General features: G+C 44.3%; 57 protein-coding genes and 1 tRNA gene (2 of these 58 only partly in view). 10 read left to right on the top strand and 48 right to left on the bottom strand.

Annotated features, from left to right (window positions below; all coding sequences use genetic code 11):
* The 19 genes from hslU to K360_RS10945 form a co-directional block, all read right to left on the bottom strand.
* Nucleotides 1-224, bottom strand: the start of a protein-coding gene (gene hslU / locus K360_RS0102975) for an ATP-dependent protease ATPase subunit HslU (RefSeq protein ID WP_024821705.1). Its footprint begins 1,192 nt before the window's first position; 224 of the gene's 1,416 nt are visible here — the first part of the coding sequence; its start codon is at nucleotides 222-224; its stop codon lies beyond the left edge, outside the window.
* Entirely contained in the window at nucleotides 221-763 is a 543-nt protein-coding gene (gene hslV / locus K360_RS0102970) for an ATP-dependent protease subunit HslV (protein WP_034326210.1), read from the bottom strand. The genes hslU and hslV overlap by 4 nt, the downstream gene beginning before the upstream one ends.
* On the bottom strand, nucleotides 756-1,646 hold the full coding sequence (locus tag K360_RS0102965) for a tyrosine-type recombinase/integrase (protein ID WP_024821703.1): 891 nt from the start codon (nucleotides 1,644-1,646) through the stop codon (nucleotides 756-758). The genes hslV and K360_RS0102965 overlap by 8 nt, the downstream gene beginning before the upstream one ends.
* 194 nt (nucleotides 1,647-1,840) lie before the next feature.
* Nucleotides 1,841-3,157, bottom strand: coding sequence for a methylenetetrahydrofolate--tRNA-(uracil(54)-C(5))-methyltransferase (FADH(2)-oxidizing) TrmFO (gene trmFO / locus K360_RS0102960; RefSeq protein WP_024821702.1), 1,317 nt, complete (start codon nucleotides 3,155-3,157; stop codon nucleotides 1,841-1,843).
* A gap of 3 nt (nucleotides 3,158-3,160) precedes the next feature.
* Nucleotides 3,161-5,284: a type I DNA topoisomerase gene (gene topA / locus K360_RS0102955; RefSeq protein ID WP_024821701.1), complete on the bottom strand. Its 2,124-nt coding sequence runs from the start codon at nucleotides 5,282-5,284 to the stop codon at nucleotides 3,161-3,163.
* A gap of 12 nt (nucleotides 5,285-5,296) precedes the next feature.
* Nucleotides 5,297-5,569, bottom strand: a complete 273-nt coding sequence (locus K360_RS0102950) for a hypothetical protein (protein WP_024821700.1) — start codon at nucleotides 5,567-5,569, stop codon at nucleotides 5,297-5,299.
* Nucleotides 5,570-5,590: 21 nt separating this feature from the next.
* Nucleotides 5,591-6,694: a DNA-processing protein DprA gene (dprA, locus tag K360_RS0102945; RefSeq protein ID WP_024821699.1), complete on the bottom strand. Its 1,104-nt coding sequence runs from the start codon at nucleotides 6,692-6,694 to the stop codon at nucleotides 5,591-5,593.
* Nucleotides 6,691-8,190, bottom strand: coding sequence for a YifB family Mg chelatase-like AAA ATPase (locus K360_RS0102940; protein ID WP_024821698.1), 1,500 nt, complete (start codon nucleotides 8,188-8,190; stop codon nucleotides 6,691-6,693). The genes dprA and K360_RS0102940 overlap by 4 nt, the downstream gene beginning before the upstream one ends.
* A complete protein-coding gene (locus tag K360_RS0102935; RefSeq protein WP_024821697.1) occupies nucleotides 8,187-8,552 on the bottom strand; it encodes a YraN family protein in 366 nt (121 codons plus the stop codon). The genes K360_RS0102940 and K360_RS0102935 overlap by 4 nt, the downstream gene beginning before the upstream one ends.
* A gap of 3 nt (nucleotides 8,553-8,555) precedes the next feature.
* Nucleotides 8,556-8,828 carry an EscU/YscU/HrcU family type III secretion system export apparatus switch protein gene (locus K360_RS0102930; protein ID WP_338025000.1) on the bottom strand — a complete coding sequence of 91 codons (273 nt, stop codon included), beginning with the start codon at nucleotides 8,826-8,828 and terminating at the stop codon, nucleotides 8,556-8,558.
* Complete coding sequence (locus K360_RS0102925) at nucleotides 8,825-9,883, bottom strand: flagellar hook-length control protein FliK (protein WP_024821695.1); 1,059 nt, start codon at nucleotides 9,881-9,883, stop codon at nucleotides 8,825-8,827. Before K360_RS0102925 ends, K360_RS0102930 begins: the two co-directional genes overlap by 4 nt.
* Complete coding sequence (locus tag K360_RS0102920) at nucleotides 9,884-10,465, bottom strand: ribonuclease HII (RefSeq protein WP_024821694.1); 582 nt, start codon at nucleotides 10,463-10,465, stop codon at nucleotides 9,884-9,886. It lies immediately after the preceding gene.
* Nucleotides 10,450-11,286, bottom strand: a complete 837-nt coding sequence (locus K360_RS0102915) for a YlqF/YawG family GTPase (RefSeq protein WP_024821693.1) — start codon at nucleotides 11,284-11,286, stop codon at nucleotides 10,450-10,452. The genes K360_RS0102920 and K360_RS0102915 overlap by 16 nt, the downstream gene beginning before the upstream one ends.
* A 2-nt stretch (nucleotides 11,287-11,288) precedes the next feature.
* Entirely contained in the window at nucleotides 11,289-11,828 is a 540-nt protein-coding gene (gene lepB, locus K360_RS0102910; RefSeq protein WP_024821692.1) for a signal peptidase I, read from the bottom strand.
* Nucleotides 11,829-11,940: 112 nt separating this feature from the next.
* Nucleotides 11,941-12,375 (bottom strand): type II secretion system protein, encoded by a 435-nt coding sequence (locus tag K360_RS0102905; protein WP_156923324.1) that lies wholly within the window; start codon nucleotides 12,373-12,375, stop codon nucleotides 11,941-11,943.
* A gap of 76 nt (nucleotides 12,376-12,451) precedes the next feature.
* Nucleotides 12,452-13,006, bottom strand: a complete 555-nt coding sequence (locus K360_RS0102900) for a 2-oxoacid:acceptor oxidoreductase family protein (protein WP_024821690.1) — start codon at nucleotides 13,004-13,006, stop codon at nucleotides 12,452-12,454.
* Nucleotides 13,007-13,010: 4 nt separating this feature from the next.
* Entirely contained in the window at nucleotides 13,011-14,879 is a 1,869-nt protein-coding gene (iorA, locus tag K360_RS0102895) for an indolepyruvate ferredoxin oxidoreductase subunit alpha (RefSeq protein WP_034326471.1), read from the bottom strand.
* 32 nt (nucleotides 14,880-14,911) lie between these two features.
* Nucleotides 14,912-15,337, bottom strand: a complete 426-nt coding sequence (locus K360_RS0102890) for an acyl-CoA thioesterase (protein WP_024821688.1) — start codon at nucleotides 15,335-15,337, stop codon at nucleotides 14,912-14,914.
* Nucleotides 15,338-15,481: 144 nt separating this feature from the next.
* Nucleotides 15,482-15,970, bottom strand: coding sequence for a CoA-binding protein (locus K360_RS10945; RefSeq protein ID WP_024821687.1), 489 nt, complete (start codon nucleotides 15,968-15,970; stop codon nucleotides 15,482-15,484).
* 97 nt (nucleotides 15,971-16,067) lie between these two features.
* Here K360_RS10945 and K360_RS0102880 point away from each other — a divergent pair.
* Nucleotides 16,068-16,155: transfer RNA gene (locus K360_RS0102880), tRNA-Ser, on the top strand.
* A gap of 84 nt (nucleotides 16,156-16,239) precedes the next feature.
* On the opposite strand, the gene lepB (K360_RS0102875) is transcribed toward K360_RS0102880, so the two are convergent.
* The 15 genes from lepB (K360_RS0102875) to K360_RS0102810 form a co-directional block, all read right to left on the bottom strand.
* On the bottom strand, nucleotides 16,240-16,758 hold the full coding sequence (lepB, locus tag K360_RS0102875; protein ID WP_024821686.1) for a signal peptidase I: 519 nt from the start codon (nucleotides 16,756-16,758) through the stop codon (nucleotides 16,240-16,242).
* 106 nt (nucleotides 16,759-16,864) lie between these two features.
* Nucleotides 16,865-17,035 carry a hypothetical protein gene (locus K360_RS11305; protein ID WP_156923322.1) on the bottom strand — a complete coding sequence of 57 codons (171 nt, stop codon included), beginning with the start codon at nucleotides 17,033-17,035 and terminating at the stop codon, nucleotides 16,865-16,867.
* Between the two features lie 13 nt (nucleotides 17,036-17,048).
* On the bottom strand, nucleotides 17,049-18,716 hold the full coding sequence (locus K360_RS0102870; RefSeq protein ID WP_034326469.1) for a formate--tetrahydrofolate ligase: 1,668 nt from the start codon (nucleotides 18,714-18,716) through the stop codon (nucleotides 17,049-17,051).
* 113 nt (nucleotides 18,717-18,829) lie between these two features.
* Nucleotides 18,830-19,453 carry a cyclodeaminase/cyclohydrolase family protein gene (locus K360_RS0102865; protein WP_024821684.1) on the bottom strand — a complete coding sequence of 208 codons (624 nt, stop codon included), beginning with the start codon at nucleotides 19,451-19,453 and terminating at the stop codon, nucleotides 18,830-18,832.
* A gap of 6 nt (nucleotides 19,454-19,459) precedes the next feature.
* Nucleotides 19,460-20,380 (bottom strand): glutamate formimidoyltransferase, encoded by a 921-nt coding sequence (ftcD, locus tag K360_RS0102860; RefSeq protein WP_024821683.1) that lies wholly within the window; start codon nucleotides 20,378-20,380, stop codon nucleotides 19,460-19,462.
* A 110-nt stretch (nucleotides 20,381-20,490) separates the two neighbouring features.
* The gene (locus K360_RS0102855; protein WP_024821682.1) at nucleotides 20,491-21,522 is read right to left on the bottom strand and encodes a TRAP transporter substrate-binding protein; all 1,032 of its coding nucleotides are present in this window, start codon (nucleotides 21,520-21,522) and stop codon (nucleotides 20,491-20,493) included.
* Nucleotides 21,523-21,632: 110 nt separating this feature from the next.
* Nucleotides 21,633-22,910: a TRAP transporter large permease gene (locus K360_RS0102850; protein WP_024821681.1), complete on the bottom strand. Its 1,278-nt coding sequence runs from the start codon at nucleotides 22,908-22,910 to the stop codon at nucleotides 21,633-21,635.
* A gap of 14 nt (nucleotides 22,911-22,924) precedes the next feature.
* Nucleotides 22,925-23,467 carry a TRAP transporter small permease gene (locus K360_RS0102845; protein ID WP_024821680.1) on the bottom strand — a complete coding sequence of 181 codons (543 nt, stop codon included), beginning with the start codon at nucleotides 23,465-23,467 and terminating at the stop codon, nucleotides 22,925-22,927.
* An 18-nt stretch (nucleotides 23,468-23,485) separates the two neighbouring features.
* Nucleotides 23,486-24,649 carry a M20 family metallopeptidase gene (locus K360_RS0102840; protein ID WP_024821679.1) on the bottom strand — a complete coding sequence of 388 codons (1,164 nt, stop codon included), beginning with the start codon at nucleotides 24,647-24,649 and terminating at the stop codon, nucleotides 23,486-23,488.
* 105 nt (nucleotides 24,650-24,754) lie between these two features.
* Nucleotides 24,755-26,302, bottom strand: coding sequence for a helix-turn-helix domain-containing protein (locus K360_RS0102835; RefSeq protein WP_169728657.1), 1,548 nt, complete (start codon nucleotides 26,300-26,302; stop codon nucleotides 24,755-24,757).
* Between the two features lie 121 nt (nucleotides 26,303-26,423).
* Entirely contained in the window at nucleotides 26,424-27,275 is an 852-nt protein-coding gene (folD, locus tag K360_RS0102830) for a bifunctional methylenetetrahydrofolate dehydrogenase/methenyltetrahydrofolate cyclohydrolase FolD (protein WP_024821677.1), read from the bottom strand.
* A gap of 18 nt (nucleotides 27,276-27,293) precedes the next feature.
* A complete protein-coding gene (locus K360_RS0102825) occupies nucleotides 27,294-28,961 on the bottom strand; it encodes a formate--tetrahydrofolate ligase (RefSeq protein WP_034326468.1) in 1,668 nt (555 codons plus the stop codon).
* 236 nt (nucleotides 28,962-29,197) lie between these two features.
* Nucleotides 29,198-30,592 (bottom strand): RtcB family protein, encoded by a 1,395-nt coding sequence (locus tag K360_RS0102820; protein ID WP_034326205.1) that lies wholly within the window; start codon nucleotides 30,590-30,592, stop codon nucleotides 29,198-29,200.
* Between the two features lie 15 nt (nucleotides 30,593-30,607).
* Entirely contained in the window at nucleotides 30,608-31,021 is a 414-nt protein-coding gene (locus K360_RS10940) for an archease (RefSeq protein WP_024821674.1), read from the bottom strand.
* 275 nt (nucleotides 31,022-31,296) lie between these two features.
* The gene (locus K360_RS0102810) at nucleotides 31,297-32,418 is read right to left on the bottom strand and encodes a sodium ion-translocating decarboxylase subunit beta (protein ID WP_024821673.1); all 1,122 of its coding nucleotides are present in this window, start codon (nucleotides 32,416-32,418) and stop codon (nucleotides 31,297-31,299) included.
* A 292-nt stretch (nucleotides 32,419-32,710) separates the two neighbouring features.
* Here K360_RS0102810 and K360_RS0102805 point away from each other — a divergent pair, with 292 nt between their 5' ends.
* Nucleotides 32,711-33,850 (top strand): DUF362 domain-containing protein, encoded by a 1,140-nt coding sequence (locus tag K360_RS0102805; protein WP_024821672.1) that lies wholly within the window; start codon nucleotides 32,711-32,713, stop codon nucleotides 33,848-33,850.
* A 4-nt stretch (nucleotides 33,851-33,854) separates the two neighbouring features.
* Nucleotides 33,855-35,273 carry a hypothetical protein gene (locus tag K360_RS0102800; protein WP_024821671.1) on the top strand — a complete coding sequence of 473 codons (1,419 nt, stop codon included), beginning with the start codon at nucleotides 33,855-33,857 and terminating at the stop codon, nucleotides 35,271-35,273.
* Here K360_RS0102800 and K360_RS0102795 read toward each other — a convergent pair.
* The 14 genes from K360_RS0102795 to K360_RS0102730 all read right to left on the bottom strand — a co-directional run bounded on the left by K360_RS0102795 (nucleotide 35,245) and on the right by K360_RS0102730 (nucleotide 49,925).
* Nucleotides 35,245-36,156: a DMT family transporter gene (locus K360_RS0102795; protein ID WP_024821670.1), complete on the bottom strand. Its 912-nt coding sequence runs from the start codon at nucleotides 36,154-36,156 to the stop codon at nucleotides 35,245-35,247. The two genes, K360_RS0102800 and K360_RS0102795, sit on opposite strands and share 29 nt — an antisense overlap.
* A 133-nt stretch (nucleotides 36,157-36,289) precedes the next feature.
* On the bottom strand, nucleotides 36,290-36,577 hold the full coding sequence (locus tag K360_RS0102790) for a hypothetical protein (protein ID WP_024821669.1): 288 nt from the start codon (nucleotides 36,575-36,577) through the stop codon (nucleotides 36,290-36,292).
* A 3-nt stretch (nucleotides 36,578-36,580) separates the two neighbouring features.
* Nucleotides 36,581-37,051, bottom strand: a complete 471-nt coding sequence (locus K360_RS0102785; protein WP_024821668.1) for a hydrogenase maturation protease — start codon at nucleotides 37,049-37,051, stop codon at nucleotides 36,581-36,583.
* Nucleotides 37,052-37,113: 62 nt separating this feature from the next.
* Nucleotides 37,114-38,547, bottom strand: coding sequence for a Ni/Fe hydrogenase subunit alpha (locus K360_RS0102780; protein WP_024821667.1), 1,434 nt, complete (start codon nucleotides 38,545-38,547; stop codon nucleotides 37,114-37,116).
* Between the two features lie 21 nt (nucleotides 38,548-38,568).
* Nucleotides 38,569-39,108, bottom strand: a complete 540-nt coding sequence (locus K360_RS0102775; RefSeq protein ID WP_024821666.1) for an NADH-quinone oxidoreductase subunit B family protein — start codon at nucleotides 39,106-39,108, stop codon at nucleotides 38,569-38,571.
* Between the two features lie 3 nt (nucleotides 39,109-39,111).
* Nucleotides 39,112-41,133 (bottom strand): molybdopterin-dependent oxidoreductase, encoded by a 2,022-nt coding sequence (locus K360_RS0102770; protein WP_024821665.1) that lies wholly within the window; start codon nucleotides 41,131-41,133, stop codon nucleotides 39,112-39,114.
* A 21-nt stretch (nucleotides 41,134-41,154) separates the two neighbouring features.
* Complete coding sequence (locus tag K360_RS0102765) at nucleotides 41,155-42,948, bottom strand: NADH-quinone oxidoreductase subunit NuoF (RefSeq protein ID WP_024821664.1); 1,794 nt, start codon at nucleotides 42,946-42,948, stop codon at nucleotides 41,155-41,157.
* Between the two features lie 15 nt (nucleotides 42,949-42,963).
* On the bottom strand, nucleotides 42,964-43,332 hold the full coding sequence (locus tag K360_RS0102760; RefSeq protein WP_024821663.1) for a (2Fe-2S) ferredoxin domain-containing protein: 369 nt from the start codon (nucleotides 43,330-43,332) through the stop codon (nucleotides 42,964-42,966).
* A gap of 17 nt (nucleotides 43,333-43,349) precedes the next feature.
* Nucleotides 43,350-43,820 (bottom strand): NADH-quinone oxidoreductase subunit NuoE, encoded by a 471-nt coding sequence (gene nuoE / locus K360_RS0102755; RefSeq protein ID WP_024821662.1) that lies wholly within the window; start codon nucleotides 43,818-43,820, stop codon nucleotides 43,350-43,352.
* Nucleotides 43,821-44,224: 404 nt separating this feature from the next.
* The gene (locus tag K360_RS0102750) at nucleotides 44,225-44,893 is read right to left on the bottom strand and encodes an energy-coupling factor ABC transporter ATP-binding protein (RefSeq protein ID WP_024821661.1); all 669 of its coding nucleotides are present in this window, start codon (nucleotides 44,891-44,893) and stop codon (nucleotides 44,225-44,227) included.
* A complete protein-coding gene (locus K360_RS0102745) occupies nucleotides 44,890-45,585 on the bottom strand; it encodes an ABC transporter permease (protein ID WP_024821660.1) in 696 nt (231 codons plus the stop codon). Before K360_RS0102745 ends, K360_RS0102750 begins: the two co-directional genes overlap by 4 nt.
* 101 nt (nucleotides 45,586-45,686) lie before the next feature.
* A complete protein-coding gene (locus K360_RS0102740) occupies nucleotides 45,687-46,532 on the bottom strand; it encodes an ABC transporter substrate-binding protein (RefSeq protein WP_024821659.1) in 846 nt (281 codons plus the stop codon).
* A 327-nt stretch (nucleotides 46,533-46,859) separates the two neighbouring features.
* Entirely contained in the window at nucleotides 46,860-48,248 is a 1,389-nt protein-coding gene (locus tag K360_RS0102735) for an MATE family efflux transporter (protein WP_024821658.1), read from the bottom strand.
* Between the two features lie 15 nt (nucleotides 48,249-48,263).
* Nucleotides 48,264-49,925 (bottom strand): phosphoenolpyruvate carboxykinase (ATP), encoded by a 1,662-nt coding sequence (locus K360_RS0102730; protein ID WP_024821657.1) that lies wholly within the window; start codon nucleotides 49,923-49,925, stop codon nucleotides 48,264-48,266.
* A 324-nt stretch (nucleotides 49,926-50,249) separates the two neighbouring features.
* Here K360_RS0102730 and K360_RS0102725 point away from each other — a divergent pair, with 324 nt between their 5' ends.
* The 7 genes from K360_RS0102725 to K360_RS0102695 all read left to right on the top strand — a co-directional run.
* A complete protein-coding gene (locus K360_RS0102725; RefSeq protein ID WP_051461093.1) occupies nucleotides 50,250-52,301 on the top strand; it encodes a ribonucleoside triphosphate reductase in 2,052 nt (683 codons plus the stop codon).
* Nucleotides 52,298-52,993 carry an anaerobic ribonucleoside-triphosphate reductase activating protein gene (locus K360_RS0102720; RefSeq protein WP_024821655.1) on the top strand — a complete coding sequence of 232 codons (696 nt, stop codon included), beginning with the start codon at nucleotides 52,298-52,300 and terminating at the stop codon, nucleotides 52,991-52,993. Before K360_RS0102725 ends, K360_RS0102720 begins: the two co-directional genes overlap by 4 nt.
* A 37-nt stretch (nucleotides 52,994-53,030) precedes the next feature.
* Nucleotides 53,031-53,183 (top strand): anaerobic ribonucleoside-triphosphate reductase, encoded by a 153-nt coding sequence (gene nrdD, locus K360_RS11300; protein WP_024821654.1) that lies wholly within the window; start codon nucleotides 53,031-53,033, stop codon nucleotides 53,181-53,183.
* Nucleotides 53,184-53,324: 141 nt separating this feature from the next.
* Nucleotides 53,325-54,854: an ABC transporter ATP-binding protein gene (locus tag K360_RS0102710; protein WP_024821653.1), complete on the top strand. Its 1,530-nt coding sequence runs from the start codon at nucleotides 53,325-53,327 to the stop codon at nucleotides 54,852-54,854.
* A complete protein-coding gene (locus K360_RS0102705; RefSeq protein ID WP_034326202.1) occupies nucleotides 54,854-55,915 on the top strand; it encodes an ABC transporter permease in 1,062 nt (353 codons plus the stop codon). Before K360_RS0102710 ends, K360_RS0102705 begins: the two co-directional genes overlap by 1 nt.
* A gap of 2 nt (nucleotides 55,916-55,917) precedes the next feature.
* The gene (locus tag K360_RS0102700) at nucleotides 55,918-56,778 is read left to right on the top strand and encodes an ABC transporter permease (protein ID WP_024821651.1); all 861 of its coding nucleotides are present in this window, start codon (nucleotides 55,918-55,920) and stop codon (nucleotides 56,776-56,778) included.
* Nucleotides 56,779-56,808: 30 nt separating this feature from the next.
* Nucleotides 56,809-57,671, top strand: partial view of a BMP family lipoprotein gene (locus K360_RS0102695; protein ID WP_024821650.1) — the 5' portion only. It continues 142 nt past the right edge of the window; 863 of the gene's 1,005 nt are visible here — the first part of the coding sequence; its start codon is at nucleotides 56,809-56,811; its stop codon lies beyond the right edge, outside the window.

Genomic DNA, 57,671 nt, shown 5'->3' with positions numbered 1-57,671 from the left:
CTGGCGATCTCCGTTTTGCCCACACCTGTGGGCCCTACCATGAGAATGTTTTTAGGAGCAATCTCATTAGCCAAGTTTTGTGGAAGATTCCGGCGTCGAATTCGATTACGAAGAGCAATTGCCACTGCTTTCTTAGCCCTATCTTGTCCTACAATATAACGATCGAGGAATTCCACTATAAGGCGAGGGGTCAGATTGTGTCCCTCCTTTGGTACTATTATCATTCTCCAATCACCTCAACCGTTACTTCTTTATCTGTATAAATACAAATATCTGCAGCCAACTCAATAGAACGTTTCGCTATTTCTGGGGCCTCCCAATCACTTGCTTCCAAAAAAGCTCTCGCCGCTGCCAAGGCAAAACCAGCGCCTGATCCAATAGCAGCCACATTATGTTCTGGTTCAAGGACATCACCAGCCCCTGAAAGGAGAAGGGTATGCTCTTTATCTGCCACAAGCATGAGCGCTTCGAGCTTTCTTAGTGCCCGATCAAGTCTCCACTCCTTTACAAGAGAGACAGCTGCCCGCATTAAATCTCCACTGTTTTCTTCGAGACGGGTCTCAAAACGCTCTAACAATGTCATGGCATCAGCTGTACTCCCAGCGAAACCAGCAATCACTTTCCCTTTATAAAGACGACGGACTTTACGAGCACCAGCTTTAATGATCTGATCCCCGAGAGTAACCTGACCATCTCCAGCCATAGCAACTGTCTGCCCTCGACGAACGCACAGAACAGTAGTTCCCTTAAACAGCTCAATCATCTCCTCTTATACTAGAAAAAGCCTTATAGTAACTTTCTTTTAAATGTTCCGCCGTTACAGTAAGATAACGTTGTGTTGTTATAAGACTTTCGTGCCCTAACAGTTCCTGCATTACGCGAATAGAGGCTCCGCCTTCCAACATATGAGTAGCAAAGCTATGGCGAAGCATATGAGGAGTTACTCCAGAAAGGCCTACCCGCCGAGCCGCTCGAACAACAACTCTTCGAATTGTGCGAATAGCAAGATGCCCCTCTTCCTCCCCTGGAAACAAAAAAGGGCTCTTTTGTTCACATTCATCTCTCCATGCCAAAAGAGCCTGAACAGCAAGTCTCCCTACAGGGAGCATCCGTTCCTTACTTCCTTTTCCCTGTACCCGAATCCATCGTTCCGAAAGGTCTGTATCCTCCCAACGAAGAATGGCCAATTCCCCAATCCGAAGGCCACAACCATACAAAAGTTCTAAAATAGCACGATCTCGAATTGGGTCTGTCCCCTTCTGAGTTCCTTCTTCTATCATGGATGCAACCTGTTCGATGCTCAGAGCTCTGGGCAATCTAGCTGGAAGTCGTGGTCCTTTAATATTCTTCGCTAGATCGCGGGTTAAAACTTTTTTCCCCACCAAAAAAGAAAACCAGCTTTTTATAGCCGACAATTTCCTGGCCACAGAAGTACGAGCATAGCCAAAGGAAGCAAGGATTCGCAAATATTCTCGGATCAAACGAGCATCCACATCATGAACAGAAGTTACGTTTTGTTCCAAAAGGTAATGAGCGAACTGATTCAGATCAATAGCGTAATTCTCTATTGTATTCAAGGACATACTTTTGGCAAAACGCATCTGTTCCAAATAATAATCCAACGCAGATGATAACTTTTCAACCATGATGACATTTTACCATTTTTTTCAGCACACTTTCTACTTTTCTAAACAATAAAAATACTAAAAATTTAAATTTTTGCAATATGTACTTACATAGAGAAATAAAAAATCCGACGACACGAAAGATTCGCAAATAAGTAGAATTGATTAATATATATTATACAACATAAGACTCTTTTTTAAGAGATGAAAAGGCTTTATTGCGGGAGAGATTTTAAGAAAAAATCCAAGGCTTTCATGGAACGTAACCCTACTTTTTGGCATCGCTCCGCACGCTTTCGAATCTTTTCTCCTAAGGGGGGGAATATTCCGAGGTTGACATTCATCGGATGAAAAACTTCAGGATCTGTTTCCTGAAGATAGCGCAAGAGAGACCCTATCCCAGTCTCAGCTGGCCAAGAAGGGAGGTCTTTTCCTTTTACAAGAGAAGCCATATTCAAACCAGCTACGAGCCCCATGGCTGTACTTTCTAAATATCCTTCCACTCCTGTTATCTGCCCTGCAAGGAAAAGTGTTTCATGCTTCTGAAAACGAAGGTATCGGTCGAGAACTTTAGGCGCATTAACATAAATGTTTCTATGCATTACACCATAACGAGCAAATTCTGCTCTTTCCAATGCAGGTATAAGGCGAAAAACCCGATCTTGCTCCCCCCATTTTAAGCTTGTCTGAAAACCTACCAGATTATAGAGGGAACCTTCAGCATTATCTTGACGAAGTTGGACTACTGCATAGGGTTCGCAGCCGGAAGAAGGGTCTGGCAGCCCTACTGGACGGAGAGGACCAAAACGCAAAGTATCTATTCCTCTGGAGGCTATAACCTCTACTGGTAAGCACCCCTCGAAATAATGAACATCTTTTTCAAAATCGTGACGAGGAGCTCTCTCCGCCGTAGTAAGAGCTTCTACAAAGGTCACATATTCCTCTTTATTCATTGGACAATTAATATAGTCCGCCCTTTGCCCATACCGTCCAGCTCGATATGCCCGATCCATATCAATGGAATCGTGAAACACTACTGGTGCTACAGCATCGAAAAAAGAGAGGTTCTCCTGACCTGACAATTGCTGTATTTTTCTCGCCAAGGTGGGGCTTGTTAATGGCCCTGTAGCTATAATCGACATCCCATCGGGAATAGCTATAACCTCTTTACGCTCTATACGTACTAAGGGGTGGGAGGAGATTTTTTCAGTGATATACGAAGCAAATTCCTTTCGATCCACCGCTAACGCCTTCCCCGCAGGCACTACTGAATGATCAGCAGCCTCCATAATAAGGCTGTCGAGACATCTCAATTCTGCTTTTAATATTCCCGCTGCACTTGAAAAATCATCAGCACCAAGGGAATTACTGCATACCAGTTCACCCATAAGTCCTGTCTGGTGCGCCGGAGTTTTCACTTCAGGACGCATTTCCAAAAGGGTTACGGCTACTCCCCGCTTTGCAAGTTGCCACGTTGCCTCACTACCAGCAAGACCACCACCTATGATAGTAATCTCTTTTTCTTGTCTCATTTGCTATTTTTTCTCCTTCTCTTTCTTCCATCCGCACTTTTGACACTCAGGTACGCTCCTTTTATTTTTACGTGTAAGAGGAGTACCACACTCTGGACATCTTTCCCCGGTAGGCTCGTTCCATGAAACAAACTTACACTCAGGGTATCTGGAACAACCATAGAAAAATTTCCCTTTCTTACTTCTACGCCGTACAACTTCACCTTGTTCTGACTCTCCACAAATAGGACATGGAACACCTATGGTTTTTAAAATAGGTCGAGTATAGCGGCACTCAGGATAGCCTGAACAAGCAATAAATTCTCCAAAACGCCCCCGCTTTTTAACCAAAGGCTTCCCGCATTCCGGACAATCTTCACCTATAGGTTCAGGCTCTGGGAGCTCTACATTAGAAGCTTTCTTGGCTTCTTCCAATGTTAGGATAAAACCGTCCCAGAAAGAACGCACCACATCCACCCATTCAAGCTGGGCTTCTTCTATACGGTCAAGGTTTGCTTCCATCTGCGCCGTAAAGCTCGTATCTATTATGGGTGACTTGCTTTCTGAATCGAAATACTTCAAAAGGAAATCATCCACTGTCATTCCTAATCCCGTAGGTTCAAGACGTTTCTCTTCATTCTTCTCTACATATCCACGATCATACAATGTTTCCACTATACTCGCGTACGTGGAGGGACGCCCAACACCTTTTTCTTCAAGAGTTTTAATGAGAGAAGCATCGGAATAGCGCGCCGCTGGCTTCGTAAACCTTTGTTCTTTCACCACTTCTTTAAAAAGAAGTTCCTCGCCTTCCTGCGCAGGATCTAGCCGTCCGCCTTTCAAATCCAATGGCCAAAGAGAGCCCCAACCTTCAAAAAGAAGGGTCTCTCCTGTCTGCCTAAGACCATATGGTCCTGCTTCAACGTCAAGGATTGCATTCGCAACTATAGCAGGAGTCATCTGAGAAGCGACGAAACGTTTCCAAATTAATGAGTAAAGACGGTGCTGCTCTGAAGAGAGGACAGTACTGAGATCTTCTGGAGAAAGAGTCACATCTGTAGGGCGTATGGCTTCATGAGCATCCTGGCTTCGTCCGTTTGAAGCAAAAAAGTTGGGGGATTTGGGGAGATATGCCTCTTCAAAATGTCCCGCTATGTAGTTTCTTACCCCAGTTATAGCTTCTGGGGCTAAACGCAAACTATCAGTACGCATATATGTAATCAATCCTACCGGACCACGTCCTGGGATAGTCACTCCTTCAAAAAGCGACTGCGCTATGCTCATAGTCCGTCGAGGGGAAAAACCCAGCCTTCGTGCCGCCTCTTGCTGGAGAGTACTTGTTTTAAAAGGGGGCAATGGTTTGCGTGTTCCCTTCCTCACTTTATACTCTGAAACTTTAAGGGGGAGGTTTGCTATATCCTGAGCAATTTTTGAAGCTTCAGTTTCACTAGAGATAAGAAGAGACTTGCCTTCTTTCCAATAGGACTTTCCTTCAAAACTCATAACTTTTAAGGAATATGAGCGTTTTTCGTCTTCGGATGTAGCAGAGACATCAAGGTTCCAGTATTCTGCTGGAACAAAATTTTGAATTTCCCTCTCTCTTTTACAAATAAGGTCGAGGGCAACAGACTGTACCCGCCCTGCAGAGAGGCCATATCGAACCTTCTTCCAGAGCAACGGACTGAGGGTATACCCTACAAGGCGATCGAGAACACGTCTCGCCTGCTGAGCGTTGACTCGATTCAAATCGATGGTCTCTGGTTTCTTAATAGCTTCTTTTACTGCCTTCGGTGTAACCTCGTAGAAACGAACACGGCAAGGCGTATGGGGGTCTATTCCCAAAATATCACATAAATGCCACGATATAGCCTCTCCTTCTCGGTCAGGGTCTGAGGCAAGAAGAATCTTTTGACTATTTTTCGCCAGCTTGATCAATTCATTCTTTATCTTCGCTTTACCTTTCACCAGTATGTATTCCGGCTCAAAGTTATTTTCAATGTCAATAGCTATTCTACTTTTAGGAAGATCTTTAATATGTCCAATACTAGCTTTAACGGTATACTTTGATCCCAATATTTTTGATAGAGTTTTAGCCTTTGTAGGGGACTCTACTACAACAAGAATCTTCCCGGTTTCCTTATTACCCATCGGGATCCTCCTTTAATGTACAAAATGGTGGCCTTTAGTTCCGCTAGAAAAAGAGGAAATGAGGGCCGAAGCCACAATATCAGAATCTACAGCTCGTTCTATAATACTCATAAAGTATCTGGCATCTACGTGATGTCCCTGTACTTGCCCTACCATAATCGCATCCTCTATAGCAAGTTCCACAATATCTCTAGGGAATTCCTCCGTAATAAGAAAACGGTATGCCAACTTTAACGTTTCTTCCGTAAGATAGATTCTCTCGAGGTCATGTACCAATCGCGTCAAATCTATTCGCTCCTTTGATCCTCAACTTAAACTAGCTCGCCATCTGCCTGGACCAGATTGATAAATAAGATTCATAGCAGATAGATTACTTATGCTGATGATAACATCAGCGGCAGTCATTTTACCTTCAGCAGACAGGTTGTCAACCGTACGATCCCCTTTAGATCGTAGTAATTCAAGAATTTTTTGTTCTTTTTCAGTCATATTGCAAGAAGAAACATTCTTCTTCTCACATAAAGGTGATGAGAAATCGAGCTGTACTGAACCCAAAGTTTCAGAAAAATCCTCGAGACTCACCAAAGGATACGCCCCATCGTAAATAAGCTTATTAGACCCCCAACAAACTTTTTCATCAATTCTTCCTGGAACAGCCCATATCTCTTTTCCCATCTCCAAACCGAGTCGGGCTGTTATTATCGCACCACTCCGCTGAGGAGCCTCAACAACAACAATTTTATCAGCCAGGCCCGCTATAATACGATTTCGCTTGGGGAAATGCCACGGGGCGGGACGGACCCCTAAAGGATATTCTGTTATAAGCGCACCATCGTCAAGGATATGATGAAAAAGTTCTTTATGTCCCTGAGGATAAACATGGTCGAGACCATGAGCAAGAACAGCTATAGTCTGACCTCCTTCTTCAAGACAGCCACCGTGAGCTGCCCCATCAATACCCAAAGCCCCTCCACTCAGAAGAATCCAACCTTGTCGTGCCCCCAATTTTCCAAGAGCTTGTGCTATATGCTGGCCGTAAGAAGAGCTTCTGCGAGTTCCAACAACAGCAACTTTTCTTTTTTGAGGAGCTAGATGTCCACGTACATAAAGAACAAGAGGGGTATCTTTAAGATTCAACAAATGTGAAGGGAAATTCTTCTCACCCCAAAAAAGGATTCTTATGTTTTCACTACAACACCGTTCAACCTCTCTTTGTGCCCATCCCTTTCTGACACAAGAGTACAACAGTGCTAGAGCTTTTTCTGTCAACGCTTTCTTTTGATTACAAGAAGGTTTTCCCGAAATAAGATCATAAAGGTTTTCTTTTGTAGACACAAGTCGATGCCAAAGACGACGATCTCCTCCCAAAGCATTGACGATTAAAAGGGCTTCCTGTCTAGGAGTCATCATGCAATGCTCCCCTTCCTGTAAGCGAGGGCTTCTGCTATATGCTGAGCCTTTACAGACGAGGACTCATCAAGGTCGGCAATAGTCCTGGCAACCTTTAAGACTCGGCTAATGCCTCGCCCCGATAACCGCAAGCGATCAACCATATTCAACAGGAAAGGTCGTACATCCGAGTTTAGTCGCAGCCCTCGTCGTACAATCCTCTCTGGCAATTCGGCATTATTAAAATACCCCATGTTCCCCCATCGACGCCATTGCCGTTCTCGAGCCTTGCATACCCGTTTACGAACGGTAGCACTTGTTTCTCCCTGCTTTTCCCGAAAAGAAACAAGCTCTCTTGGCAAAAGCCTTGGGATAGCCACATGAAGGTCAATACGATCGAGTATAGGACCAGATAACTTTCGTCTATACCTTTCCCTCTCATACGAAGAACAGATGCAACTCTCTACAGGATCGCCATGCCACCCGCAACGACAGGGATTACACACAGCGATAAGCAAAACTCGGCAGGGGAAAATGGCTCTTCCAACAGCTCGACTCACAACAATTTCACCATCCTCTAGCGGCTGTCGAAGCGCTTCTAACATGTCCCGGCGAAATTCTGTAAATTCATCAAGAAAAAGAACGCCTCTATGAGCCAAGCTGACTTCCCCAGGACGAAGAGAAGCTCCTCCACCACAAACAGAGACTGTGCTGGCTGTAGGATGGACAGTTCTAAAAGGAGGTTGGGAGGTGATTTCGCTATCAAGCCCAGCAGTACTCCGTATCTGAAGGGTTTCAAGAAGTTCTTTATGAGAGAGAGGCGGAAGAATTCCTCGCATAGCTCTTGCTAACATGGTTTTTCCACTTCCAGGAGAACCCACAAAAAGTATATTATGATGACCGGCAGCAGCTATTTCTAAAGCTCGCTTTGCTGTAGCCTGGCCTTTTATGTCGGAGAGGTCGGGATCAGGAGTAACAGGCACCTCTGGGAAGGGATTTTTTTTAATAGGAGAAAGTTTTTTACGGCCAGTAAGGTGATATAATAATTGACGTAACGTAGTAATACCATAAGCTTCAATACCGGGAACCAATGCAACTTCAAAAGAATTTTCCTGAGGCACAAAGAGAGGAATTCCCAGCCGTTTCGCTAAAAGGGCAGCAGGAACAGCCCCTCGAGTTTTTCGTAAACGGCCATCAAGAGAAAGTTCTCCCATAAAGAGAGCCGGTTTTTTCATCACAAAAACTCCTAACCTTCGAGCTATGCCAAGAGCAATAGGAAGGTCAAGAAGAGCTCCCTCTTTGGGACAGTCTGCTGGAGCCAAATTTACTGCTATTCTGCCTCTTATAGGAATTTTTAAAGAACGGAGAGCTGCTCGAACCCTTTCACGAGACTCTCGAACAGCAGCGTCGGGAAGACCAACAACGGCGATGTAAAATAAGCCACCTGTTACTTCCACTTCAACTTCAACTTTTAGAGCTTGTATACCTCGAAGAGTAACGCCTAAAATGGGAATCACATATATCCCATCCCGCTCGTTATATCCTCTGTATGCCTTAAAGAGTACCGCCCATTATTTACAGTAATTCCTACAATATCAATTCTCCAAGGGCCATTCCAGCGGGCTTCCTGAACATAAGAAAGCCCTGTTCGAACAAGGCGACATATTTTTTGAGGACCTACAGATTGTTCCGGTGACATTACAACGCCCACAGAACGCGTTCGAACTTCCACCACAACAAGTTCTTCTTTATCTATGGCCACTATGTCCAGCTCTCCACGGGGAAAGGTCACATTTCGGTCGAGAATTCGCCATCCTTTATCTTCTACATAGGAACAGGCTATATCTTCTCCCCATTTCCCCAGTTCTATATGATCCATAGTTTATCCGTCTCCTTTATCAAGTTGATATAGAAAAGCGAGAACTTGCGCTACAGCCTCATAAAGTTCTACAGGAATTTCCTCTCCCAACTCCAACGTCATGAGAGCAGATATTAAAGCAACGTCTTCCACTATGGGAACATTAGCCTCTCGAGCTAACTTTATAATGTTTTGCGCTACAAAGCCTTCGCCTGATGCGACGACCTTTGGAGCTTCATCTTCTTGGGGGATATACGAAAGGGCTGCTGCCTCTTTTTTAGAGTTTCGTAGCATCATGCCTCTATATCGAGCCTTCTTGGAAGAAGCTCTTTCTCCTTCTCTTTTTCTTCCTCACATACAGTTATATATTGAACATGGAGATTTAATTCTTCCAATTTTTCATGAAGGCCTGTTTTTTTGCGCTGAAGCAGCCGAAGGGTTAAAAAGTTTTCCGTCCTGATAGACACCCCTAACTGGCTCCCCTCAGTAACAACTTCTCCTGTGAGCCTGCCTAACCGTCGAGTTGGCATGTCGAAAGCAACTCGCCAGAAAGATCGCCCGTCTTTCCCCTGCTTTTTTTCTACCCTCACATGGGCTGGAAGCTCGTCTTCCTGATCAGAAAAAGGCCACCATGTAGGCATGAGCAATGTAGGATCAATCCCCTGCCTCGCTGGTTGTGAAAGAAGGCTATGTGCCTCCACAAAACGTCCTATATCTCCTTCTTCATCTCTGAGTCTTCTCAACGCCTCTGAAGGACTCCTCCCATGTTGCAACTCCTCCCGAAAGCGACGACGTATATTTTTCCAAAGTTGACTCGACATCTCTGGCGACAACCCTACATACCATATCAGAAGAGAAACATTTTTGGGTGTCAAGGTACTTCCCCTCGCCCACAACTCTACAAGAGGTGCAATATACGCCTCCTTACTCCCCATCTGGCCCCATACAAAGCGGAGAAGTGTCACCACATCCTGTGAAAGAGGAAGACCTCTTAGAAGAAGAGCTGTAGCTAAAGAGCGCTGAGATTCCGGCAAAGCCCCAAGAAGAGCCATATCCTGCTCGCAAAGACGAAGCAATGGGGTCTGACCAGATCCGTCCCATACAGCCCGAAAGCGCTGCCCCACCAACAAAGGCATAGTTGCCTGTGCTTGGAGCTCATGCCCAGCGATCCGGACAAGAAAGATTCCCGATCGGGCATCAAGAACCATCCCTTCTACCACTGTTCCATTTGGTATAGATCGTAACGAGAGAGCTTTCGTTAGACGGGGTGTTGCATCACTTTCCGTATATCTGAGCCCATCAGAGATATTTTTTCCCCCAGGTGATCTCGAAAAACCCTCTATATGACTCATTTATGACGGATCCTTCCATGTAAAACTTCGGCGGTGTATGGGAGAAGGTCCTATTTGAGCCAAAACAAGACGATGGGCGGAAGTAGGATACCCTTTATGTTTTTTAAAACCATAGGCAGGATATATCTTATCAAGAGCTATCATAGCCCGATCTCTAAGCACCTTTGCCACAATAGAAGCAGCTGCCACCTCAGGAACAGTAGCGTCAGCTTTTGGAATAGCTTCTTGAACAATGGTCTCCAGGCCTGGAATACAAAAAGTTCCGTCAACAATAACCTCTTCAAAAACTAGGGGCAATTTTCGTACAGCACGATTCATAGCCCAAAGAGAGGCTTGTAAGATATTTAAAGTATCAATACGCTTTGCAGAAGCCGCCTGAGCCTTCCAAAGTACTCCTATATTAAGCATAACATGAAAAATTTTTTCCCGTTTTTTTGCTGTTAATTTTTTAGAATCGTTCAAACCTATAGCTTCTAAGGCTATTTTTTGAGATTGAGACAGAACAACAGCCGCGGCAACTACTGGCCCTGCCAAAGGTCCCCTCCCTGCTTCATCCACACCCGCAATTAATCGATCTCCCATGGATATCGCTCCCCTGGCCACTCTAAAGTGACCCTTCCTAATTTTCCCGTGGCAAAGGCGTCAATAAACCGCTGCCCCGCAAGAGCCAAGTCCACTCGACCTCCACTTACAAGACAACCAAGACGCCGCCCTATCTTTTCAAGAAGGATAAGATTATCTTCCCCTTCATCCGGAATTCCCCACTTGTCCTCTATAAGGCGCCATAGACCTCGTTCCCTCAAAAACGAAAGAAGAGAAACAGCTATAGCATCACAGCCTCCTATTACATCGGGACGGCTACTCCCTAACCACGCTAACCTGCGATGTATCTCCACATGGGAACGAGGATCAAGGATACCAGGAGAATCTACTGCTAATATATCCTGTCCTTTATACCAAGATACTCCACGGGTGACACCTGGGACTCCTCCGACTTGTGCGCGTTTGCGCCCTACAAGAAGGTTCAGAAAAAGAGACTTTCCTACATTCGGAATACCCATAACCGCTACTCTCAGCTCTCTATAGGGCGGGCGAAGGCGAAGAATATCACGGCGCAACGGCTCTATCTTCCCCTCTAATAGGTTTAAAGCCCATACTTTCCTCTTTTTCTCTTTAAAGAAATGAAGCCACGCTTTTGTTGCACCTTCCTCTGCAAGGTCTGCGCGAGAAAGGATAATATAGACAGGGCATACTTTAGAAAAGCTTTCTGTTAAAGGCGATGACGTCATATTGGGAGCACGAGCATCCCGGACTTCAAAAATCAAATCCAGTTTTTTCGCCAACTCCTCAAGCTTCCGCTTGCCTTTCGCCATATGACCCGGATACCAGACTGTACGAGGCACGACTAACGAACAACTCCTATTCTATTTAATGGCCAATATCGAAAAAAAACTGGTCCATGTATATTTTTTTCTGGAACAAATCCCCAATAGCGGCTATCTTGGGAATGAGCTCGATTATCACCCATAGCAAAATACATTTTCTCTGGAATGTGAATTGGAACTCGAGGAAAGATCATGTTAGGGAAAAGAGAAAAATCATCTCGTTTTTTCACATACCTTTCCGCTAAAGGCTGCCCGTTAATATAAACAACCCCTTCCCGGATATCGAATGTATCCCCAGGCAATCCTATAATGCGCTTCACAAAGTCTCGTTTCGGGTCCCATGGGTATTTAAATACAAAAATCTCTCCCCGTTCCGGTTTCTGAAGAGCATACCAAAATTTAGCCACGAGAACCCGATCGCCTGGGGCTAGAGTAGGAAGCATAGAGCCACTCGGAATCCAAAAAGCCTGCACTACGAACGTCCTCAAGAGAAGAGCAAGGACAAGAGCCCATAATATTGTTTCCACAATCTCTCTCCACCATGGTTTTACCGCTGCCATGCAGCATCCCCCCTTACTGCAGCAGTATTATATATTGGTTCTAAATGAGAAGAATATTAACTATATTTATACTCTAAGGTTTTTCAGATTTCAAGAATTAATAGCATATAAATTACATCCCGTCTTTAATGCTCACACGACAATGGGGAGATATAACTATACGACATATGGCTTTCCCCCCGTACGGTGCCGATAATACATTTAAAACGAGAGCTGGAGAAAGGGTATGCCAATACGGATTATACCTATATAAGGTACTTCGTCCACTTACATAAAACCACGCGTCCCCGTGAGCTTCATACTTCTCCAATTTTATTGACTTCCACTTCACCCTCACTATATCTATGGGAATATGCTCTGGCAATATACGAATCGAGAAATCTTCCTGAAGAAAATGTGCTCTAACAATTCTGGATTCCAGCCAAAGGGCAAGGCGTTCTGCTTCTCTACGAGCTCCCACTTCTTTCAATCGTGATATAGAGGGATATTTAATAGAAAAAAGTAAAGAACCGGAAATAATGGAAAAAATGGCAATGACCACGAGCAATTCAACAAAAATAGTCCCACGTCCAACGAAAAGAGGGAGCCCTTGGGAGCTCCCTCGATAATACCTTTTGTTCCATTTACAGCAGTGCATCATATCCGAGGTTCAAAACCTTGAGGTTAGCCTCCGCAAACTTTCCAGGTGAAAGCTGTTTAATAGCTTCCCGAACTTCCCCAATCTCCACGTTAGCTACATCGGACGCGCAAAGAGCTCCGAGAATCAAAACATTTAAGAACAGAAAATTGCCCCCCATATGGTTTTTGAGTATATCGTACCCTTTAATCTTAAATAACTTGATTTTCCTTTTTTCTAAATATGCTTGAAGATGATCATTATGGAAAGCCGCTTCATCAAAAACATTTACGACCAAACTGCCCTCCTTACGAAGAAACTGAAGATTACGTATCGCCTCATTCTGATCAAAAGCGAGAAGCACATCTGCTTCACCTGCTTTTACCAATGGGCTCTTATAGTCTCCCACCTTAAAATGACTTATTACAGAGCCCCCCCTCTGTGCCATCCCGTGGACTTCGCTCCCCATAACGTTTTCGCCACGAGTCATAGCAATGTGCCCTAAAACTTTTGTGGAAAAAAGAATCCCTTGCCCACCTATTCCAACGATGACATACTGCATAAGATTACGCCTCCTCTACCGGAACTATAGCCCCGTGAGGGCATACTTGAGTACAAACACCGCAGGATACACAGAATCGCTCGTCAATATAAGCTCTTTTGGTCTCTTCATCAAAAACAAGTCCTGGACAATTAAAGAAGTTAATACAGAACTTACATCCAATGCATTTATCTTGATCTACGTTAACAGGAATTTTGTCCTGTTTTTCCCGAAGGAGCATACATGGATGTTTAAAAATAAGAACAGCTGGTTCCCTGTGAGTTCTAGCGTGCTCCCACGCTTCTTTCACTAATTCCTTACCACTTTGAATGTCATAAGCCTCAAGAGTTTTCACATAAGAAACGCCACATCCCCGCACTACGTGTTCAATTTCTACAACCTGCCCCTCATCGCCCTTGCGCAGTTTATCTCCCACAGATGGATTAGATTGAGCTCCCGTCATAGCTGTAGTACGGTTGTCCAAAATACCCAAAACGAAGGCGTGCCTATTATAGACAGCACTAACTAAGCCCGGTATTCCCATATGGAAAAATGTGGAATCACCAATAGTCGCTACAATCGGCTGCTCCTTTCCCGCCACTTTATGGGCCAGGAAAAGCCCCGAACTCATAGTTATAGCTGCTCCCATATCCATAACAGCATCTGCGCCTTTTTGATTAACCGTAAGGGTATAACACCCTATATCCGAAGGGTTAATAGCATTAGGAATGGCTTGTCGTATAGAAAAAACACTTGCTCGATGCGGACATCCAGGACATAGCATGGGCTTTCGAGGGGTAATCTTTAAATCTTCAAGGGCAGATTTTAAATCGCTATCGACAGCGTTCTCTACCTCTTCACCCAAAGCTTTTAATACAATCTCTTCGATGAGTTCAGGCAAAAGCTCTCCGGCTCTAGGAACAAAACCATTCCATCGTCCTTTGACCTTGCTGCGATCTAAAAGCTGCATTTCCACAACGGGATAGGGCTCTTCAAGAACTAAAACATTCTCATGCCGGTCTATAAAATTAGTCACCATCTTAACCGGGAGAGGGACAGGAGTGCCTATTTTAAGCACAGAAATATCAGTGCGCCCCCAAGATTTTATAATATCCATAACTATAGAGAAAGAAACTCCCGATGCGATAATCCCCAATGAAGCTTTGCCCTTTGCTGGAATCTCATAATTATAATGAGGATAGAGCGTTTCAAACTCCTCTCGAATGGCATCATTTTTCTTGTTTAATTTGGGGTGATTAATGCGCACGCTAGCAGGGAGGCAAACCCACCGTGCCGGGTCTTTTTCAAACTTAATATCTGCTGCAACAGGAAGGACTTCCCTCAATTCTACATCTTGCCGACAGTGGTCAACTCGAACACTTGGTCGTAGCATGGCAATAATATGATGTCTTTCAGAAAGTTCATACGCATCGAAAACCATTTTCTTGGCTTCTTCTGCTGAGGCCGGATCAAAACATGGGACTTTAGCGAAATAAGCGAAAAACCGGCTATCCTGTTCTGTCTGGGAACTATGAGGACCTGGATCATCGGCGACAACAAGCAACATGCCACCTTTCATATCAAAATGAGCAGCACTCATAAAAGGGTCTGCGGCTACATTCAACCCTACTTGCTTCATTACGGCGCAAGAGCGAAGCCCTGTAAAAGCTGCCGCGGTAGCCATTTCAAAAGCTACCTTTTCGTTGACTCCCCACTCTACAGCTGTAGACGTTCCCAACTCATCTGCAAAACTTGCAATTGCCGGCAAAATTTCAGACGAAGGGGTGCCTGGATATGCTGTAGCAACCGCACATCCAGCCTCTACTATACCGCGAGCGATCGCTTCATTACCTAAGAGTATCGCTTTTTTGCTCACCGTACACGCCACCTCCATATTCATCGCTGGGCAATACTTTAAACTCCAGCTTACGCCCCATGGACTTCCCCTTCTACATATTTCTGAATCCATTGATAAAAAGGATGGGCTCCTCGCAGAAGCCTTCCCGCCTTATCAACAAAAGCATGACGAGTCCAGCCTTCTACTAAAAGCTTAGAATCCTCTTTCCGAAAAACACGATAGCAAAAATTTATACTCGACTGTTTCAATTCCTGAACCCAGGTAGAAACACAAATAACATCATCGTAATACGCAGATGCCTTATATCTACAATGCACTTCCACTACTGGCAGAAAAACCCCTCTCTCTTCCCAAAGGACATAGGGGGTACTCAGGGCTCGGCAGTACTCGGTACGTCCTATCTCAAACCACGTGAGGTAATTAGCGTAATACACAACCCCCATCTGGTCTGTCTCTCCATATCGAACGCGTAAAGAAATCGTGACTTCACGCAAAAAAAAGCCCCCTTGAAAAGAAATTTTCGGATAGATGTTTATACATTGAAAAGGGAAGCAAAGAAAGAGTCCTTTTTAGAATTATATACCATAGATAAAAAAAGAACAGCAAATTAAACTCTCTCAAAAAAAATATACTTCTTTTTATCGTATTTGCGAACAGTTCCGTCTATGGTCCATCATCATACAAGCATGGCTTATTACATGGAACCCTTTTTCTTGAAGAAGACCTTCAAAATATGGGTTTTCAGATCCAGGCTGGAACCAAATAACAGTATGTTCTTTTAATAATATCGGATCTTCCATTGAGTCAACCAACGCAGGTCCTCTTTTAGCACGTAGGCGTTCTTTAAATAATATGAGGTCTTCTACAACATCTTTTTGAAGAGAAGGAGAGATAAAAAGAGCCACTATATCTGCAGGAACAGAGAGATCCTTAATCGAAGAAACACACGAGAATCCAAGAATTTTTTCTCCGGCATATGTAGGATTTACTGGATAAAGTGAATGCCCCACAGCGGCTAGATACTTCATAACTGAAAAAACCGGTCGCTCTTCTCGAGAAGAAGCTCCGATTATCACTATTGAAGATGAAGTACAAAGAATACGCTTTTTTATCTCTTTTTCCTCCATAATGAATCATCTCTCCTTTCTCTTTTTTTAATTATAGCGTAAGGCTTGTCGGTAACCTAACCAATGTGTATAATACATGCTCGGATATGGCTCTGATGGAGGACTGGCCGAGTGGTCGAAGGCGGCTGACTTGAAATCAGTTAAGGCGAGAGCCTTCAGGGGTTCGAATCCTCTGTCCTCCGCCATTTTTGTGGATTTTAAACAAGAGAGGGAAGAGACAATAAGGAATCTCTTCCCTCTCTTTTATTTTTGCTTATTTGAGAAAATAATTAGCGCGGGATGCCAATTCGACTAAGGGGCCAAAAGCGAAAAAAAGCAGGTCCGCGCATGGCTTTTTTAGGGACAAAATGATGATCCCAATAGCGTCCATCCCACGAATGAGGCCTGTTATCACCCATCATAAAGTAATGTCCTTCTGGAACGACCAAAGGAAGCATAGAAACAGAATCTTGATTCTTCACATAAGATTCTTCGAGTGCTGATCCATCCACATACACCACTCCGTCTTGTATCTCCACTTTTTCTCCTGGTAAAGCGATAATCCTTTTGACAAAATCTTTCTTGGGGTCATCTGGAAACTTAAAAACTACCACCTGTCCCCGTTTCGGCTCCGAAAAAAGGTACCAAAATTTAGCAGCCATAACACGATCCCCTATTTCTAAGGTAGGAATCATGGAGCCACTTGGGATCCAATAGGATTGCACAACGAAAGTCCGAAGTATGAGAGCAAGAGCCACTGCCCATAAAATGGTTTCCAGGGTCTCGCGCCACCATGGTTTAACAGCCATACAATTACCTCCACTTTTTGTTTTCTCTTTATTATTTTATCCCTTTTTGAAGACTTTGAATGGTTTTTCCCCGATATAATAAATATTTTATTTTTCGTTGCCATTTTTAAAATAGCGCTAATGGAGGATGAATCGGATGGTCGATGACGGCTGATTTGAAATCAGTTATGGCACGAGTCGTGTTTCTGGATGTCCACCCCTTTGCCCCATCACCATTTTTAGAAAAAAGAGCTGCAAGAAAGATTCTTGCAGCTCTTCCAAATATATACGCGAACACCACGGTTACTCTTTTAGAACAAACCAGTAATATTTCCCTCGTCGTCTACGTCTATCTTCATGGCTGCCGGCACCTTCGGCAAGCCTGGCATGGTCATAATTGAACCCGTTATGGGGATCATAAAGCCTGCTCCGGCAGAAAGACGAACCTCCCGGACTGTCAACTCGAAACCTTCCGGACGACCGATAAGAGATGGGTTGTCCGATATGGACGCCTGGGTCTTTGCCATGCACACCAGCAGTTCGTCCTTCCCCAATCGATGAATCTCCTCCAGGTCTTTCTCAGCCTGAGCGGTGTACGCTACGCTCTTCGCTCCGTACATCTCCTTCGCTATCTTCTCGATCTTCACCTTCGGGCTCTCTGTCTCTTTATACAGGTAATGGAACGTATTCGGCTTCTCTGTCGCCTCCATGACTCGTTTCGCAAGATCAAGGCCCCCCTCCCCACCCTTCGCCCAAATCTCCGACAGCGAGACTGAGACTCCAAGAGCACTGCAACGCTCTTCCACCAACGCAAGTTCCAACTCTGTATCGGTGGGAAAACGGTTGATCGCAACCACTACCGGCAAGCCAAAACTCTGCATGTTTTCTATATGCTTCTCAAGGTTCGGTATACCCTTCCCCAAAGCTTCGACGTTCTCTTTCGTCAGTTCGCTCTTCGCCACGCCACCGTGCATCTTCAACGCTCGTACCGTCGCTACTATCACAACCGCCGACGGACGCAAACCTCCGATGCGACACTTAATGTCGAAAAACTTCTCTGCCCCAAGATCCGCTCCAAAACCTGCCTCGGTAATAAAGTAGTCTGAGAGTTTCAAGCCATATTTCGTCGCCTGAAGGCTGTTACAACCATGAGCGATGTTCGCGAAAGGACCGCCGTGAACAAAGGCCGGAACATGCTCTAGGGTCTGAACCAAATTCGGCTTCAACGCATCCTTCAACAGCACTGCCATGGAGCCTTGGGCGTTCAGATCCCCTGCCGTCACTGCCATCCCTTCGTATGTATACCCTACAACTATCTGGGAAAGACGCTCCTTCAGCTCTCGAATGCTCCCTGATAAACATAAAATCGCCATCACTTCTGAGGCCACCGTTATGTCGAATCCAGACTCACGGGGAACTCCGTTCGCCTTCCCTCCTAGGCCGATGATCACGTTCCGAAGAGCTCGTTCGTTCAGATCCATTACACGACGAAACACTATTCGACGAGGATCTATGTTCAGAACGTTGCCCTGCTGGATATGGTTGTCCAGAAGCGCTGCCAGAAGGTTATGAGCCGCTGTAATGGCATGAAGATCTCCCGTGAAATGAAGGTTGATCTCTTCCATGGGAACTACTTGAGAGTAACCTCCTCCTGCCGCTCCTCCCTTCACTCCAAAACTCGGACCAAGCGACGGTTCCCGGAGAGCTATGCTCACTCGCTTGCCAAGCTTCGCCAATCCCTGACCCAACCCCACCGTTGTGGTCGTCTTCCCTTCCCCTGCAGCCGTAGGAGTGATGGCTGTCACCAAGATGAGCTTCCCGTCCTGACGATCCTTGATTCGATCCCAGAGACTGTACGTCACCTTCGCCTTGTACTTCCCATACAACTCCAGCTCGTCTTCTCCTATCCCCAGCTGCGATGCTACTTCAACTATGGGCTTCAGCTTTGCGCTTCGTGCTATCTCTATATCACTCAGCATCATTCTGTAAAACCTCCTCTACAGCAACTCTCTCTTCTCAAAAACAAGGAAGAAAAAGGAGCAGGACTGTGTCCGCTCCTTTTTACTATACATCTTTTATTCAATTATTAACTCTAAAGTTTAGCATCAACTTTCTTCTGGATGGTGTCTCGAAGGGATTTTCCTTCTGCCAGTATTTTTTGTACCGCACTCTCTTTTTCAGATACATAGGCAGCATCTTTGATTGAAGGAATGTTAATACGAACGTTCATAATGGCACCCTCAAGTCCAGCCAAAGCCTGAGCAGCAGCCACGCCCATATCACTCATAGCGTTGGTATTACCCTTATCCACAATCCTATCAGCGAGACGAATTACCGCCAGGCATTCCTCCGCTATAGCGAAAGGTGAATCGCAAGCTTCCTTAAAAGCTTTCTGAATTGCTTCCTTACGAACTGCTTTTTCTTCTTCTGTATCTTTCTTCATTTTAAAAGCAGCCATAACTTTGTTAAAAGCTTCCGTATCACGATCAATTCGCTCTAATAAACTGTTATAGAGATTTTCTGCTTCCCCTCTGACCTCTTTCATTTCGGCTTCATGGGCTTCGTAGCCGTTTTTACCAATGGTAAGATTGCAAACCATGGAAATCAGCCCTGCACCGAGAGCACCGGAAAGGGCGGCTACACTTCCACCTCCCGGAGCTGGAGAATCTGAGGCCAGTTCCCCTACAAATTGCCTTAAATTCAGATCAACTAGCATACACATCTACTCCTCTTCGTCTAGTGCCAGAATATTGTTCTCCAGAATCTGATTCCGGTCAAAATCTACTATGCGAAGGAAGTATTCAGCGCAGTTCAAGAGCGCGTCCTGAGGTAAAGTGCCACAAATCTGTGTGCCTATTATGGTAAGGCCATAACGTTTAGCTTCGTTCTCCACAACCTGAAACACCCTATAGATTGGAGTATTGACCGTATCAAACATATTCATGGAGACAGCTACATTATCATAACCATCCGGTTTAAATGCAACTGCACGAATAGTACTAAATCCACCACTAGGTCCACGCATCATTTTAGCGATCCGTTTTCCAATCTCCATGTCTGTCGTATTGAGGATCATATTCACAGCTACGAGGTTATGAGTAGCAGCGCTTACTATAGTAGCACCAGCAGTTGGATGAAGTTTAGCCGGTCCAAGATCAGGACGGCGCTCTGGTGTATGAGCAACTTCCTTCAGCCCTTCATATTGGCCCTTTCGGATATACGCTAATTCTTTGCGTTCAGGAGTCCTGGCATTTTCTCCACTAAAATAGACTGGGACTTGATAGCGCTCCCAAATTTCTTTTCCTATCTCCTCTGCAAGCTCCGTACACTCCTCAAGAGAGATATTGCGAAGAGGGAAAACCGGGATCGTATCCTGAGCTCCAATGCGAGGGTGCTTCCCTTTCTGTTTCTCCATATCGATGAGCTCGTAAGCTTTGCCTGCCATATTCAATAAGGCTTTTTTCAAAGGCTCTGGCTCTCCAAGGCATTCTATAACCGTTCTATTAAAGTCAGCATCGGGGAAATAGCCGATCAGCTTAACTCCTTTAGCCTTACGAATTTCATCAACAACGGCTTCAATAACTTCCTTATCTTTTCCATTACTAAAGTTGGGAACTGCATGAACATACTGTTTCTTAGCCAATTGTGGTTCCTCCAATCACGTGCTGAAATCAAAAGTTTTATTTAATTTACTTTTTTAGAGCAGCTCTTCGCAAAAAAGAGCTGCTCCCTTACTAACCGAGATTGAAAAACTTAGTTCTTCTCTGCTTCTGCCATTTCAGATCTGAAGGTTTTAAGAAGCTCTTTCGCAAATTCCGGATTGCCCGAAAGCTCAAAATACTTCTCGTCTGCATTTTTAGCAATTTCACGGAAGCGCATTCTCTGATCGTGCTCAAGCTTCAGAAGCTTCTGGTCGGGTTTGAAAGCCTTTACCATCATATCGAGGCGTTTATCATTCAGCTCCTGCTGTACCTTATAAACAAAAGGCCGAAGCTCTTCTATACACTCAAGAACAATCTTCTGAATATCTTCTGGCAATCCATTGAAAAAGTCGGCATTGGCAAGGGTATGCATAACATAGATATTATGCTTAGATTCAATAAGATACTTCTGAACTTCCATAAACTTCATTTCCTGAATAATGTAGGGGGCATTTTCCTGCCCCTCAACCATGTTCAGCTGAAGAGAGCTGTAAAGTTCAGTAAAGGAGAGGGGTGTGGGATTGGCTCCATAAGCCTTATAGGTCTCTACAAGCATCTCCGAAGGCATAACTCGCATTTTAAGCCCCTTGAAATCCTCAGGAGTCAATATGGGCTTGTTTGCTGTCCAATACATGGCACCCTCGCTAAAGTAAGACAAAACCTTCAGGCTTTTTTTCTCGTACACACCAGCCAACATCTCATTGAGAGCCTTACTGGAAGCAAGGACTTTCTCGTTTACCATATCGTCATCGGAGAAAAGAAACTGAAGAGAGAATATCTGATTTTCTGGAACGATGGCACCGCACTGTCCGGGACCGACAAGAGCAAACTCTATCGCTCCATTCAAGCACAGCTCAAACATTTCTGTAGGAGTACCGAGCGTCCCTTGAGGATATACATCGAGTTTGATTCTGCCATTTGATTTATCTGCAAGAAGTCGAGCAAATTCGTTTGCATAAACGTCACAGACACTTCCTACTATCTCTTCCTCTGCTAAACGCCAATTATACTCTGCCGCTACAGCTATTCCGGAAAAAGCAAGAACAAGGGCCAGTACTAAAGCAAAAACATGAAGCTTTTTCATAGATGTAAACCTCCTCTAGAATTTGAATTTAAGACATTTCATCTCAATCTAAATCTCAACATAAAGTCCTCTTGCGTCTTTTTGATACCGAGAACTGCCCTCCTTCCTTTTTACTGAGCCACCGCCAGATCCCTCAAGAAGAGAGCTATCTGAGGGAATAATACGAGCAGAATAGACACGAGTATCAACATAAATATGAAGGGTGGAACTCCACGAACAACATCTGTGTATTTTTGCTTAAAAATAGCAATTGCCGTAAAAATATTGCAGCCGAAAGGTGGCGTAGAAGAACCAATGGCAGCCTGTAATGTTACGATGGTTCCTACAAGTACGTTATCCAATCCTGAAGCCATAATGGCAGGCTTGAAAATAGGAGTAAGTATCATAATGACAACTATAGGATCAACAAACATACACCCTATAAAGTAAGCAATACTTAAGACAGAAAGGATCCGGACAACAGAAGGTGTTTCTCCCAGAAGAGGTGGTAGTATAAGATTCGGGATTCTCGCGAAGGAAACAGTCCACGAAAAAGCCTGCCCAACTGCGATAAGAATAAAAACGATCGCCGTCACGACACCAGTTCTTAGCGCTAGTCGAGGAATATCCGACAACTTAATGGATTTATAGATAAAAAATTCCAGCACGAAAGCATAAAGGACTGAAACTGCAGCGGCTTCTGTCGGGCTGAAAACGCCAGAGTAAATTCCTCCGAAAATAATAACGGGAAAGGTAAAGCCTAAAATAGCTTCCTTGAAAGCTACCCAACGTTCATGCCATGTAGCACGGGGCATTCCATTTTCTTTCTTCGAGATAAACCAACAGTATACCGAAAAAAAGAGGAGGATCAAAAGGCCAGGGCCCACACCTGCAATAAAAAGTTCTCCAACAGACGCTCCTCCTACGACACCGTAAACAATCATGTAAATGCTCGGTGGTATAAGAAGGGCTATTTCTGCCGCATTAATAATCAAAGCAGTGGAAAATGTAGAAGAGTATCCGGCATCAAGTAACATGGGGCGTAGAGGGCCGCCGATAGCTACAACCGTTGCCTGCGTTGACCCTGACACTGCTCCGAACAGGGTACATGCAGTTGCTGTCGCGATAGGGAGACCTCCCCTTTTGTGGCCTACAAACTTTACAACAACATTGACGAGACGATCAGCAATTTGCCCTGATGTCATAATGTCCGCAGCAAAGATAAACATAGGAACAGCTGTAAGAGAAATAGGCTGTACTCCTCCGATAAGCTGTTGAATTAGCATTGACGGATTTACCCCTGGGAACTGCGTCACAAGTGTTAAAAAAGCTCCTGCCGCCAAGGGAACCATCATCGGGAAACCTAGCAACAACAATATAACCATTGTTCCTACGAGAGTAAGTAACATTGTGTTTACCCCTCCTAAAAGTCGAAGGACTGTTCGTCCTCAGCGTGGCCTTCGAGCACTGAAGCAGAGAGATAAACATCTTCAGATTTCAGATTTTTAATAACGGCCAACACATATTGAATCCCGGTCATTACAAAACCTACGGGAACCCATAACATAATTAAGTAAAGCGGGATATGAAGCCCCAAGGTCTGCTTCTTAATTTCAGCAAGTTTAGCCACATAGAGGTAGGCATACCAACTGAGATAGAACATCAGGACGGCTGTGCCAGCTGAAATAATAATCATCAAAATTTTTCGCCCTCTCGGCCCAAGAACATCCGATAAAGCTGACATCCTAATGTGGGCTCCTATTCTGGCAGCATAACTGGTTCCCACAAAAGTAACCCATACGATGGTGAACTGTGTTACTTCTTCTGCCCAAGTAAGGCTATGTTGAAAAAGGTTTCTTCCGATCACGTTGATAATGGCAACAAGAGCCATTATGATAATGCTCCACGATACGACAAACTTCTCAAAACGCTCACAAAGACTATCTAGCATATTAAAAAAACTCACCTATGATCCCCCACTTTTCTATCTTCTACTCTTCGCGTAATGCGCCAAAACGTGTGCCATACGTATGACAGAGTCCATTCGAACATATTCGTCTGGCTGGTGAAAGAACATGTCATCGCCAGGCCCCAAAATAGCAAAAGGTACTCCTAAAGAAGGGATGAGGATCGAGGCATCTGTAAAATAATTGATACCAGTCTTTTCCCATGGCATTTCCAATTCAGAATAAATTTTTTGTAGAGATTGCACTAACGGAGCACTTTCATCCATCCCTACAGGAGGTCTATTGTTTACCACCTCTACAGAAACATGGATGGGACTATTGTCCTTTTCCATAGATTCCGTCGCTTTATAAATTTTCTGCAATAACAGGGAATGATCCACACTCGGGAGGGTTCTGATATCTAGCGTCCCTTCTACATAATGAGGAACAACATTAAACAAATCACTTTCAGCTTGTAGTGAGGTAACTACACATGTAGAACGGCCGAGAAGGTCGTGTTTTTTCTCGCCACTAAAAAGTTCTGATATGAGATTTGTAATCTTGTTAAATGTAGAGAGAGCATTCGTCTGGGCATCTGCCATAGCAGCATGGGAAGAGGTCCCCCACGTTCTTATCCGAAGCCAAATAGCGCCCCTCTCTGCTAGGCCAACTCTTTCATCTGTAGGCTTAATGATCAGAACTTCTTCTACCTTATTGAGGAATCCGCCCCCTAACAGGGCGTTGGCCCCCATACCCCCTACCTCTTCATCTGCTGTAAAACAGAACACAACGTCTACTTTCGGCGTTATGTTTTCCTTTAAAAGGGTCAGGGCCGCTAAAATCATGGACGTGACTCCGCCTTTCATATCCGCAGCTCCCCGACCATAAACACAGCCATCCACTACGACCGCGCCAAAAGGAGAATAGGTCCAATCTCGCACATCTCCGGCCGGAATCGTGTCTAAATGTCCTGTAATGGCAATACCGCGATTCCGATCTGCTCCAGGGATGGTAATCACCAACGAGGCTCGGTTATTTCCATGGCTGATTATTTTCTTTTCAACTTTATTGTCAGGGAACAAAGAAGAGACAAAAAGAGCTGCGTCCTTTTCATCTCCAGAAGGCTGGAAAGTACGGATGCGAATCAACTGCTGAAGTATTTCTATCGCCCTACTATAAGCATCATCTTGCCTTTGCGTCATTTTATTCCCCCCTTTCACCAATATAAGAGTACTGGAGGGAGGAGATTCAGACATTAGCTTCTGTGGATAAGATTTCCCCGGTTATATTGTCAAAACTTGACAAATCTATTCGTTAAAAGATCCGAGATCATAAAGTTTTAACGCAAGGGCAATATCAAAACGTTGATCACTGTTATCAGGATTAAAATTGAGAAGTTCACATATTTTTTTGTTTCGATATTTTATGGTGTTATAGTGAAACTTCATAACTTCCGAAGCGCGTTTCACGTTCCAATTATTCTTGTTAAGGACCCTAAGCGTTTGAAGAAGCTCTCCATTCGTAGATTTATCATATTCGATAAGGTCTCTTAGTATGCTCTGACAAAAGGTCTCTGCCTCCTGACTCTGAGACACCATGGAAAGGAGCTTCATCCCGCCCAGGTTTTCCCAAAAAACAACTTCTTGGGAAAACGTAGCTAACCTAGCCACACGAAGGGCTCGAACTGCTTCGCGATAACTATCGTGGATACTAAGAGGGTCAGTTTTGTATCCGCCAACGGCGACAGTAATTTCGCAACGTAACTCTTTAGCTGCTTCTTCATTAAGGTGTTCCGCTACTTTTACTATATTTGTTTGTAGGGTTTTTTCCTCGTTATCTGGATCTGGAGGGGAGATAAGGAAAACAACAGACTTTGTCAACATGGTATAAATCGATTTTGGGAAAAAAGCCTGAAACTTCGACCTAATAGTGGAAAAAAAGACCTGAAACTCACGTTCTCCAGCCGCTCCATCAAGAGCTTCTACTTCTACCACCACTACAACAACACCATTGACAGGATTCCAAGAAAAAGTGCGAGCCCGACTTTCAAGTTCTTCCTTCCTCTGTATTTTGTTATAAATAAGATCTCGTACAAACTCATCAATATAGTTTCGCTCCACCCTTTGAGCAGAAAGTTGTTTCTCTATAGAAAGCTTTACTGCTATAACGGCATTCTCTAGAGCAGACATTTCTAAAAAAGAAATTTTCCTGTCGGAACGGCTTGAACGGTTAAGAACAAGATAGCCGCTCAGCACGCCACCAACACGGACCTCCATATGTTGGTGAAGGCGAATTATCTCTTTTAAGGGATATATTTTTACATGTTCTTTAAATTCTTCCGAAAAAGATGCTACGAAAAGCTGTTTATGGATAAGATCTTTATAGGCAACACCACAATGTATCTGCTCTCGCAAAGCCCAAAGAATTCTTTCAAAATCGCCGTCATTGAGAAGGATATCGGCAAAGGGTGAAAAGGAAGAGTGAAGCGTTTCAGCTTTTCGAAACTCTGTCTCGAGAGCAAAAAGAACGTTTAATAACGTATGGTTTTGGGGAATAGAAAATAAAGGCGTAGAAAAAGTATTTGCTGCTTCTTCAAGCTCTGAAGGAATCTCTCCTTGAAAAACAATTCCCCCGACGCCATTTTGAATAATAGCAAGAACGGAAGACAAACAAAGACCTGAAAAACGTGACTCGCTGGGCCACACTCCAACAACAAGAGAATCAGAAGAGCAAAAAAACCCCCCGACTATAACATCATCAAGAAGTACAACTCTTCCAACCTCCTTATCGAGGGCAGAATTTCCAGCAAGAAGAGAGAAACTTGACAATGTTTGAAGTGTACGTATGGCAGGCAAAATAAAAAATCCACTCCTTGAAACAAAGTTTATATATTGTATCATGTAGAAAAGGAGCTGGTTTTTACCAGCCCCTTTAATAAATACGTATTTATTTATTCAAAAGCAAGATGTTATGTCTCTACCTCTCGCTTTTTCGGCCAGCTTCCAATGTATTCTTAAGCAACATCGCGATGGTAAGAGGCCCAACACCACCCGGAACTGGCGTAATCCAAGAAGCCACATCTCCTACAGTTTTAAAATCTACGTCTCCTACCAATCCTTCCTCAAGACGATTAATGCCCACGTCCACAACTACAGCTCCTTCTTTCACCATAGAGCCTGTAATCATACGAGGACGACCTACGGCTGCTACAATAATATCTGCCTGACGAGTAATAGCTCCCAGATCTTTCGTTCTGCTATGACAGATAGTCACTGTAGCGTTTCGGTCAAGAAGGAGATGAGCGATGGGTTTGCCTACAATATTGCTTCGCCCTACCACTACAGCATGTTTCCCTTCTATTTCGATTCCATAAGCATCAAGGAGATACATAATGCCTTTCGGCGTACAGGGATGCACTGCAGGAAGTCCGGTGACAAGATACCCCATATTCATGGGGTGGAAACCATCTACATCCTTCGACGGGTCAATGGTTTTGAGAACCTTATCGCTATCGATCTGCTGAGGCAAGGGAAGTTGAACAAGAATACCATCTACAGCCTTATCATTGTTAAGGGTTTCGATGAGCTTCAAGAGCTCTCCTTCTGTAGTGCTTACCGGAAGCTTATGAAGAAAAGAGTTGAATCCCACTTCTTTACATTTTTTTTCTTTCTGACCCACATAAACCTTCGAAGCTGGATTCTCGCCTACAAGAACCACGGCTAAGCCGGGAATGTGCCCTCCCTTTGATTTTATTTCATCTACTTCCTTTTTTATGGCAGCCCGTACTTCCTCTGCTACTTTTTTCCCATCCAATATCTGAGCTTTCATTTAGCAGCCTCCTCGCCTCTAGAACAAACCAGTAATATTTCCCTCGTCGTCTACGTCTATCTTCATGGCTGCCGGCACCTTCGGCAAGCCTGGCATGGTCATAATTGAACCCGTTATGGGGATCATAAAGCCTGCTCCGGCAGAAAGACGAACCTCCCGGACCGTCAACTCGAAACCTTCCGGACGACCGATAAGAGATGGGTTGTCCGATATGGACGCCTGGGTCTTTGCCATGCACACCAGCAGTTCGTCCTTCCCCAATCGATGAATCTCCTCCAGGTCTTTCTCAGCCTGAGCGGTGTACGCTACGCTCTTCGCTCCGTACATCTCCTTCGCTATCTTCTCGATCTTCACCTTCGGGCTCTCTGTCTCTTTATACAGGTAATGGAACGTATTCGGCTTCTCTGTCGCCTCCATGACTCGTTTCGCAAGATCAAGGCCCCCCTCCCCACCCTTCGCCCAAATCTCCGACAGCGAGACTGAGACTCCAAGAGCACTGCAACGCTCTTCCACCAACGCAAGTTCCAACTCTGTATCGGTGGGAAAACGGTTGATCGCAACCACTACCGGCAAGCCAAAACTCTGCATGTTTTCTATATGCTTCTCCAGGTTCGGTATACCCTTCCCCAAAGCTTCGACGTTCTCTTTCGTCAGTTCGCTCTTCGCCACGCCACCGTGCATCTTCAACGCTCGTACCGTCGCTACTATCACAACCGCCGACGGACGCAAACCTCCGATGCGACACTTAATGTCGAAAAACTTCTCTGCCCCAAGATCCGCTCCAAAACCTGCCTCGGTAATAAAGTAGTCTGAGAGTTTCAAGCCATATTTCGTCGCCTGAAGGCTGTTACAACCATGAGCGATGTTCGCGAAAGGACCGCCGTGAACAAAGGCCGGAACATGCTCTAGGGTCTGAACCAAATTCGGCTTCAACGCATCCTTCAACAGCACTGCCATGGAGCCTTGGGCGTTCAGATCCCCTGCCGTCACTGCCATCCCTTCGTATGTATACCCTACAACTATCTGGGAAAGACGCTCCTTCAGCTCTCGAATGCTCCCTGATAAACATAAAATCGCCATCACTTCTGAGGCCACCGTTATGTCGAATCCAGACTCACGGGGAACTCCGTTCGCCTTCCCTCCTAGGCCGATGATCACGTTCCGAAGAGCTCGTTCGTTCAGATCCATTACACGACGAAACACTATTCGACGAGGATCTATGTTCAGAACGTTGCCCTGCTGGATATGGTTGTCCAGAAGCGCTGCCAGAAGGTTATGAGCCGCTGTAATGGCATGAAGATCTCCCGTGAAATGAAGGTTGATCTCTTCCATGGGAACTACTTGAGAGTAACCTCCTCCTGCCGCTCCTCCCTTCACTCCAAAACTCGGACCAAGCGACGGTTCCCGGAGAGCTATGCTCACTCGCTTGCCAAGCTTCGCCAATCCCTGACCCAACCCCACCGTTGTGGTCGTCTTCCCTTCTCCTGCTGGCGTAGGAGTGATGGCTGTTACCAAGATGAGCTTCCCATCCTGACAATCCTTGATTCGATCCCAGAGACTGTACGTCACCTTCGCCTTGTACTTCCCATACAACTCCAGCTCGTCTTCTCCTATCCCCAGCTGCGATGCTACTTCAACTATGGGCTTCAGCTTTGCGCTTCGTGCTATCTCTATATCACTCAGCATCATTCTGTAAAACCTCCTCTACTCTTAAAATACGTCTGTTCTGGAACTCTTTTATCAATGCCCATATTTCCCAAAGATTCTATTATAATATGTTTTTATTTTTTTATGTTGTCTGAGATGTATTTAAAATCTGAACTTGTTTTGTTACATTTTTCATTAACAGACATAGAAACCCCCGAATTTTTATAAAAATTCGGGGGTTTGTGTCTAAAGCAAAAACCTTATGAAATTAGAACCTATCCTTTTATCACAGCTAGGGGGCGAAGTTTTGCCACCTTTAAACTGATGCCAGCTTCTTGAACAACATCTACAACATTCGACACATCTTTATATGCTTCCGGCATCTCTTCCCCTAGGGTTCGAGGACTTTCAGCCATTACGGATATTCCCCGTTCTGATAAGACTTTGAAAAGATCTTGCCCTCGTGCTCTTTTCACTGCTTCATTTCTACTCAAGACCCTTCCAGCACCATGGCATGTAGATGCAAAAGTCTCTATCTCTGCTTGTCGAGTTCCCACAAGGACGTAGCTTGCTGTCCCCATACTTCCCGGAATAAGAACCGGTTGTCCTTGAAAAGCTCTTGTAGCCCCCTTACGATGAACGCAAAGTTCTTTTCGATGCCCTTCCCATTCATGAGTTTCAATGTGGGCTATGTTATGACTTACATCATAAACAGTGTGAAGAGGTACTTTGGGGAAAAATGCTGTAAAAACATGACGCACCGCATCTGCTATCATATGGCGATTTACCAAAGCAAAATTAGCCGCCGCTTTCATAGCTCCCAAATATTTTTCCCCCTCCTCCGACTTTATAGGAGCGCAACAGAGTTGGCGGTCAGGGACAATTATATGGTAACGCTCCATGGCACGCCTCATAACCTTAAGATAGTCATCACATACCTGATGCCCCAATCCTCTACTTCCGCAGTGAATCATCACCGTAATACACCCTGTTTTTAAACCTAATTTTGAAGCCTCTCTCTCGTCAAAAACTTCGTCTACTACTTGAATTTCTAAAAAATGGTTCCCAGATCCTAAAGTCCCCAACTGAGTTCGACCTCGTTCTTTGGCTCGATTCGATACTACTGAAGGAAGAGCTCCTTCTAAACAGCCATTCTCCTCTGTGTGGTCCAGATCGCTCTCAATCCCATATCCAGCCTTCACAGCCCAACGGGCACCGTCTGTAAGGACCTTTTCCAAATCTCTATCTGACAGCTTCTGCCTGCTGCTAGACCCCACTCCACAAGGTACTGCGGAGAAAAGAGCAGGCAACAATTGATCCATTACGTTCGTAACATCTGTCACAACGAGACTAGAGCTGAGAAGACGAACTCCACAGGAAATATCGTAGCCGACACCACCGGGAGAAATAATTCCTTCATCCACGTCGAAAGCAGCAACCCCGCCAATTGGGAAACCATATCCCCAATGGATATCAGGCATAGCGAAACTATATCCGATAATACCTGGAAGACATGCAACATTGGCAACTTGTAGAAGAGCATTTTCCTCTTCAAGCATGGATTCTATATATTTATCAGCGTAAATAAGCCCTGGCACCCTCATCCCATCTTGCGCCTCGCGTCCGAGAAGGAGACGGACGTCATCCATTCTCGTCAAGGATCCTTTCATATTCTTCACCTCTCGCTATACATCCAAAAAAATCCGAAGAAAGGGATCGGGGTATCTTCGGATAACCAACCCTCCATATGTAGCAGATTTCACAGGAAGACGTACTCCGTGTCTCTCAGACAAAACTCCTTCTACTGTGATATGAAGGGGCTCTGCTATAACATGAACAGATGTGGGCACAAAGAGAACATGACGTGTTTCCACTATGAAAATAAGCTCATTGAGCCACGAAACCACTAACTCTTCAAGATCTATACCCTCTATTTGTAAAATTTCCTTCCTTTTCTCATAGTTTTCCCTCAGTTCCTCCGTCTCTCCATAACCTAATGCATACAAAGCAAGAGCTGCTTCTAAAAAAAGTTCGTCAAGAGAAGCGGCTTTCACTTCAAAACCTACATCTGCTGTGTGTTCTATTTCTTTCCAAGGCATTTGATCACATCCCTCTACAATAAAAAAGGAGCGCCCTTTGCAGGAGTCGCCCCTAAAAGTTAGAATCGAAAAGAAACAGTCGGGCATATTATTCGCCTCGTCCGACAGTTCCTGCTTTAATTTATCCTCTTTATAATTCTATTTTTATCTTACCACATACCTTCAAGAGAAATATTATTTATCCCCAACTTCATCATACTGAACCAACCCAGCGCAGTTTTTGGCGCTTAGCAATATTATTTACCCTCGACTTCATCGTACCTTGCCCGTTCGAATTAACTTAACATGGCAATTAAAAGTCCACCTGCTAAAACAGAACCAATTTGTCCAGAAACATTGGCAGCTACCGCAGGCATAAGAATAAAACAAGTTTTGTCCTCTTTATTTGCTATCTTTTGTGCCACTCTGGCTGCCATAGGAAAAGCAGAAATGCCCGCCGCTCCAATTATAGGATTAAGCTTAGTTTTGAGAAAGCAGTTCAATAATCGAGCCGACAGCACGCCTACTGCTGTATCAAGAACAAAAGCAACGAGTCCCATACCTAAAATCAAGAGAGTCGATGGCTGAAGGAAACGATCAGCGGTAAGCGTTGCTGAGATAGCTAGACCCAACAGGATAGTTACAATATTAGCAAGTTCATTCTGAGCTCCTTGGGCCAAACGATCTACCACGCCGCTCTCTCGCAAAAGGTTGCCGAACATAAGGAAACCAATAAGAGATACAGAGGCTGGCACCAATATACCAGCTACAATAGTAACGATTACGGGGAAAAGAATCTTTGCCCCTCTAGAAACCGGCTTTTCTAAATACGTCATGGGTATTTTTCGCTCCCGCGTCGTAGTGAGTAAACGAATAATAGGAGGCTGTATGAGGGGAACTAGAGCCATATACGAGTACGCTGCCACAGAAACAGGCCCTAAAAGATGAGGGGCGAAACGAGAGGCCACATAAATTGAAGTGGGGCCGTCAGCCGCGCCAATAATCCCTATAGCAGCAGCTTCGTTTAGATCGAAGCCCATCAGGAGAGCTAACCCTAGTGTGAGAAAAATTCCAGCTTGGGCTACTAAACCGAAAACTGCTGTAAGAGGAGATTGCAAAAGCGGAGAGAAATCAATCATTGCCCCTATAGCTATAAAGATAAGGAGAGGAAATAGTTCTGTAGCAATACCCACGTCGAAAAGGAGGGTGAGTGCACCTACATGAACTTTACCAGCCACCATTTGAGTTAAAGCTGATGTAAGTGGAATATTGACAAGAATCGTTCCAAAACCCATGGGTAACAACAATGTTGGCTCATATTCCTTTACTACAGCAAGATAGATAAGGAAAGACCCAATCCCGATCATGGTGATCTGCTGAAAAGACAGGGCCATAACCCCTTCCACAAAATTTCCCATTTTACAGTTCACTCTCCCATCATTTCTGTTCTATACTAATATTAATAAAAATAATAGCTACGACAGTCTAAATAAAAAGCGAGACCTCCAGCATGACTTACGTCACACTCGAAGGTCTCGCTTATTGGCTCTAAAACCAACGACAGTGCCAGGCTTAACGCCATGATGTTGACACTGCCTCTCAAGCTACTCCCCTTCAGGAACTTCCTTGATATTGTATTTATTTTAGCTTAAGCTTATTGAAAGTCAATATAAAAGAAATTTTCATTCGTTGTTAGAAGAGGCGATAAAAATGGCTGTTATCATGTTATTAAAGCAAGAAAACTACGAAGAAAAATCACTACGAAAAGCTGTAGAAGATATCTTTTCATGTTTTATAGACGCACAAACACCTATACGGCCTGGAGATTCCATACTTCTAAAACCTAATTTACTCTCTGCTTCTTCGCTAGATAAACGTATTACAACTGATCCTGCTCTGGTTAAATCCGTTGCTGAAGCAGTTCTTGATCGGTACGGCCGTCCAATAATAGGTGATAGCCCTGGCCTTGACCGATTTGCATCAGTTGCAGAAAAAACAAAAATGAACGATATAGCCCGTCAACTCCAAATACCATTGGTAGAACTTACAGACCCTATTCCAGTGAACCCCGGCCCTCAGGCTAAATTTCACCGCATCGAATTAGCTCGCCTAGCATTGGAATCTCATATGATTATCAACATACCCAAATTAAAAACACATGCCCAAATGCTTCTTACTTTAGGCGTTAAAAATTTGTTTGGAACAGTAGTAGGGCAGCAAAAAGCTTCGTGGCATTATAATGTAGGGTTAAATCGGGATCTTTTTGCCGAGCTTCATCTCGATATTTACGAAGCGCTTCATCCTGCTCTTACTATATTAGATGGCATATGGGGTATGGAAGGGCACGGACCTGGGAATGGCACTCCCCGCTTCTTTGGATTGTTGGGAGCTTCTAGCGATACTCTCGCTTTAGATTTTACCATTTGCACCCTTCTTGGCGTAAACCTTGGGCACTTTCCTCTATACCGAGCCGCAATGCGACGGGGAATGAACATAGAAATAGAGGATGCTCATTTTAACAGAGAGATGCCCCAGGCCTTTTCCTTCGAGAAAGTCTTTATTCCCAACTTAGACTCTCTTCATCTTCTTCCCTCCTTTCTCGATGGAATTTCTAAGCGTTTTCTTGTGTCAAGACCTATACAAAACAGAAAGCTATGTATTCGATGCAGAAAATGTGAAACAATTTGCGCTGCTAAGGCTATAACTTTGGACTCATATGGCAATCTTTCTTTCGACTACAATAAATGTATTCGATGCTTCTGCTGTCAGGAAGTCTGCCCCAATAATGCCATTGAATTTCAAAAAGGAATTATCCTCAAAATACTTGATTTATTTAAGAGCAGGAGTTGATGAAGTGAGTTGTCCTTTTACACGATGGGAAAATAACCAAGAATTGCTACAAGTATACAACGCTTTTCTTGATTTATGGCGAGAATACACGAAAAGGGCTGCTTCAGATGATACTTCGGATCATATAGAAGCCCGAAAGCTATGGCAAAAAATTGGTGATGTTTACTGGCAATTAGTGTGGAGTCTCGTCTCTGCCCAAATAGAAGAAGAACCCGAACAATTATTCTTTGATGAGGTAGAAAGGGCTTTTATTGATTACGGGATATTGCCAGATCTTCTTGAAGAATCTCCGTCTTACAGCGATGAAGAGGCCCCCGTCGGTTTATTTCAGTACTTCCACATGACAGATTATTTTAATGAACTATATTCCCTCGTCTTCCAAAAAGACTACGCCGGCCCTTTAAAAGGCCCTTCTCTAGAAGAACGGCAAGGACAGATGGAACGCCAGCTCGAGTCTCTTAAGAAAAGACTTCACCTTCTCTTGCAAGTTATTTTTGATATGGGGCTCTCATCTCCAGAGCTCAATATAATATCTCTTCTTTCCAGCCTTGAAAAGAATTTAGGACTTTACACTGAAGTACATTACAGGACTCGGAAATATCGAGAGAGTTCCGATGATGAGAGGCAGGTCATGGCATCAGGTCATTACGCTTATAACGAAGCTGAAAAGATGATGCTTCGCCTTCTAAAAGATACATATACTGCGTCTGACTCCCCCCTTTCTGAGGAAGAGTTGAGCCGGGTACTCCATCTACACCAACAAACTCAATATATTGCTATGTCCTTGTGCTATTTTGAAATGGAAAAAGAGAAATGGCGGCAGAAAAAAGAGCGATTTCAAGAAAAGTATGAAAAAGAAACCCCTCCTTTTCTCAAAAGAGAGATACGTAATATCTTAGCCGTAAAACAAGAGTATATATCTCTTACTGCTAAAAGTGCCAGGCTGGACAAAACGCCCCTTCTCTCTCGTGGGAGACATATGCAGCCTCTTTCTTTGAAGCAGATAGCCTCTCAAATAGAGGGGATGGTTAGTCGGGATTTAGACTTATTGCGGGTCTCTCGTATACGAATGTATGGGCTCCCTACAGTTATTATGGTTCCTGGGCAGGGATATGGAACATATGACTGGAGCGATAATACCTTTCTTATCCCTTTGGCTTCGGCTCATAGCCATGAAAAAAATGTCGCTTACGCCTTAGGTACCTTTCGGTGGGATAGCGATGAAGATCGGGCTATAAAAAACAGTTATGAACTGATTAAAGAAAACAGGAAAAAGTCTGTAATTTCCCTCAGTCAATCTTTTTACAAAGATTACTATACGTGGATAGTCAAGGAGTGTAAGGGGTATCGAGTCCTTCCTCGAGAAACACATAAAGTTTTTAAGCAGATTTTTCCTACTGTTGAAAAATGGAAAATTTGCTAGAGATTTTTCCTGTAGCGAGAACTACAGCTATCGTGATTAATAAGCTCCCTAACAGCTCCCCTGCTGTAGGGAGCTGTTTCATAAAAAGAGACGTCAGCGTAATGGCTATGACAATTTCAATGGTAGCGATAGTACTCGCCGTAGAAGCCTCAATGGTACGCAAGGCTAAAAAATACGATGAATAACCAAAAAGACTAACCCCAAATCCTACATATAAAATCCACCCCCATTGAGCAGGGGACAGGGAACGCAGAGCTTGTACCCACCCTGTTAAAGAGACGCTGTGAAAAACACCATAAAAGAGAGCAATCCAGAAAAAGCCAAGGAAATGAGCATAGACAAAGAGGCTCTCCTGAGCAATAAATTGATTCTTAGCAACCCAACGGCCAAACAAAGAATACGCAACCATTCCCAGTACTGATATAAATATCCACAAAAAACCTCGGACAGACTCCCTGATAAGGAGGGATGTGCCTGAACCCCAAGCTGTCACTCCTACCCCTATTAACCCTAGAAAAGCCGCTAAAATAAGAGTGGGGGATGGAGGTTCTTTCATAATGAGAGCAGATCCTATAAGGGTCAATAAAGGGTATGTGTATAAAACAACCACGGCTGTAGCTACTGTAAGATCTTGAAGCGCCATAAAATACCCCACGTAAATTCCTACCACTCCGAATATGCTAAAAAAACCCACTAAAATAAACTGTTTAAACGAAATACGGAAGAGGGAAGGATCTCTCCATAACAAAAAAAGTCCTCCGCCGAGGAACACGCACCCAGCCCGTACAAGTGCCACAAGAAGCATATCAGTTTTCAAAGCAGCTAGAATTTTTCCAACCGGACTCAAAGTTCCCCATAAAAAACTTGCAACGAGGACAAACATAATTCCATCTCTTTTATTACTAGTAACCGTAATAATCCCCGCCCCTCTTCGTCTTTATAAAAAATACGGGAGGCAAAAAATTCTACCTCCCGTTGTAGAATAAAACTTCAGATTTGAGACATAATTTTATATTCTAGTGGTGATGATGGCAATGAGCCTCCTCACATCCCTCTAAGAGAAAACTTCCTTCCATCTCCGTTAGAGCTTCCCATAGCCTTTTAAGCACTGTCCTTTTGGCTTTAATAGCCTGAAAGAAGGTATTTTTGCCTTCGACACTCTCTACTGCGTGCCATCTGGCCACTAAACTCGTTATAGAATCCAGCTCTTCAGAAATAGTTTCTCTTAAAAGTTCCGCTTCTTCCAGAGCCCCGTGTACATGGACATGACCTTCAGTTGCTTCTGGCGTAATAACTTTGCACATGGTTTATTCTCCTTCTTGTAAAGATATAAATTCTTTCCACCACTTCCGAAAGGCTTCCTCCGCCTTCTTCGCTCCATCCATACATTGGGAGGTTATTATTTCACTGAAATTAAAAGAAAAACCAGAGATAGAAAGAAGCAATGTTTTCGGCTTCACCATTCCCAGCCTCTCCATAAGAGACAAGAGCCATGCTGGACCCATAGAATGGATATTTAACCCTTCAAGGAGAGGATTCGCATCTAACTCTTCTAGCGCATATCCTTCTGGGAATTGTCTTGCATCGGCGTCAACAAAAACGACAACATCCATGTCTTCCAAATCGTAAACTAGCTCTGGAAGAAGCTGTTGACCACTCCATATACTCACAGAAACTCCCTGCTCTTCCAACCAACTTGCCACTAATGGAGCCACATATAAACCGACACTATCATCTTCACGATAAGGATTTCCAAATCCAGCTATAAAGACTTTCATACAAGCTCCTTTAGAAAAGCAAGGCCGGGAAAACAACACCGACCTTGCCATAATACAACAAATTAATTCTTTTCTACAGTTCGAATCTCTCGCCCATTCTCATCCACTATTGTCATCTTCAGCGGCATTCGTCCTACAGCGTGGGTAGAGCAGGAGAGGCAAGGGTCATAACACCGAATCACATGTTCCATCCGGTTCAGGGCTCCCTCTTTGACAGTACCGCCATGAACATACTGCCGAGCCACCATTTCAACGCCTTTATTCATGGCATAATTATTATGACCGGTAGCAACAATAAGGTTTACTTTTGTTATAGCACCCTTTTCGTCCACCTGGTAATGGTGGATCAATGTTCCGCGGGGAGCTTCTATGACTCCTATGCCCTCCGGCTGAAGTTCGCTTGATGTAATTCTGAGTTCGCTTCCGGTGATATCTGGATCATGAAGCAGTTCTTCCATACGCTCCGCAGCATATAAAGCTTCAATAAGTCGCGCATAGTGATAGTACATAGTATAGTGCACCACACCATCATTTGTCAGTTTTCTAAAGGCTATCAACTCTGCTGAAGCTTCTGGAGTAGAAATTCCATCACAAGCGTTGAGACGCCCTAATGGCCCAACTCGATAACTACCATGAGGGAAACCCAACGGTCTATAGAAGGGGAATTTTAAATAGCTCCACGGTTCCACATGCTCTCCGATAAAAGAAACATATTCTTTGCTGTCGAATTCATCGGTAATTCTACCTCGTGGACTTCGAAGACGAATACGTCCATCGTAAAGCTCTAAGTCCCCTTCACGAACAAGACCGAGATAAGATGTTTCAAGAGTTGCAAACTCTTTGGCTTCTCTTCCATGTTCTGCGAGATAGTTTTTGATTAAGTCCAAGGCTTTTCGAAGGTCTTCTTTTATTTTAGGAAGCCTTCCCAATAGTTCATCTCGTTCCTCTACCTTCAGGCTCCTGTTCACACCACCTGGAATGCTGTGCCATGGATGAATTTTTTTACCTCCGAGCGTTCTAATTACTTCCTGTCCGAACTTTCGTATTGTCACACCCATAACGGCAAGGTCTGGAAATTCCTGCACTAGCCCTGCCACATTTCTCTTTGCCGGATCAGCATCAAACCCGAAAAGCAAGTCCGGACTTGATAAGTGGAAAAAAGAGAGAGCATGAGACTGAACAAACTGTCCCATATGCATTAACTCTCGCAATTTATGAGCCGTAGGAGTAATGGTAACTCCAAGGACTGCGTCACACGCCTTGGCCGAAGCAAGATGATGGCTGACAGGACAAATGCCGCAAATTCTAGGGGTAATAACCGGCATTTCCCTGAAATCTCGCCCCTTGGTAAAGGCTTCAAACCCTCTGAACTGAGTGACGTGAAAACGAGCCCCCTCTACCTCGCCCTTACCATTCAACATTACCGTAATTTTTCCATGTCCCTCGATACGGGAGACAGGATTGACAACGATTGTTTTTGCTTTCTCTGCACTCATTTTAAGTCCCCTCCCTGCTCCCTAGTCATACCTCATCATATCCACAGGGACCTTAGGAATTCGACCCTGAAGGATCTCCTGGAAAACGTAATAGATAGTATCCGCATCCGGAGGGCATCCAGGAACATAAACATCCACCTTTACTTCATAGTCTACCGGAATGGCATGGGGCAAAAGATGGGGGATATTTTCTCCTGGAATCACAGCCGTGGGGTTCACCGTAGAGACAGTATTCACGTACCCTTCCTTGAGGACATCTTCAGGTTTCATGAAATTTCTCATACAGTTAATGCCACCGAAGACAGCACAATCGCCCCAAGCAATGAGTATTTTACACTTCTTACGTAACTCCTTAGCAAGGTGAAGCTCTTCCTCGTTACCCAAGGCCCCTTCTATAACTCCTACTTCCACCTCAGGAAACTCCTTAATATCCGTTATCGGTGTAGCTGTAAGATCCACCTTATCCAGGAGGTCGATAATCCGCTCATCGATATCGAGAAAGGACATATGGCATCCGGCACAGGCTTCAAGCCATACAGTAGCGACTTTTGGTTTCGACATTCTCTACACCTCCTCAGAGGAGACCACTTGGGCCTTATCAGGAGAAAATCTCGACTTAAAAATGTTTTCACAGGGCGAAGCAGAAGAAGAGACAAGTGAAATGCCCATTTTTGACGCGAGATCCTGAAAAACCTTTGAAAGCCCACGGAGCCCTTCCTTAGGAGGAACAATCATATTAACTCGACGTCGCTCCCCTTCCAAAGTACAGAAGTGCCCACTTCGTTCGTACCATGCCGGCATTGGGAGAAGAACGTCTGCCATATTCACAAGAGGACTCACCATGTACGGCGTTTGTACAACTACAAACCGGGCTTTATTCACAGCTTCAAGGGATTTGGGATCTTCCGGAACCATGCCTGTGGAATTCACATAAAGGAAATCCATGTCAACACTTTCCAGCCAGGGCTTTTCCCCGAGTACCGTATTCCAGGCACCAAGGCTATTGCCACTGAGTACCATGGGGACAAGACCTAATCCATCTTCAAAAATACCCTGAGCTGTAATAGCCATGTTGACAGCTTCGATGACAATTTGAGGATATTTTGCCAACCTCGAACCCAGAATGACAATTGGGTGCTGGGCTTCAGAAAGATACTTTACAGCCTTCGCCACCTCTTCTGGCTCTATTCCGGCTAAGTCCGCTACAGAGGAAATCCGGTTCTCAGCATCCTCTCGTCCTGCTACAGCCTCGGTGAGAGAGACAAGAGCCCCATGCAAAACTTCTGCAGAAATACGAATATCCACATCGCTAATGGACTCAAATGGATTGTCTTTCGCCGAGAAATTAATAAGTTTGGCTCCATTTTTAACAGTTGCAACACGAATATAACTCGCCACCACGGGAGCTTCTTCCTGGGGATTACCACCTATGACTATAATAGCATCGCTATTAAGGATATTATGAGCGGCCGTAAAAGGGCGAATTCCTTGGCTCATAAAGGGACGGAATCCCTCATTAAACCCTCGAAGTACATCCCCATTAAAACAATCTATTTTCTCGAGCTTCAAAGCACCACGGAAGAAATCAGATATCACTGTTAATTCCTCATCTGTGGAAAGCCCCGAAACTAACGCCCCGGCCTTCCCTTCAACTCTGGCTGAAGTTAACTTGTCTGCCACAACTTCCAAAGCCTCATCCCAAGAAGCTTCGTGGAAAGATGAACCTGACCGCACCATGGGAACGGAAAGGCGCGTCCGTTCCGTAGATTCGGGAAGCCACCAGCGACCTTTATGGCACAATTGTCCTCCATCAGGACTATTAACAGCCGCCCCCTCTACTCGAGCTACACTTCCTGTCCGCACATATGCTTTTATTTTGCAACCTAACGGACAGAGAGGGCAAATACTTTCCACAATGTCGTCGCAATCATTACGACGCCCACGGTAGACGAAGTCACGAATGGTAATGGTACCAGTAGGGCATACCTGAGCACAGGCCCCACAGGAAATACACGTATCACTTTCACCAAGAACTTTACCGAGATCTGAAACAACGCTGGCATTCCAGCCTCGTTTTTCAAGATCTAAAGTATGAGCTCCGACTTTCTCATCGCACACACGAATGCACCGCAAACAAAGGATGCATCGATTATGGTCCATCTGCAAATCTTCATCTGTAGCATCATTATGAAAATCTGCATACAGATAAGGATAACGAACCTTATCCATTCCATGTTCGATTGCAAGACGCTGCAGTTCGCAATCTCCACTCTGAGAACAAAACATGCAAAAATGGTTTCTCCCTGCAAAAAGGAGTTCAAGAATCTGTCTTCTATATTCTGTTAATTTCTCCGTTTTAGTGTGAACAACCATACCATCAGAAGCAGGGGTCGTGCAGGCGGTTAAAAGCTTATTGTTCCCCTCTACTTCCACTACACACATTCTGCAAGAGCCTATTGCTGAAATTCCTTCTAAAAAGCAAAGGGTTGGAATATAGACATCATTCTTACGAGCAATATCTAGAATTGTATCTCCATGAACGCCTTTACAGGTTTTCCCGTCAATATTTAGAGTAATTTCGCTCATATTCGCATCCTCCCTGCCACTCTAGCCTTTATGAATGGCTCCGAAGGGGCACTTATCATAACAGGTGCCGCAACGGATACATCTCTCTGTGTCGATAGTGTACCCCAACGCTCTATCCCCAGGGATACAGTGTACCGGGCAGTTTCGAGCACAAAGGCCACAGCGCTTACAAAGGTCCTGGTCGATAGAGAATTCAATAAGTGCAGGGCAGACACCTGCCGGACACTTTTTATCTCGTACGTGAGCAATATACTCATCTTTAAAGTAACGAAGAGTTGTAAGTATAGGGTTAGGAGCAGTCTGCCCTAATCCGCACAGAGACATTTCCTTAACCATAAGGGCAAGGTTCTCCAATTTTTCGAGATCTTCAAGCGTGCCCTTACCTTCAGTAATTTTGTTAAGAAGCAACAACATTTGTTTTGTTCCTTCTCGGCAAGGAGTGCACTTCCCGCATGATTCACGCTGTGTAAATTCAAGGAAGAACTTAGCAACGTCAACCATACAGTTATCTTCGTCCATAACGACCATGCCGCCAGATCCCATAATGGCTCCGACTTCTGCAAGAGATTCATAGCTTACGGGAATGTCGAGATGTTCTTCCGTAAGGCACCCTCCACTGGGGCCTCCAATCTGGACAGCTTTAAACTTTTTATCGTTCAGAATACCGCCGCCTATATCGAAAATAATTTCTCTCAAGGTTATACCCATAGGAACTTCTACAAGACCAGTATGTTTCACCTTTCCTGTAAGGGCAAAAACCTTGGTCCCCTTAGATTTAGCAGTTCCCATGGCCGCATAATGAGCACCACCGTGACGAATAATATAAGCAACATTGGCCCACGTCTCAACGTTATTGATGTTAGTAGGTTTCCCCCATAGACCTTTATTTGCGGGGAAAGGCGGGCGGGGACGAGGCATGCCTCGCTGTCCCTCGATAGAGGCCATCAGAGCTGTTTCTTCTCCACACACAAAAGCTCCGGCCCCCTCCTTAATATGAACACGGAAGGAAAAATCGGTTCCCATAATGTGATCGCCAAGCAACCCATACTCCTCTGCTTTGGCGATGGCGGTTTTTAAACGAAGTATTGCTAAAGGATACTCCGCTCGACAATAAATATATCCTTCATTTGCACCTATAGCGTAAGCCCCTATCATCATGCCTTCAAGAACACAATGAGGATCCCCTTCCAATATAGAACGGTCCATGAAAGCACCTGGGTCTCCTTCATCTGCGTTACAAATTACGTATTTTTTATCTCCAGGAGCTTTGGCGCAAAAACTCCACTTCAACCCTGTAGGGAAGCCACCGCCTCCACGCCCTCGCAACCCAGAGGTTTTAATTTCATCGATAACCTGTTCGCGAGTCATTTCTATCAGAGCTTTGCCGAGGGCTTCATACCCGTGGCGAACAATGTACTCTTCTATATTATCTGGGTTGATATAGCCACAGTTTTCCAGAGCGATACGATGCTGTTTGCCGTAAAAAGGAATTTCTTTATAATGAGGGACTCTAGGAGCTTCTTCAGAGACGGTATAAAGAAGACGAGAGACAATGCGACCTTTCAACAAATGTTCTTCTACAATCTCTGAAACATCGCTCGCTTTAACTTGACAATAAAAGGTCCCTTCAGGATAAACCACCACAATTGGCCCCATCTCACACATTCCATGACAGCCCGTCGGGACAATAAGAACTTCTCTATCGAGTTTCTGCTTCCGCAGCTCATCGCGAAATGTGTCCATCACTTCGTGAGATCCGTTGGAGGTACATCCGGTTCCTCCACAGATAAGGACATGGGAACGATAGATTGGCATCCCCTTTTTCCCCCCTTAATCTGCTCTGCCAATAGCCATTTTTTCTACTATATGGCCATTAACAACGTGTTCAGCAATAATAGTAGGCACATCGCTCGGTGTTACGTTACCGTAAGTAATACGTTGCCCGTCCCGTATTACATCAACAAGGGGCTCATTTTGGCACATCCCAATACAACCAGTGGTCTGAACGTGTACTTCCGTAAGTTTCCTCTTTTCCACTTCATCCATAATAGCCGTCATTACTTCTCTAGCTCCAGCCGCTATCCCACAAGTTCCCATGCCAACAATAATGACAATTTTTCCTTCGGCTCGTGCCGAAGTCAGATCCTTTGAAGATTCCCGTATCTTTTTAAGTTCGTCAAGATTGCTGATCTTTGCCATAGCCGTCCTCCTCGTCGTTATTCAAACTTAGCAAGCATTCCGGCCACCATATCGGGGGCTAGACGCCCAAAAGTTTGGTTGTCTACCACCATGACAGGGGCAAGTCCACATGCTCCAAGGCAGGCAACCGGCTCAATGGTAAACCTGAGATCGTCAGTGGTCTCATTTTCGCTCACGCCAGTAAGCTCTTTTACTTTTTCCAAAATCTTGAGGCTTCCTCGAACGTGGCAGGCTGTACCACGGCAAACTCGAATAACATGTCGTCCTCGGGGCTTCAAATGGAACTGTGCATAAAAAGTCGCCACCCCATATATTTCTGCCTTGGGGATTTTTAATTCCCTGGAAATTGTTTCCATCACTTCGGGAGGCAGGTACCCGAACTCCTTCTGAGCTTCCTGAAGAATCGGGATGAGACCACCCTTCTGATTCTTCCACGGAGCCACCATATCCCGCGTTTTCTGGATCCTTTCCAATTCCACCTGTGCCATGATTCCCCTCCTTGTCGTGAATTCCCAGAAAATCTGGGAAAAGGACCTCTTTCTGCAAGACTTTAAATAGACAAAAGGCCGCCTCCCCTTGGAAAGCGACCCCTTTTTTCTTTTTACAGAGGGGTTTGTTTATTTCTTCTTTTCACCATCAACCAAGAGCCCCCTCGTGCTTTTCCAGTAGAGGTAATAATTTTTGAAGAAAAGGAATATTCAAAAACTATGTTCATGCTATCACATGAACTACAACTGTACAACCCGATGAAAGAGTGTATATTGCGTCCATTATTCAAAAATTGCGAAATATCTGATTGGAATAAAAAAGATACCTCATAAAGAGATAGAAACAGCGGAAGAGAAAACAATCTGTACAGAAATAAATGATGGGAACGTAAGAGGGCATAAAATTAGGATTTTTTTATATCTTTTTCAATACACCCCTCAGAAAGGAAGATCAGCCTATCAGATACATTCTTTACCCACTCTGCATTGTGACTTACGAGTAATAAGGTTGTTCCCCACCTCTCTCGACACATTTTTATTGCATGTTGTATAAGATCAGCGCTCTCTTTATCCACACTGGCCGTAGGTTCATCGAGTAAAAGAACTTCTGGCTTTAAAACCAAACGACTGGCCAAAGCCACTCTCTGCGCCTCTCCTCCAGAAAGCTCAAACCACTTGCGAGAAGCAAAAATCACAGGGTCTAAGCCTACAACCGAAAGGGCCTCAGCTATTCTTTGTTCTCGCTCTTTTTTTATTATACCCCGCACTTTCAAACCAAAGCCAACATTCTCACGCACGCTTCTTTTTAACAAATACGCATCTTGTAATAAAAGAGTTACTGACCGTCTTAACTCAACTGTCAAATCCGAAACTAACTGTCCTTTAAAAGAAATGTGTCCTTCTACCGGGGTTTCCAAAAAAGCTAAAATGCGAAGCAACGTGCTTTTTCCACTGCCGTTAGGCCCCAAAATTCCCACAATTTCGCGAGAATATATTTCTAGCCCTTGAATATCCAGAACGCAATGATTTTTATAATAATGTCTTATTTTTTGGAGGGAATATAACGTCTTCATATGGCGCTTCTCCGTTTAAACTCAGAAAGGAGTAAATTGACTATTAATACAAGAAGTAGTAAGACGAGACCAAGAGCTATCCCCATGGCAAATTCCCCTTTTCCTGTTTCCAGAGCGATAGCCGTAGTAATAGTTCGAGTATGCCATTTGATGTTACCACCCAACATCATAGAAACGCCTACCTCAGAAATAATTCGACTATAGGCCGCAATTCCAGCCACTATAACGGCATATCGTGCCTCCCAAAGAGTACTTAAAATCAGCTGTTTTCTTGTAGCGCCCAAAGTGAGAAGAGTATGACGAAGCTGTACTTCAAGCCCTTCCACGGCGGACGCAGTAAGGGCAATAACAATTGGAAGGCCCAGGAAAACCTGTCCCACTACTACTCCCTCTAGAGTAAAAAGAAGACCAGCACTGCCCAAAGGTCCTCGCCTGGAAATAAAAGAGTACACAATCAGGCCCACAACTACTGTGGGAAGGGCCAAAAGGGTATCTACACCTGTGCGGATAATAGAGCGCCCAGGAAAAGAAACGGTACCAAGCATAAAACCTAAGGGAATGCCTATAAGTATAGTGGCTAAAACAGATATAGATGAAATTTTAAGGGTCGTAATAATAGCGGACCAGGTTTCAGGGTCACCTGAAAAAAGCAAGTCTATCGCTGTTGTGAAACCTTGTGAGATGTATCCCACGATATATCTCCTCTTCAACTTTTAATAAGCGCTGTCTTCCTTATTGAAGACAGCGCTTATTTTTTCACAATCTCAATCTATTCCACTATTGAGTATTAGCGCTATTGCTGAGCGTTGGGGAAGAATAATGTCTTCCCCAGGAGGGTGTATTGTCCTACCTTTTCTTGAACTACAGGAGAGACCATCCAGTCAATAAACTGCAACGCCAGATCGTACTTTACATTATCACAACGAGTCGGGTTCACGGCTATGACGCTGTATTGGTTTCTTAAAGCCACATCCCCTTCTACCGCTATATCAAAAAGAGATTTTCCCTTATTCACATCTTCGTACTTAATATATGTGCCCCGATCTGTCATAGTGTAACCAGAACGTTCTGCTGCAATATTGATAGTATTCATCATCCCTTGACCAGTCTGAATGTACCACGACTCTTTATCAGGAGCCATACCGACCTCTTCCCACAAATCCATTTCCAAGATATGAGTCCCAGATTTATCTCCGCGACTGACGAAAGGAGAACCAGAAGCCGCAATCTGTTTCAACGCATCCAACACTGACATCCCTTTTATCTTTGCCGGATCGTCCTTAGGACCGATAATAATAAAATCGTTATACATTACCTGGCGACGATTGACTCCATAACCATCCTGTACATATTTTTTTTCCGTGTCAGGAGCATGCACAAGTAATACGTCCACATCGCAATTTTTCCCTAATTCTAAAGCCTTTCCAGTGCCAACAGCCACCCACTGTAACTCAATCCCCGTGTCTTCTTTAAAAAGCGGCGCAAGATAATCAAGCAACCCTGTATTATCAGTGCTCGTAGTTGTAGCCATTCGCAGTACATTGTCAGCAGCAAAGAGAGGTGACCCTACCCATATGAAAAACATCGCAAGGAGTAAGGCGAGAATGCCTTTGCGATACTTCTTATAGTATATACACATATTAATATACCCCCTCTCCAATATAAAAATCCCCATATGTACACCTATGGGGAGGGTATCATACCGTTAATTTAAAAGCAATGTATGTTTTTCTAAAAAATTCTCTCAGGGAACTCGCCCTGTTGGGGCGCAAACATGCAGAGAAGAGAGGGAACCTAATCTAGCAGGATGCCAGTTTCCAAATTCATCTTTTTGCAAGAAACGCTGAATTTCCGGAGTTTTACTACGTTAGAGATGTAACGACAAAAATACCAAATTCCGTCTTGCTCCTTTATTCACACAGGCGTCGTCCTCCTTATCGAGAGCATTATACTGCCATATTTCAAGCTATGCAGTCGTTTGCACGTCCTGTCTCTCTTCGGAAACTGTCTCTATCCTATATCTTTCCAAATATTGGAATTGTCTCTTCAGGAGAAAGGCTGCAAGTAAACCTCCCCCTACGTCGGATATGGGGAAAGCCATCCAGACCCCATCCGTACCTAAGAGAGGAGGCAGGAAAAGAAGAGGAGGGATAAAAAACAGTACCTGGCGACAAATATTAAGCAGCAGGCTTTGACGTCCTAATCCAAGGGCTTGAAAGGTATAAGACGCGACAATGGTTATGCCCGCAAAGACGACACAACTATAAGAGATAACAAGGCCTCTGGCTGCCATGGAAATAAGCTCTGGGCTTGTAGAATTAAAAACTTTCACAAGACATTGAGGGAAAGCATAGACAACAATGCAGCTTAAGGCAAAAAAAGCTATAGCTCCGCCAAGGGCGAACTTAATAGTAGATTTGACTCTATCGATATTTCTCGCTCCAAAATTATATCCAATTATGGGCTGAGCCCCTTCCCCCACCCCAAGAACCGGTAAAAAAAGCATGGAGTCAAGACTGAAAAAAACACCAAGAGCCGAAATGGCAACCTCTCCCCCATAAACTTTCAATCTCTGATTGAGAAGCCCCAAGATAAAAGTAAAAGTAGACTCTAATATAAAGGGAGCCATACCAATAGAGACAATACGCTTTACAATATCTTTTCGAAGACACATATATTTAAAGCGGATACGCAGAGTCCCCTTTTTCCTCACATAGAAAGAAAGAGCCCAAAGAGCAGCAAGCATTTGGGAAATAATGGTAGCTAAAGCAGCACCTTCAAGCCCCATGTTAAAGACGAGTATCATTAACGCGTCAAGGAGAATATTACTTCCAGCTCCTAATAAAAGGGTCATCATGGCAAAATGGGGGAACCCTTCTGCTCTAATGAAATAGTTGAATCCGAAGCTCAAAAGAGAGAACGGCATCCCTATTAATATAATTTGCAAATAGCTCCTGCCATAAGGAAGCAACGTTTCTGTGGCTCCTCCTAAACGCAAAACAACATCGAGAAAAAACCATCCTAATATCATGGCAAAAATACTTGCTAATCCTAGCAAACAGATAGCATTACCCATAATATTTTCAGCATGTCGATGCTTCTTTTGCCCTAAAGATATAGAGATAAGAGCAGAAGAACCTACTCCAACAAGAAGCCCTACCGCTACTCCAGCTACCATAAAAGGGAAAGCTACCGCTATGGCCGCAATTCCCGTTGGGCCTACAGCATGCCCCACAAAAATGCGATCTACAATATTATAGAGCGCATTAGCAACAAGCCCCGTAATTGCCGGAGCAGAGAAATGAAAAAGAAGACGGGGGATCGATTCCTCCCCCATCCTACGAAACATATCCATTTTTTCACCTGCTTACTAAGCTTCGCTTGGATACCCCAAATCTTTCGTTACATTTTGCAGTGCTTCCAGCGTTTCACGAGGAAGTCTATCTGTCCCACCTCGTTCTGATTCCCTAGATTTAATGAAAGCAATGCGATCTTTCATCCTGGCGAAAATCTCTTTTTTGTATTGAACATCTTTTAAGTCTACTGGAAACTCTTCGAGCTCCATAAATTCCAATTTCGACAACGGCAGAAGAGGAGAAAACCGAGCTCGTCCCTCCACAATAGACTCTATAATCTGGAGCGTATGATGAGGTTTTACTTTCTTCCCCATGAAATCACCTGTATTAAGAATATAGCAGTCGACTCCTCCTGACAACAGTGTTTTAAAGCACTCGTAATCCACACTGAGAGGATACGTACGGAAAGGATTAGCGTAGGGCTCAAAAACCAGGGCATTAGGGTCCACTCCAGGCGCCAGGCGTTCCGCTGTAGTCCTACGAGTAGCCAAGGTCGCCCCCATAGTGGCACCGAGAATAGGATCGGAAATTTTGAGCACTGGAGGGATAGTAGGATCCTTCATCAGCCAGAAAACAGCATTGATAGGCTCGTCAATACGATCCACTCGCGTAGGCGACCATAACTTGGATTTAATAGCCCGCCCATTCCCGTTTCGAAGATCTTCCGTTACTGCATAGATAAATCCGTTCTCTTTTTGTATAGCCCCGCAATTTTGTAAAGTAACAATAAATTTATTGTCCTCGCAGTCCATCGGATAATCTTGAACTTTATCAAAATAAGCTGGCTCAAGGGCTATGGAAAATCTGTCTTTCAGGTTGATAACGAAGGCATCATCGTGAAGAACTGTGATATCATAACGATTTCCGTGGCGAGCATGGGTTATAGTGGATTTCCCAGAGCCAGACAATCCAAAAACAGCCATCACAAAAGAGCGATTTCCTTGAAGATTATACCGTTTAAGCCCTCCGTGGCACGAGGCAAAACCGTTACGGACAGCAGTCCCCCAAGCTAAAGTAAGGGTTCCTTTCTTCAATTCACCAAAATAACGCATCCCTAATATAGCAGCACAGTTATGTTCTGGATCGAAGAGAGCAAGGCCCAGAGGATAATCTGGGTGCTTCCATTCAGGGTCGACAAAAATATAGATATCTCCATCAGGATACTGACGAGATTCTTTATACATGTCGTTATAAATCTTATTTGTATACTGAAAATTCAGTAGCCAGTTATAGAGCATATTTTCATGGCCTTCAGGAATCAGGAGGTGAGCTTTCACCATAAAGTCTTTTTCCAAGCCAATGACAGCTTCTGCAGCATAAAGATGTCTGTACCGAGTTTGATAAACGGCCTCTCTCAACAAAGAAGCCATTTCATCCACAAAAACCCCAGGGTCGCCTATAATCCGTCGAGCAGCGGCACATCGACCTACCACAGCGCCATCATTGAAAAGAAGGACATGGCTTCCCTTAGGTAATCCCTGACCTTCTGGTTCATATACTGGCATTCCTGTTAACTCCACTGTGCCAGAACTCCGCCTAGCAAGCTCATAAGCTTCACGAGGCGACGAGATGGGAAATACATTATTTCCCCAAAATGCTGTCTCGACAGTCGTCCGAATCCTCGAGACTATCTTTCCGAAAGACTCTCGATCAACAAACTTTTCATATGTGGCCATAAGGACTCTCCTTTTCTCGTCTCCGCATATGTTTAATCAAACATATGTTTTCTTATTTCGTAAAGGGTGAAGAGTTAGTTCGCTTCTAGCATCTTCCGCTCTCTTTCTCCCGATAGTTTATCAATCTTACAATAAGCAAGAAGATCCGACCATAAGAATAATGATTTTTAAATAAAAAAGCCGAATAACCATATATATAGAGTTATAATAAAGAAACATTGGCTTATATAGTGTCCTATAGCATACACGCCGGTTTGGATTTTTTCTTCATGGGATGTATAATCAGGCCCCAAAACAATAGCACACGCATTGAGGAGGTTTCTCATGGTGATACGTCAGATTCGTAAAAGAGACGGTCATGAAGTGCCGTTTGATGAAAAGAAAATCACCACAGCTGTCATGAAAGCAGCTCGGGCCGTCGGACACGAAGACCCTCTAGCAGTAGGCCAGGAAGTAACCCGCCAAATCGTATCCCTTCTGGAGATATTTTTTAACAAAGAGGGGATACCTACAGTAGAGCAAGTACAAGATCTTGTAGAAAAGATTCTTATTGAAAAAGGGTACGCCACTGTAGCCAAAGCGTATATTCTCTACAGAGAACAACATGCCAAGATGAGGGATACTCGCAAGCTTCTTGGAAACGCTGCCGATATGATCGACAAATATCTACAAAAGCTCGACTGGAAAGTAAACGAAAATAGTAATATGAGCTACTCTCTCCAAGGGCTGAACAACTATATCGCATCAGAGATAACAGCTCAATACTGGCTTCAGGAAATATATCCCCCCGAGATACGGGAAAAACATGTCTCTGGTGATTTGCATATCCATGACCTTAGCAACCTCTCGGTATATTGTTGCGGATGGGATCTTTACGATTTGCTTGTCAGTGGCTTCACTGGGGTACAGACTAAAATCAGCAGCAAACCAGCTAAACATTTCCGCAGCCTTTTAGGACAAATCGTTAACTTTTTTTACACTATGCAGGGGGAGTCGGCTGGAGCCCAGGCCTTCTCAAACTTCGACACATATTTAGCCCCTTTTATTTATTACGATACATTGAATTACCGGGATGTGAAACAGGCTCTACAGGAATTTATCTTTAACCTGAATGTACCAACAAGAGTTGGCTTTCAAACCCCCTTTACGAATATTACCATGGATCTCGTTCCTCCTCGCATACTCGCCGGCCTTCCCGCCATAGTCGGAGGCAAGCCCATGGATAAAACATACGGGGAGTTCCAGAATGAAATGGACATGCTCAACAGGGCGTTTGCTGAAATAATGCTAGAAGGAGATGCTACTGGAAAGGTATTCCCCTTCCCCATCCCCACTTACAACATTACGAAAGATTTCGATTGGAACAACGAGGTTCTTAATACTGTGTGGGAAATGACGGCTCGCTATGGCATCCCTTATTTTTCAAACTTCGTCAATTCAGATATGAAACCAGATGATGCTCGTTCCATGTGTTGCCGACTTCGACTCGATAATCGAGAGCTCCGTAAAAGAGGGGGAGGCCTTTTTGGCTCCAACCCCATGACAGGATCTATAGGAGTCGTAACACTGAATTTGCCGCGTATCGGATATTTAGCCACAAGCGAAGAGGATTTTCTAGGTAAGATTTTTGAGCTCATGGAGATAGCGAAAGAAAGCCTTGAAACAAAACGAAAAGTGTTAGAGAGGCTCACTGACGCCAACCTGTACCCTTACTCAAAATTCTATCTTCGATCCATCAAAGAAGAGAGTGGTTCGTACTGGAACAATCACTTCAACACCATCGGCATCAACGGGATGAATGAAGCGCTATTAAATTTCATGGGAAAGACTATCGCTCATGAAGAAGGGATGACTTTTGCCATTCGGATTATGGACGCCATGCGAAATCGCCTTGCCGATTTCCAGGAGGAGACTGGCAATCTTTACAATCTGGAAGCCACCCCCGCAGAAGGGACAAGTTACCGTTTTGCCAGGCTTGATAAAGATCGGTTTGGAAATAGCATTATAGCGGCAAACGAAGAACATGTCCGGCAATGGGGAGCAGAACCATATTATACGAATTCTACCCAACTGCCTGTAGGCTACACTGATGATATTTTTGAGGCCCTTGAACTTCAAGACAGCCTTCAAACTCTCTATACAGGAGGGACTGTATTTCACGGCTTCCTTGGGGAGAGCATGCCCAGTGGAGAGAGCACAAAAAGACTCGTCCGGAAAATAGCTGAACATTTCCATCTCCCCTATTTTACTATCACGCCTACGTTCAGCATTTGCCCCATCCACGGCTACATTCCAGGGGCGCACGAGTATTGTCCCTATTGTGATGCCGAGAACGGTATTACAGAGGAAACAATCGAAGAAGTGGTAGAACATTGAAAATAGCTGGTCTTATCCCTTCAAGTTTGATCGATTATCCAGAGAAAATAGCAGCCGTCGTTTTCACAAAAGGGTGCAATTTCAGGTGTCCTTATTGTCATAATCCCGAACTTGTAAACACCCTGGATAACGTAGATTTTCTTGAGGAAAAAGATTTTTTCGGATTTCTAAATAAAAGATTTGGTCTCCTTGACGGTGTAGTTGTTACTGGGGGAGAACCTACCCTTTATTATAAAGAGCTCCCTGCTTTTTTACGTCAGATTAAAGAGATGGGATTCTTAGTAAAACTTGATACGAATGGAAGTCATCCAGAAGTAATACGTTTTCTTTATAGCGAACATCTTGTTGATTTTATAGCTATGGATATAAAGGCTTCTCCTGAAGGCTATTTGAAAACGGCGGGGTACCCTGGATCTTTGGAGCCTATTATGGAAAGTATTTCCTTAATAGCACAAGGCCCGATCCTTTACGAGTTTAGAACTACCGTAGTTCCAGGGCTAACAAGCAATAAGGAAATGGAGGGCCTTTGCCGAATGATACGAGGAGCCCAGACCTATGTAATTCAAAATTTCAGGGGCACTCGCACTCTTTCTCCAACCTTCTCTTCCTGTCGAAGCTTCTCTCTTCAGGAACTCAAGGAATTTCAGGACATTGCCAGGGAATATGTAAAAAATGTTACTTTACGGCCTTAACGATTTCATAACGTAAACAAGGGGGTCAAAACAGATCATGGAAAACAAAAAACGAACACGATGTGAAGTATATTCCCGAGTTGTGGGCTTTTTAACACCGATATCGCAATGGAATAAGGGTAAAAAGGAAGAGTTTCGCGATAGAAAAACTTTTGATAAAGTCATTCATCAATCTGAACCTACAAAATAAAGTGGACTCTCTTGCAGAGGGATTTGCACTCAAAGGCATCTGTTGCACAACAGATGCCTTTTCCTTTCTAACGTTTTTTTAAATCATGCTACAATAAAGTTGTTTAAAAAATACTTCCCACCCGAATTGGAGGGAGAGACTATGCCGTCTCTGTCGATTTCCGGCCTCACTAAAACCTTTGGGAAATTCAAGGCCGTAGACGATTTCTCTCTTGAAGTCGCCAGCGGAACAGTTCATTCCCTCGTAGGCGAAAACGGCGCCGGAAAATCTACCGTAGTAAAATGCATTTATGGTCTTTATAGTCCAACTGCAGGATCTTTTGCCCTCGACGGTCAGCCTGTCGTCATCAAAACCCCTCGCGACGCAATGAAACGAGGAATCGGAATGGTTCATCAACACTTCATGCTCGTTCCATCTTTGCCCGTATACCGAAATGTTGTTCTTGGCGATGAACCTCGCCGCGGTTTTATTTTCGATCATGAAACTGCTATCGAAACCGTTACAAAACTGTCTGAACAATATGATCTTAAAATCGATCCTCTTGCCCCTGTGCACTCCTTACCTGTAGGGATACAACAACGGGTAGAGATATTAAAGATACTCTACCGAAAAGCGGAAATCCTTATTTTCGACGAGCCAACGGCCGTTCTTTCTCCACAAGAAATAAAAGGGCTCTTTTCCATTATTCGAAGTTTTAAAAAGGCCGGTAAAACTATTATTTTCATAGCTCATAACCTTTCTGAAGTCCTCGCTATTTCTGACATTATAACTGTTATGCGCAAGGGGAAACATATAGCTACACTTCCTCGAGAAAAAGCGACAAAAGAGGAACTTGCAACGTTAATGGTAGGACACAGTGTCCATATGCCCGTACTGTCAGAAGCCTCCGTATCCCAAGGAGAAGCCGTCATAGAAATACAAAATCTTTCTGTCATTGGTGACCGGGGAGAAGAAGCCGTAAAAAACGTTTCTTTCTCTGTACATGGTAGTGAAATATTGGGGATTGCAGGTATCACCGGTAACGGGCAAAGTGAACTGGAAGAGGCTCTCTCCGGTCTTCGACCTGTATTTAAAGGGGCCATTCGTATGAAAGGCATAGACATTACACGGGAAGCTTCTTTGAAGCGACGACATTTAGGCCTATCATATATACCTGAAGACCGCATAAAAACTGGTTTGGCTCCCCTGGCCTCTTTGAAAGACAATGCTCTTCTTGGCTATCAATACAAACAGCCTTATCTTCGTGGGCAATTCTTCCAAAACTTCCAAGCTATCCGGCTTTTTACCACAGAGCTTATGAGAAAGTACGGTGTCGCAGCCGCCAGTGAAAATATACAGGCAGGGACACTTTCAGGCGGGAACATGCAACGTTTAGTCATGGCACGCGAACTAGAACAGGACCCGTGTTTCTTACTGGTATCCCAGCCTACTCGTGGAGTAGATATAGGAGGAATTTCCTTCATTCACGATCGCTTATTGTCTCTGCGTAGAAATGGTAAAGCTATTCTACTCATCTCAGCCGATCTCGACGAAATTCTTTCTCTGAGCGATAGAATTGCTGTTATGCATCGAGGGCACATCGTAGCAGTTTTAGATCGCCAAGAAGCCACACGGAATCTTGTAGGTCGTCTCATGCTTGAGGGAACCGTACCTACTGCCAAGGAGGAGTGATGATTGTGAGTCTCTTTTCCAGAGACTGGCTGGTACGCTATCGCGACCAGTGCATTATTCTCGTATCTTTCTTTTTGAGCCTCCTTATTGGGGCTATTCTCATTACTTTGTATGGAGCAAATCCTATTGAAGCCTACGCCCAAATGGTTTCGGGAGCATTAGGCGATACTGATGCTATTTTAGCCACATTAGCAAGAGCTGTACCTCTTGTCCTTTCTACCATGAGCATATCTATAGCTTTTTATGGAGGTATGTGGAATATAGGGGCTGAAGGGCAACTTTATCTCGGAGCTTTTACTGCTGCTTTGATTGGCATCGAATTAGGCGCTTTACCTGGGCTCCTTCTTATCCCTCTCGGGCTCCTCGCCGGAGTCGGAGCTGCTACATTCTGGGCGTGGATGCCCGCTAAGCTTAGCCTTGATCGAGACCTTAACATCGTAGTCCTTACAATCATGCTTAATTCTATTGCCATTCTCTTCACAACTTTTATGGCGACAGGGCCTTACGCCGGAGTTCGAACCAGTTCTGGCAGCACCGATAAAATAGCTGAAGCCATGAGATTAACCCACTTCCAGCTATTTGGAACCCTTAACACCGGAGCCTACATTGCTATAGCTGCCATACTTATCGTAACAGTACTTATGGTTTTTTCCGTTTGGGGATACGACTGGAGATGTTCTCGCATGAATACGCGTTTTGCTCGGTACGGGGGGATAGATGTTCGGAAAAGACAAATGTCAGCTATGCTTCTAAGTGGCGCTTTAGCCGGACTTGCTGGAAGCCTGCTCGTTATGGGCGACCATTATCGATTCCTTATTAACATTTCTCCAGGCTATACGTGGACTGGAATGATTTTGGCTATGATGGTGACCTACTCTCCAGTTGGAGGAATTATCGCTGCTCTCGTTTATTCTGTTATGAGTTCAGGTGCTCTTCAAATGGAAATTATCACAGACATTCCCCAAGAGCTGGTTTCCGTTATTGTCTGTTGCGCTGTCCTCTTTGTCACTGCAGGAATATCAATAGCGAATAGATTGGCCAACAGAATCAGGGAGGACTAGAGATGATAGACTTTATCAGGGCTACTATTAGGATGTCCACTCCCCTTCTTCTCACCGCTCTTGGAGGGACATGGACACAACAAACAGGAGTGCTCAATATAAGCCAAGAAGGAGCCATGCTTATCTCGGCTTTTTTTGCAGTCCTTGGTAACTATTTTTTTCAAAGCTGGATCATAGGAATCCTTTTTGGCATGGCCGCTGGTCTCCTCTTCAACATGATTTTTGCTCTTCTCTGTGTTTTTCTACGTGCTAACATATGGGTTGTAGGCATGACTCTAAACATTTTAGCCGACAGCCTTTCTATCCTTTTGATGAAAAGTATTTTTCACGTCAAAGGTGGATTTAGAGATCCCAGCATGGTACGTATTCCCGACATTAATGTTCCTTGGCTTGGTGATCTCTCTCTTATTATCGTTGTTGCGCTCATGCTCTTTTTCATTTTCTGGTTTATAGACTCAAAAACTGTTTTTGGGCTGAGGCTCAAAGCCACAGGAGAGAATGAAGAGGCTCTTTCTGCGGCTGGCATCTCTCCTATCCAGATCCGTTTCAAAGCCCTCGCCATCAATGGTCTTATGGTAGGTCTAGCAGGAGCCTTTCTCTCCACTTCCTATTTAGTAGCTTTCGTAAGCGGAATGAGCGCTGAGCGAGGCTGGCTAGCAGTGGCAGCTGTTATTTTTGGGGATGGGAATCTACTTTGGACCACTGTTGGGGTTCTCCTTTTCGGGGCGGCCCAGACACTCGGCATTGAACTTCAATCCTTCGGTTTTTCCAGCCATTTGGCCCTTATGCTTCCTTATATACTGGTTATTGTTGCCTTAATTTTTAAGAATTGGAAACGGATGAAACAGGCACAGGAAGCCTGATCAAAACATAAACAGATGAGGTGATGGGAAATGAACAAAAAGGTGTGGTGTTTACTATTGGCAGGGGTGCTTCTTTTTAGCAGTCTTGCCGGCGTTGCAGCTGCGGCTGATACGTTGAAAGTAGCTTTGGTTATTGCTAACAAGCTGGGAGACGCTTCTTTCTACGATTCCGCTAATGCTGGATTGGAACGGGCTAAAAAAGAATTAGGCATTATCGGAAAGGTCGTAGAGTGTAATTTTGACCCTGCAAACTACGTTCCTTATTTAGCAACAGCAGCAAAGAATTTTGATCTTGTTTTTGTAGTGGGCTTTGAATTCATGGATGCCATTGAACAGGTCGCTCCTGAATTCCCCAATACTGACTTCGCTTATTTTGATGTATCAGGAGAAACAGCTCACGTAACTTATGTAGACTTTAAGGAAAATGAAGGAAGCTTCCTCGCTGGGGCTCTGGCCGCCTTAATGACTACCAGAGAAAATGATCCCCATGTGAATAAAGAAGCCATTATTGGTGCTGTAGGTGGAGAAGATATCCCCGTCATCCACAATTTCTTTGTAGGTTATGAACAAGGTGCCAAATATGTAAATCCCGATTGTAAAGTCTTGACAGGTTTTGTGGGTAGCTGGTCAGATCCAGCCAAAGGGAAGGAAATGGCTCTCAACCAATACCATAACGGAGCCGATGTTATCTTCCAGGTTGCTGGTGGGACAGGAGAAGGTGTCATAGCCGCTGCTAAAGAGGCTGGATTCTATGCGATAGGAGTAGATTCTCCGCAAGAACATCTGGCTCCTGAAGTTGTCCTGACCTCCATGTTAAAACGTCTTGACAACGCTGCTTTCGACCTTATCAAAGCAAAACTTGACAACAACTACCCTCGCGGCCAGGTTGTCTC

This window comes from Aminobacterium mobile DSM 12262 (assembly GCF_000526395.1).
Lineage (GTDB): Bacteria > Synergistota > Synergistia > Synergistales > Aminobacteriaceae > Aminobacterium > Aminobacterium mobile.
The sequence above is the reverse complement of the archived record's forward strand: the minus strand, read 5'-3'. Positions and strand labels throughout refer to the sequence as shown.

Excerpts from the sequence above, each read along its gene's own strand:
- hslV (WP_034326210.1), bottom strand. The coding sequence starts at position 763 with ATGATTGAGCTGTTTAAGGGAACTACTGTTCTGTGCGTTCGTCGAGGG.
- K360_RS0102965 (WP_024821703.1), bottom strand. The coding sequence starts at position 1,646 with ATGGTTGAAAAGTTATCATCTGCGTTGGATTATTATTTGGAACAGATG.
- trmFO (WP_024821702.1), bottom strand. The coding sequence starts at position 3,157 with ATGAGACAAGAAAAAGAGATTACTATCATAGGTGGTGGTCTTGCTGGT.
- topA (WP_024821701.1), bottom strand. The coding sequence starts at position 5,284 with ATGGGTAATAAGGAAACCGGGAAGATTCTTGTTGTAGTAGAGTCCCCT.
- dprA (WP_024821699.1), bottom strand. The coding sequence starts at position 6,694 with ATGATGACTCCTAGACAGGAAGCCCTTTTAATCGTCAATGCTTTGGGA.
- K360_RS0102935 (WP_024821697.1), bottom strand. The coding sequence starts at position 8,552 with ATGGATCATATAGAACTGGGGAAATGGGGAGAAGATATAGCCTGTTCC.
- K360_RS0102930 (WP_338025000.1), bottom strand. The coding sequence starts at position 8,828 with ATGATGCTACGAAACTCTAAAAAAGAGGCAGCAGCCCTTTCGTATATC.
- K360_RS0102925 (WP_024821695.1), bottom strand. The coding sequence starts at position 9,883 with ATGAGTCATATAGAGGGTTTTTCGAGATCACCTGGGGGAAAAAATATC.
- K360_RS0102920 (WP_024821694.1), bottom strand. The coding sequence starts at position 10,465 with ATGGGAGATCGATTAATTGCGGGTGTGGATGAAGCAGGGAGGGGACCT.
- lepB (WP_024821692.1), bottom strand. The coding sequence starts at position 11,828 with ATGGCAGCGGTAAAACCATGGTGGAGAGAGATTGTGGAAACAATATTA.
- K360_RS0102900 (WP_024821690.1), bottom strand. The coding sequence starts at position 13,006 with ATGCAGTATGTCATCGTTGGAATAGGTGGGCAAGGGATTCTTTTTTCC.
- iorA (WP_034326471.1), bottom strand. The coding sequence starts at position 14,879 with ATGGAGGTGGCGTGTACGGTGAGCAAAAAAGCGATACTCTTAGGTAAT.
- K360_RS10945 (WP_024821687.1), bottom strand. The coding sequence starts at position 15,970 with ATGGAGGAAAAAGAGATAAAAAAGCGTATTCTTTGTACTTCATCTTCA.
- lepB (WP_024821686.1), bottom strand. The coding sequence starts at position 16,758 with ATGGCTGTTAAACCATGGTGGCGCGAGACCCTGGAAACCATTTTATGG.
- K360_RS0102870 (WP_034326469.1), bottom strand. The coding sequence starts at position 18,716 with ATGCTGAGTGATATAGAGATAGCACGAAGCGCAAAGCTGAAGCCCATA.
- K360_RS0102865 (WP_024821684.1), bottom strand. The coding sequence starts at position 19,453 with ATGCTAGTTGATCTGAATTTAAGGCAATTTGTAGGGGAACTGGCCTCA.
- K360_RS0102855 (WP_024821682.1), bottom strand. The coding sequence starts at position 21,522 with ATGAAAAAGCTTCATGTTTTTGCTTTAGTACTGGCCCTTGTTCTTGCT.
- K360_RS0102850 (WP_024821681.1), bottom strand. The coding sequence starts at position 22,910 with ATGTTACTTACTCTCGTAGGAACAATGGTTATATTGTTGTTGCTAGGT.
- K360_RS0102840 (WP_024821679.1), bottom strand. The coding sequence starts at position 24,649 with ATGACGCAAAGGCAAGATGATGCTTATAGTAGGGCGATAGAAATACTT.
- folD (WP_024821677.1), bottom strand. The coding sequence starts at position 27,275 with ATGAAAGCTCAGATATTGGATGGGAAAAAAGTAGCAGAGGAAGTACGG.
- K360_RS0102825 (WP_034326468.1), bottom strand. The coding sequence starts at position 28,961 with ATGCTGAGTGATATAGAGATAGCACGAAGCGCAAAGCTGAAGCCCATA.
- K360_RS0102820 (WP_034326205.1), bottom strand. The coding sequence starts at position 30,592 with ATGAAAGGATCCTTGACGAGAATGGATGACGTCCGTCTCCTTCTCGGA.
- K360_RS10940 (WP_024821674.1), bottom strand. The coding sequence starts at position 31,021 with ATGCCTTGGAAAGAAATAGAACACACAGCAGATGTAGGTTTTGAAGTG.
- K360_RS0102810 (WP_024821673.1), bottom strand. The coding sequence starts at position 32,418 with ATGGGAAATTTTGTGGAAGGGGTTATGGCCCTGTCTTTTCAGCAGATC.
- K360_RS0102805 (WP_024821672.1), top strand. The coding sequence starts at position 32,711 with ATGGCTGTTATCATGTTATTAAAGCAAGAAAACTACGAAGAAAAATCA.
- K360_RS0102795 (WP_024821670.1), bottom strand. The coding sequence starts at position 36,156 with ATGTTTGTCCTCGTTGCAAGTTTTTTATGGGGAACTTTGAGTCCGGTT.
- K360_RS0102790 (WP_024821669.1), bottom strand. The coding sequence starts at position 36,577 with ATGTGCAAAGTTATTACGCCAGAAGCAACTGAAGGTCATGTCCATGTA.
- K360_RS0102785 (WP_024821668.1), bottom strand. The coding sequence starts at position 37,051 with ATGAAAGTCTTTATAGCTGGATTTGGAAATCCTTATCGTGAAGATGAT.
- K360_RS0102780 (WP_024821667.1), bottom strand. The coding sequence starts at position 38,547 with ATGAGTGCAGAGAAAGCAAAAACAATCGTTGTCAATCCTGTCTCCCGT.
- K360_RS0102775 (WP_024821666.1), bottom strand. The coding sequence starts at position 39,108 with ATGTCGAAACCAAAAGTCGCTACTGTATGGCTTGAAGCCTGTGCCGGA.
- K360_RS0102770 (WP_024821665.1), bottom strand. The coding sequence starts at position 41,133 with ATGAGCGAAATTACTCTAAATATTGACGGGAAAACCTGTAAAGGCGTT.
- K360_RS0102765 (WP_024821664.1), bottom strand. The coding sequence starts at position 42,948 with ATGCCAATCTATCGTTCCCATGTCCTTATCTGTGGAGGAACCGGATGT.
- K360_RS0102760 (WP_024821663.1), bottom strand. The coding sequence starts at position 43,332 with ATGGCAAAGATCAGCAATCTTGACGAACTTAAAAAGATACGGGAATCT.
- nuoE (WP_024821662.1), bottom strand. The coding sequence starts at position 43,820 with ATGGCACAGGTGGAATTGGAAAGGATCCAGAAAACGCGGGATATGGTG.
- K360_RS0102750 (WP_024821661.1), bottom strand. The coding sequence starts at position 44,893 with ATGAAGACGTTATATTCCCTCCAAAAAATAAGACATTATTATAAAAAT.
- K360_RS0102740 (WP_024821659.1), bottom strand. The coding sequence starts at position 46,532 with ATGTGTATATACTATAAGAAGTATCGCAAAGGCATTCTCGCCTTACTC.
- K360_RS0102735 (WP_024821658.1), bottom strand. The coding sequence starts at position 48,248 with ATGGATATGTTTCGTAGGATGGGGGAGGAATCGATCCCCCGTCTTCTT.
- K360_RS0102730 (WP_024821657.1), bottom strand. The coding sequence starts at position 49,925 with ATGGCCACATATGAAAAGTTTGTTGATCGAGAGTCTTTCGGAAAGATA.
- K360_RS0102725 (WP_051461093.1), top strand. The coding sequence starts at position 50,250 with ATGGTGATACGTCAGATTCGTAAAAGAGACGGTCATGAAGTGCCGTTT.
- nrdD (WP_024821654.1), top strand. The coding sequence starts at position 53,031 with ATGGAAAACAAAAAACGAACACGATGTGAAGTATATTCCCGAGTTGTG.
- K360_RS0102710 (WP_024821653.1), top strand. The coding sequence starts at position 53,325 with ATGCCGTCTCTGTCGATTTCCGGCCTCACTAAAACCTTTGGGAAATTC.
- K360_RS0102705 (WP_034326202.1), top strand. The coding sequence starts at position 54,854 with ATGATTGTGAGTCTCTTTTCCAGAGACTGGCTGGTACGCTATCGCGAC.
- K360_RS0102700 (WP_024821651.1), top strand. The coding sequence starts at position 55,918 with ATGATAGACTTTATCAGGGCTACTATTAGGATGTCCACTCCCCTTCTT.